This is a genomic window from Myxococcus qinghaiensis (assembly GCF_024198215.1).
Classification (GTDB): Bacteria; Myxococcota; Myxococcia; order Myxococcales; family Myxococcaceae; genus Myxococcus; species Myxococcus qinghaiensis.
This window is the reverse complement of record NZ_JAKCFA010000027.1, coordinates 115343-167220: the sequence shown is the minus strand read 5'-3', so window position 1 is coordinate 167220 and position 51878 is coordinate 115343. Positions and strand designations below refer to the sequence as shown.

Annotated in this window: 35 protein-coding genes (1 of these 35 cut by a window edge); 22 read left to right on the top strand and 13 right to left on the bottom strand. The window is 69.5% G+C overall.

Annotation, left to right across the window (positions count from 1 at the left end; translation table 11 throughout):
- From LZ199_RS38235 to cysI, 9 genes are all read left to right on the top strand, one after another.
- Positions 1 to 7871, top strand: a 7871-nt coding sequence (locus tag LZ199_RS38235) for an amino acid adenylation domain-containing protein (RefSeq protein WP_253998736.1), incomplete at its 5' end; no start/stop codon positions are given.
- A gap of 88 nt (positions 7872 to 7959) precedes the next feature.
- Positions 7960 to 9183 (top strand): alpha-hydroxy acid oxidase, encoded by a 1224-nt coding sequence (locus tag LZ199_RS38230; RefSeq protein WP_253998735.1) that lies wholly within the window; start codon positions 7960 to 7962, stop codon positions 9181 to 9183.
- Between the two features lie 483 nt (positions 9184 to 9666).
- The gene (locus tag LZ199_RS38225; protein WP_253998734.1) at positions 9667 to 10416 is read left to right on the top strand and encodes a phosphoadenylyl-sulfate reductase; all 750 of its coding nucleotides are present in this window, start codon (positions 9667 to 9669) and stop codon (positions 10414 to 10416) included.
- Positions 10417 to 10430: 14 nt separating this feature from the next.
- A complete protein-coding gene (locus LZ199_RS38220; protein WP_253998733.1) occupies positions 10431 to 11087 on the top strand; it encodes a precorrin-2 dehydrogenase/sirohydrochlorin ferrochelatase family protein in 657 nt (218 codons plus the stop codon).
- Positions 11084 to 11884, top strand: a complete 801-nt coding sequence (gene cobA / locus LZ199_RS38215) for a uroporphyrinogen-III C-methyltransferase (protein ID WP_253998732.1) — start codon at positions 11084 to 11086, stop codon at positions 11882 to 11884. Before LZ199_RS38220 ends, cobA begins: the two co-directional genes overlap by 4 nt.
- Entirely contained in the window at positions 11877 to 12794 is a 918-nt protein-coding gene (gene cysD / locus LZ199_RS38210) for a sulfate adenylyltransferase subunit CysD (RefSeq protein WP_253998731.1), read from the top strand. Before cobA ends, cysD begins: the two co-directional genes overlap by 8 nt.
- A complete protein-coding gene (locus tag LZ199_RS38205; protein ID WP_253998730.1) occupies positions 12794 to 14527 on the top strand; it encodes a GTP-binding protein in 1734 nt (577 codons plus the stop codon). The genes cysD and LZ199_RS38205 overlap by 1 nt, the downstream gene beginning before the upstream one ends.
- Positions 14524 to 16365, top strand: coding sequence for an assimilatory sulfite reductase (NADPH) flavoprotein subunit (locus tag LZ199_RS38200; protein WP_253998729.1), 1842 nt, complete (start codon positions 14524 to 14526; stop codon positions 16363 to 16365). The genes LZ199_RS38205 and LZ199_RS38200 overlap by 4 nt, the downstream gene beginning before the upstream one ends.
- Positions 16366 to 16389: 24 nt before the next feature.
- Positions 16390 to 18081 carry an assimilatory sulfite reductase (NADPH) hemoprotein subunit gene (gene cysI, locus LZ199_RS38195; RefSeq protein ID WP_253998728.1) on the top strand — a complete coding sequence of 564 codons (1692 nt, stop codon included), beginning with the start codon at positions 16390 to 16392 and terminating at the stop codon, positions 18079 to 18081.
- Positions 18082 to 18094: 13 nt separating this feature from the next.
- Here the strand turns inward: cysI and LZ199_RS38190 are convergent, their stop codons facing one another.
- Genes LZ199_RS38190 through LZ199_RS38180 form a run of 3 tightly spaced genes read right to left on the bottom strand, consistent with a single transcriptional unit; the run spans position 18095 to position 20991 of the window.
- Positions 18095 to 18691, bottom strand: coding sequence for an HD domain-containing protein (locus LZ199_RS38190; RefSeq protein WP_253998727.1), 597 nt, complete (start codon positions 18689 to 18691; stop codon positions 18095 to 18097).
- 45 nt (positions 18692 to 18736) lie between these two features.
- Complete coding sequence (locus LZ199_RS38185) at positions 18737 to 19795, bottom strand: SDR family oxidoreductase (protein WP_253998726.1); 1059 nt, start codon at positions 19793 to 19795, stop codon at positions 18737 to 18739.
- Positions 19792 to 20991 carry an MFS transporter gene (locus tag LZ199_RS38180; RefSeq protein ID WP_253998725.1) on the bottom strand — a complete coding sequence of 400 codons (1200 nt, stop codon included), beginning with the start codon at positions 20989 to 20991 and terminating at the stop codon, positions 19792 to 19794. Before LZ199_RS38180 ends, LZ199_RS38185 begins: the two co-directional genes overlap by 4 nt.
- A 106-nt stretch (positions 20992 to 21097) precedes the next feature.
- On the opposite strand from LZ199_RS38180, the gene LZ199_RS38175 reads away from it, so the two are divergent.
- On the top strand, positions 21098 to 22003 hold the full coding sequence (locus LZ199_RS38175) for a LysR family transcriptional regulator (RefSeq protein ID WP_253998724.1): 906 nt from the start codon (positions 21098 to 21100) through the stop codon (positions 22001 to 22003).
- A gap of 15 nt (positions 22004 to 22018) precedes the next feature.
- On the opposite strand, the gene LZ199_RS38170 is transcribed toward LZ199_RS38175, so the two are convergent.
- On the bottom strand, positions 22019 to 22882 hold the full coding sequence (locus LZ199_RS38170) for an NAD-dependent protein deacetylase (RefSeq protein WP_253998723.1): 864 nt from the start codon (positions 22880 to 22882) through the stop codon (positions 22019 to 22021).
- A gap of 72 nt (positions 22883 to 22954) precedes the next feature.
- On the opposite strand from LZ199_RS38170, the gene LZ199_RS38165 reads away from it, so the two are divergent.
- Together LZ199_RS38165 and LZ199_RS38160 are read left to right on the top strand one after the other, a co-directional pair.
- The gene (locus LZ199_RS38165; RefSeq protein WP_253998722.1) at positions 22955 to 23116 is read left to right on the top strand and encodes a hypothetical protein; all 162 of its coding nucleotides are present in this window, start codon (positions 22955 to 22957) and stop codon (positions 23114 to 23116) included.
- Positions 23117 to 23157: 41 nt separating this feature from the next.
- On the top strand, positions 23158 to 23613 hold the full coding sequence (locus LZ199_RS38160; protein ID WP_253998721.1) for a GNAT family N-acetyltransferase: 456 nt from the start codon (positions 23158 to 23160) through the stop codon (positions 23611 to 23613).
- A gap of 34 nt (positions 23614 to 23647) precedes the next feature.
- On the opposite strand, the gene LZ199_RS38155 is transcribed toward LZ199_RS38160, so the two are convergent.
- On the bottom strand, positions 23648 to 25906 hold the full coding sequence (locus tag LZ199_RS38155) for a zinc-dependent metalloprotease (RefSeq protein WP_253998720.1): 2259 nt from the start codon (positions 25904 to 25906) through the stop codon (positions 23648 to 23650).
- Between the two features lie 202 nt (positions 25907 to 26108).
- On the opposite strand from LZ199_RS38155, the gene LZ199_RS38150 reads away from it, so the two are divergent.
- Positions 26109 to 27686, top strand: a complete 1578-nt coding sequence (locus tag LZ199_RS38150) for a DUF1570 domain-containing protein (protein ID WP_253998719.1) — start codon at positions 26109 to 26111, stop codon at positions 27684 to 27686.
- Here LZ199_RS38150 and coaA read toward each other — a convergent pair whose 3' ends face one another.
- Positions 27687 to 28637 (bottom strand): type I pantothenate kinase, encoded by a 951-nt coding sequence (gene coaA / locus LZ199_RS38145; RefSeq protein WP_253998718.1) that lies wholly within the window; start codon positions 28635 to 28637, stop codon positions 27687 to 27689.
- 64 nt (positions 28638 to 28701) lie between these two features.
- Complete coding sequence (locus LZ199_RS38140; RefSeq protein ID WP_253998717.1) at positions 28702 to 29433, bottom strand: M90 family metallopeptidase; 732 nt, start codon at positions 29431 to 29433, stop codon at positions 28702 to 28704.
- 171 nt (positions 29434 to 29604) lie between these two features.
- Here LZ199_RS38140 and LZ199_RS38135 point away from each other — a divergent pair, with 171 nt between their 5' ends.
- The 3 genes from LZ199_RS38135 to LZ199_RS38125 all read left to right on the top strand — a co-directional run bounded on the left by LZ199_RS38135 (position 29605) and on the right by LZ199_RS38125 (position 35540).
- Positions 29605 to 30969, top strand: a complete 1365-nt coding sequence (locus tag LZ199_RS38135; RefSeq protein ID WP_253998716.1) for a BamA/TamA family outer membrane protein — start codon at positions 29605 to 29607, stop codon at positions 30967 to 30969.
- Between the two features lie 114 nt (positions 30970 to 31083).
- Positions 31084 to 34155, top strand: coding sequence for a poly(A) polymerase (locus tag LZ199_RS38130; RefSeq protein ID WP_253998715.1), 3072 nt, complete (start codon positions 31084 to 31086; stop codon positions 34153 to 34155).
- 464 nt (positions 34156 to 34619) lie between these two features.
- On the top strand, positions 34620 to 35540 hold the full coding sequence (locus tag LZ199_RS38125) for a hypothetical protein (RefSeq protein WP_253998714.1): 921 nt from the start codon (positions 34620 to 34622) through the stop codon (positions 35538 to 35540).
- Positions 35541 to 35562: 22 nt separating this feature from the next.
- Here the strand turns inward: LZ199_RS38125 and LZ199_RS38120 are convergent, their stop codons facing one another.
- The 4 genes from LZ199_RS38120 to LZ199_RS38105 all read right to left on the bottom strand — a co-directional run bounded on the left by LZ199_RS38120 (position 35563) and on the right by LZ199_RS38105 (position 41457).
- Positions 35563 to 36354, bottom strand: coding sequence for a nucleotidyltransferase domain-containing protein (locus LZ199_RS38120; protein WP_253998713.1), 792 nt, complete (start codon positions 36352 to 36354; stop codon positions 35563 to 35565).
- The gene (locus tag LZ199_RS38115) at positions 36351 to 37646 is read right to left on the bottom strand and encodes a DNA polymerase beta superfamily protein (RefSeq protein ID WP_253998712.1); all 1296 of its coding nucleotides are present in this window, start codon (positions 37644 to 37646) and stop codon (positions 36351 to 36353) included. The genes LZ199_RS38120 and LZ199_RS38115 overlap by 4 nt, the downstream gene beginning before the upstream one ends.
- A 76-nt stretch (positions 37647 to 37722) precedes the next feature.
- Positions 37723 to 40500: a response regulator gene (locus LZ199_RS38110; RefSeq protein WP_253998711.1), complete on the bottom strand. Its 2778-nt coding sequence runs from the start codon at positions 40498 to 40500 to the stop codon at positions 37723 to 37725.
- Positions 40501 to 40689: 189 nt separating this feature from the next.
- On the bottom strand, positions 40690 to 41457 hold the full coding sequence (locus tag LZ199_RS38105) for an EF-hand domain-containing protein (protein ID WP_253998710.1): 768 nt from the start codon (positions 41455 to 41457) through the stop codon (positions 40690 to 40692).
- A gap of 481 nt (positions 41458 to 41938) precedes the next feature.
- On the opposite strand from LZ199_RS38105, the gene LZ199_RS38100 reads away from it, so the two are divergent.
- Positions 41939 to 44656 (top strand): RIO1 family regulatory kinase/ATPase domain-containing protein, encoded by a 2718-nt coding sequence (locus LZ199_RS38100; protein WP_253998709.1) that lies wholly within the window; start codon positions 41939 to 41941, stop codon positions 44654 to 44656.
- A 75-nt stretch (positions 44657 to 44731) separates the two neighbouring features.
- On the opposite strand, the gene LZ199_RS38095 is transcribed toward LZ199_RS38100, so the two are convergent.
- Entirely contained in the window at positions 44732 to 45745 is a 1014-nt protein-coding gene (locus LZ199_RS38095) for a zinc-dependent alcohol dehydrogenase family protein (RefSeq protein ID WP_253998708.1), read from the bottom strand.
- A gap of 80 nt (positions 45746 to 45825) precedes the next feature.
- Here LZ199_RS38095 and LZ199_RS38090 point away from each other — a divergent pair, with 80 nt between their 5' ends.
- Both LZ199_RS38090 and LZ199_RS38085 read left to right on the top strand, forming a co-directional pair.
- A complete protein-coding gene (locus tag LZ199_RS38090) occupies positions 45826 to 46818 on the top strand; it encodes a cytochrome c family protein (RefSeq protein ID WP_253998707.1) in 993 nt (330 codons plus the stop codon).
- Positions 46815 to 48350: an NADase-type glycan-binding domain-containing protein gene (locus LZ199_RS38085; RefSeq protein WP_253998706.1), complete on the top strand. Its 1536-nt coding sequence runs from the start codon at positions 46815 to 46817 to the stop codon at positions 48348 to 48350. Before LZ199_RS38090 ends, LZ199_RS38085 begins: the two co-directional genes overlap by 4 nt.
- On the opposite strand, the gene LZ199_RS38080 is transcribed toward LZ199_RS38085, so the two are convergent.
- Positions 48326 to 48799 carry a PIN domain-containing protein gene (locus LZ199_RS38080; protein WP_253998705.1) on the bottom strand — a complete coding sequence of 158 codons (474 nt, stop codon included), beginning with the start codon at positions 48797 to 48799 and terminating at the stop codon, positions 48326 to 48328. The genes LZ199_RS38085 and LZ199_RS38080 overlap by 25 nt on opposite strands.
- A gap of 51 nt (positions 48800 to 48850) precedes the next feature.
- Here LZ199_RS38080 and LZ199_RS38075 point away from each other — a divergent pair, with 51 nt between their 5' ends.
- The 3 genes in view from LZ199_RS38075 to LZ199_RS38065 are tightly spaced (at most 36 nt apart) and all read left to right on the top strand, a layout consistent with a single transcriptional unit that may run on beyond the window.
- Positions 48851 to 49879: a serine/threonine-protein kinase gene (locus tag LZ199_RS38075; protein ID WP_253998704.1), complete on the top strand. Its 1029-nt coding sequence runs from the start codon at positions 48851 to 48853 to the stop codon at positions 49877 to 49879.
- A gap of 36 nt (positions 49880 to 49915) precedes the next feature.
- Entirely contained in the window at positions 49916 to 50923 is a 1008-nt protein-coding gene (locus LZ199_RS38070) for a VWA domain-containing protein (protein ID WP_253998703.1), read from the top strand.
- Positions 50920 to 51878, top strand: the 5' portion of a protein-coding gene (locus tag LZ199_RS38065) for an adenylosuccinate synthetase (RefSeq protein WP_253998702.1). 421 nt of this gene lie beyond the right edge of the window; the window shows 959 of its 1380 coding nt (coding positions 1–959); the start codon lies at positions 50920 to 50922; its stop codon lies beyond the right edge, outside the window. The genes LZ199_RS38070 and LZ199_RS38065 overlap by 4 nt, the downstream gene beginning before the upstream one ends.

The window sequence follows — 51878 nt, the reverse complement described above, 5'->3', positions numbered from 1 at the left end:
CCTCCGTGCCCGGCGCTCGCCTCTACCGCACCGGTGACAAGGCGCGTTGGCTGGCCCACGGCCACCTCGAGTACCTCGGCCGCATCGACTTCCAGGTGAAGCTGCGCGGCTTCCGCATTGAGTTGGGCGAAGTCGAAGCCGCTCTCGAGGCCCTTCCTTCCGTCCACCACGCCGCGGCCCTCGTCCGTGAGGACGTCCCGGGCCTCAAGCGCCTCGTCGCCTACGTCACTCCGGCTTCCGTCGACGCCTCGGCCCTGCGCGCGGAGCTGTTGCTCCACCTCCCCGAGTACATGGTGCCCTCGGCCTTCGTCGCCCTGGACTCCCTGCCCATCAACACCCACGGCAAGCTCGACAGGAAGGCGCTCCCGGCTCCTGACTCCGGCCCCACTGACTCCTTCGTCGCTCCTCGCAACCCCACCGAGACTCGCCTCGCCGCCATCTGGGCCGAAGTCCTCCATCTCGACTCCGTCAGCGTCACCGACGACTTCTTCTCCCTTGGCGGCCACTCCCTGCTCGCCACCCAGGTCGTCTCTCGCGTCCGCAAGGCCTTCGACTTCGAGCTGCCCCTGCGCGCGCTCATCGAAGCGCCGACCGTGAGCGAGCTGGCGGTGCGAGTCGAAGCGGCTCGTGGAGAAGCCCCGGCCAACACGCGGCCTCCGCTCGTGGCGGTGCCTCGCACGGGACCGCTGCCGCTGTCCTTCGCTCAGCAGCGCTTGTGGTTCCTCGACAGGCTGGAGCCCAACAGCGCCTCCTACAACATCCACTCGGGCAAGCAGCTCGATGGATACCTGGATGCTTCCGCGTTGGAGCGCGCGATTCAGGAGCTCGTGCAGCGCCATGAAGCGCTGCGCACCTCATTCCACGTGCAGGAGGATGGCACCGCGGTTCAGGTCATCCATCCGCGCGCCGAGCTGTCCGTTCCCCTCACTGACCTCCGGCACCTGACGGGCCCGGCGCTGGACACGGAGGTCGCGCGGCTGATCTCCGCGGAGGCCCAGAAGCCCTTCGACCTGACGCAGTCACCCCTGTTGCGCGCGGCCCTGCTGCGAGTGACCGAGGAGAGCCACGTGCTCCTCGTCACGGTGCACCACATCGTCTCGGATGGCTGGTCCAACGGCATCCTGTTGCGCGAAGTGGGTGCGCTCTACGAAGCGTTCTCCCAGGGGCGTCCGTCCCCGCTCGCGCCGCTGGAGTTCCAGTACGCGGACTACGCGCTGTGGCAGCGCGGCTGGCTGCGAGACGCGGCACTGGAGCAGCAGCTCTCCTGGTGGCGGAACCAGCTCGCCGGGGCTCCGCACGCCCTGGAGTTGCCGACCGACCGACCGCGACCGCCTGTACAGACCCACGTCGGCGCGACGCTCCCCGTTCACCTGAGCACCGAGGTGACCGAGGCGCTGCGCGCGCTGTGCAAGCGCGAGGGTGTCACGCCCTTCATGGTGTTGCTCGCCGCGTTCCAGGTGCTGCTCGCGCGGTACTCGGGGCAGGACGACATCGTCGTCGGCTCGCCCATCGCGAACCGGCAGCAGACGGAGCTGGAAGGCATCGTCGGCTTCTTCGCCAACACGCTCGCGCTGCGTGCGCGGCTGACGGAGAAGATGACTTTCCGCGAGCTGCTGGCTCAGCTCAAGGAGACGACGCTCGGTGCCTACTCGCACCAGGACGTGCCGTTCGAGAAGCTCGTCGACGAGCTGAAGCCCGAGCGCGACCTGAGCCGGTCTCCGCTGTTCCAGGTGATGCTCGCCTTGCAGAACACGCCGCGTCAGCCTCGCACCGAGGCGCGCCGCGAAGAGCCGGCACCCGCACCGGGCCCCGTGGGAGTCACCCACGGCAGCGCCAAGTTCGACCTGTCGCTGTTGCTCGCGGACCACGGCGACGACATCAGCGGCCTGCTCGAGTTCAACACCGACCTGTTCGACCCGGACACCGCCAGACGCCTGGCCTCGCACTTGTCGCGGCTGCTGCAATCCGCCATCAGCGACCCCAACCAGTCACTCTGGAGGCTGCCGCTGCTCGATGAGCAGGAGCGTCACCAGTTCCTCGTCTCCTGGAACGACACCTCACGCGAGTCGCATGCCGTCACCACGATGCACGGCCCCTTCGAGGCCCAGGTGCTTCGTACGCCCGACGCCATCGCCATCTCCGACGGCACCCGCTCGCTCACCTACGCGGCCCTCGACGCACGCGCCAACCAACTCGCCCGTCACCTCGCCTCTCGCGGTGTGACTCCCGGCCTCGCCGTCGGCATCTGCCTCGACAAGTCCCTCGACATGGCCGTCGCCGTCCTCGCCACCCTCAAGGCCGGCGCCTTCTACGTCGCTCTCGACCCCAACTACCCCGCAGAGCGCCTCGCCTTCATGCTCGCGGACACCCGCGCCCCCGTCGTCCTCACCCACTCACTTCTCGCCTCCGTCCTCCCGGCGAGTACCGGCGCGCGCTTCGTCCTCGTCGACTCCGAGGCCGACTCCATCTCCAGCCAGTCCTCTCAGGCCACAGGCGTCCTCGTCTCCACCGAGGACATCGCCTACGTCATCTATACCTCCGGCTCCACGGGCATCCCCAAGGGCATCGTCATGCCCCACCGCGCCCTGAGCTTCCTGCTCGCCTGGCAGATTCGTCAGTCCCTCAACTCCCGCGCTGTCACCCTCCAGTTCGCCTCCCTCAACTTCGACGTCTCCATCCAGGAGCTCTTCGCCTCATGGTGGGTGGGTGCCCACGTCGTCCTCCCCACAGGTGGACTCCGCCAGGACATCCCCGCCCTGCTCGACTTCATGCACCGTCAGCAGGTGGAGCGACTCTTCCTCCCCTTCGTCGCCCTCCAGGCCATGGCGGACTCCGTCTCCCACGGCGCCACGCTTCCCTCCGCCCTGCGCGAAGTCGTCACCGCAGGCGAGCAACTCCAGGTCAACGCCACCCTCGCTTCCTTCTTCGAGAAGCTCCCGGGCAGCGTCCTCGAGAATCAGTACGGCCCCTCCGAGGCCCACGTCGTCTCCGCCTTCCGTCTCCAGGGCGCGCCGTCCACGTGGCCTCGGCTGCCTTCCATCGGCTCGCCTGTCGGCCACACCCAGCTCTTCGTCCTCGACCCTCTCGGACAGCCCGTCCCCATCGGCGTCGCAGGTGAGGTCTACGTCGGCGGCACCCACCTCGCTCACGGCTACCTCGCTCGTCCCGAAACCACGGCTCAGGCCTTCGTCCCCAATCCGTTCACCCATGAGATTGGTGCGCGCCTCTACCGCACCGGCGACTCCGCTCGCTGGAAGGCCGACGGCACCTTGGAGTTCCTCGGCCGCCTCGACTTCCAGGTGAAGGTGCGTGGCTTCCGCGTCGAATTGGGCGAAGTCGAGTCCGTCCTCCGCTCCGCTCCCGGCATGCGTGACGCCGCCGCTGTCGTCCGCGAGGACGTCCCGGGCGACAAGCGCCTCATCGGCTACGTCGTCCTCTCTCCCGACTCCGCCCTCGACTCAGAGGCCCTGCGCACCTTCCTCCTCAAGCGTCTGCCTGAGTACATGGTGCCCTCCGCCTTCATCTCCCTGGCGGCACTGCCTCTGACTCCCAGCGGAAAGCTCGCTCGCAAGCTGCTTCCCGCTCCCGACGCCGACACCCTGCGCGGTGACTCTTCCTTCGTCGCTCCTCGCAATCCCGAGGAAGAGAAGCTCGCCTCCCTCTTCGCCACCGTCCTCCGCTTGGAGCGCGTCGGTGTCACCGACAACTTCTTCGCCCTCGGTGGCCACTCCCTCCTCGCCACCCAGGTCATCTCCCGCATCCGCTCTTCCTTCGGCGTCGAGCTTCCTCTCCGTGCCCTCTTCGAGGCTCCCACCGTCGCCTCCCTCGCAGCTCGCATCCTCACGGCCTCTCAGGAAGGCGCCAGCGCTCAGCCTCCGCCCATCCTCCCTGTCCCTCGCACCGGCCCGCTTCCTCTCTCCTTCGCTCAGCAGCGCCTCTGGTTCATCGACCAGCTCCAGCCCGGCTCCTCCACCTACAACATGCCCTCCTTCGTCCGGCTGGACGGGCATCTCGACATCAACGCGCTCCAGCTCAGCTTCGATGACCTCGTCCGTCGCCACGAGGCGCTCCGCACGACGTTCTTCGAACTGGATGGACAACCGTTCCAGCGCATCACGCCCGAGGGTGACCTCCCGCTGGTGCGTGTGGATCTCCGAGACCTCGACGCGGAGACCGCGCACCACGAGGTCCAGCGCAGACTGAAGGAGGAGTACCAGCGGCCCTTCGACCTCTCCACGGGTCCGCTCATCCGCGCTCAAATCCTGGAACTGAGCGACACCGAGCATGTGCTCGCGCTCAACATGCACCACATCGTCTCTGACGGTTGGTCACTGGGCGTGCTCATCCAGGAGGTCGCTGCCCTCTACGACGCCTTCTCTCATGGCAGGCCGTCGCCGCTCGCGCCGCTCTCCATCCAGTACGCCGACTACTCTGTCTGGCAGCGCGGCTGGCTCCAGGGCTCGGTGCTCGACGCGCAGATTGCCTACTGGCGCAAGCAGCTCGCGGGCGTTCTCCCGCTGGCACTGCCCATCGACAAGGCTCGGCCTCCGCTCCAGACCTTCCGTGGCTCCACGCTGCCGGTCTTCCTCTCGAAGCCTGTCTCGGATCAGCTCAAGACCCTCAGCCAGCGTGAAGGCGCTACGCCGTTCATGCTGCTGCTCGCGGCATGGCAGCTCCTGCTCTCCCGCTACTCGGGACAGGAAGACATCGCCGTCGGCTCGCCCATCGCTGGCCGCCACCGCTCGGAAGTCGAAGGGCTCATCGGCTTCTTCATCAACACGCTCGTGCTTCGCTCCCATGTCGACTCACGTGCGTCCTTCCTCCAGCTCCTGCGACAGGTGAAGGAGTCCGCGCTGGGTGCGTATGCGCACCAGGACATTCCCTTCGAGCGGCTCGTCGAGGAGCTCCAGCCCGCGCGCGACATGAGCCGCAGCCCGCTGTTCCAGGCGCTCTTCGCGCTTCAGAACACGCCCGAGTCCGCCATCCAGAAGACGGAGCTGACGCTCAGCCCCGTGGCCCTGGGTAGCGTGGCGGTCACCGCCAAGTTCGAGCTTCAGTTGAACCTGACGGAGACGTCCGAAGGTGTCTTCGGAGGGCTCGGCTACAACTCCGACCTCTTCGAGCGCGCCACCATCGAGCGCATGGCGCGGCACTTCGAGCTGCTCGTCGAGTCCCTCGTGGCTCGGCCCGAGGCCCCGCTCTCCGCTCACGCCATGCTGACCCACGAGGAGCGGCAGAGCGTCCTCGTGGACTGGGCCTCGGCTCCCGCGCACGTCTCGCCCGACTCCACCATGCCCGCTGTCTTCGCCGACGTCGTCGCTCGCGCTCCCGACTCCGTCGCCGTCCTCTTCGGTGACGCCTCCCTCACCTACCTTCAGCTCGACGAGCGCTCCAACCAGCTCGCCTGGCACCTGCGCTCCCTCGGCGTCACCACCGACTCCCGCGTCGCCATCGCCATCGACCGCTCCGCCGAGCTCATCATCTCCCTCGTCGCCATCCTCAAGGCCGGCGCCGCCTACGTCCCCCTCGACACCAAGTACCCCCGCGAGCGCCTCGCCTCCATGCTCGCGGACGCTCAGCCCCAGGTCCTCGTCTCCACCCGCGCCTTCCTCGACAAGCTGCCCGCCGACGGACTGACGTGTGTCCTCTTGGACGAGGTCTCCCTGGCCACCAGCTCCACCCAGGCCCTGCCTCCTTCCGCACTCCCCGGGTCGCTCGCCTATATCGACTTCACCTCCGGCTCCACCGGCAAGCCCAAGGGTGTCGGCTGCACCCACCGCAACGTCATCCACACCCTCATCGGCATCGACCACATCCCCTTCGGGCCCGAGCAGACCCACCTCCTCCTCGCCCCCATCTCCTTCGACGCCTCCACCTTCGAAGTCTGGGGCGCCCTGCTCCATGGGGCTCGCCTCGTCGTTCTTCCTCCCGAGACCCCCTCACTGGAAGAGCTCCTCCAGACAGCGGCCCGTCACGCCGTCACTTCCCTCTGGGTCACCAGTGGCCTGTTCTCCCAGCTCGTCGAGAGCCGCCTCCCCGCGCCCCCTTCCCTTCAGCGCCTCCTGACCGGTGGTGACGTCGTCTCGCCGCTCCATGTCCGCCGCGTGGTGCAGGACTGGCGCATCCCGGTCACCAACTGCTACGGCCCCACCGAAACCACCGTCGTCGCCACCACCTTCTCCGTCTCCCGCGCTGACGACATCGGGGCCTCCTTCCCCATCGGCAGAGCTACCAACGGCACTCGCCTGCTCGTCCTCGACGCCTCGCTCCAGCCCGTCCCCATCGGCATCGTCGGGGAGCTCTTCATCGGTGGTGACGGCCTCGCTCGCGGCTATGTCGGCCAGCCCGGGCTCACCGCCGAGCGCTTCGTCCCGGACCCCTTCTCCTCCGTTCCCGGTGCTCGCCTCTACCGCTCCGGAGACCTCGTCCGCTGGAGCCATGACGGAACGCTCGCCTTCATCGGTCGCGCCGACGCACAGGTGAAGGTGCGCGGCTTCCGCATCGAGCTGCCTGAAATCGAAGCCGCGATGCTCGCGCACCCGTCCATCCGCGAAGCTGTCGCCATCGCGCGTGAAGACGTCCCCGGAGACAAGCGCCTCGTCGGCTACTTCGTCGGTGACGACCTGGACACCGTCTCCCTGCGCGCGTTCCTCAAGGCTCGGCTCCCCGAGTACATGGTGCCGTCGTTCCTGCTCCGCCTGGACGCGCTCCCGCTCACCTCCAACGACAAGCTTGACCGCAAGGCACTGCCTCCTCCCGAGGCCGTCCTCTCCGCTCCTTCGGCCGCCCACGTCGCGCCTCGCACTCCCACCGAGGAGCTGCTCGCCTCCATCTGGGCGCAGGTCCTCCGCGTCCCGCAGGTCAGCGTCGAGGACGACTTCTTCGAGCTCGGTGGACACTCGCTCCTGGCTATCAAGCTGATGGCTCGGATTCGCGAGCGCACCGGTGTCTCGCTCCCTGTCACCGCGCTGTTCCAGGGCTCCAGCATCGAGCGTCTGGCTCCGTTCCTGGAGCAGCAGCAGGACGGCACGCGCGCCACGCCGAACCTCGTCCGTCTCGACTCGGGGGCCTCCACCGAGCGCCCGCTGTTCCTTGTCCACGGAGGCGGCGGCAGCGCGCTGGGCTACACGGAGCTGGTGCGTCAGCTCGCCCCTAGCCGCCCCATTCACGGCCTCTCCGCGAGCGGCCTCGACGGAGGCGAGCTGCCTCCCGCGTCCGTCGAGATTCTCGCGCGCGACTACCTCTCCCAGCTTCGCGCCGTGCAGCCCCATGGGCCCTACCTGCTCGCGGGCTGGTCCTTCGGCGGGCTCGTCGCCTACGAGATGGCGCGTCGCCTCCAGGCCTCGGGCGAGCAGGTGGAGCTGCTCGCCCTGCTCGACAGCCATGCTCCCAAGCCGGAGCCGCGACCGACTCCGGATGCGCTGACGCAGCTCGCGGGCTTCGGACAGGTGCTCGGACTGCCGTGGCGCGAACTCCCGGTGGACCCGGAGCGTCTGGCCCGACTCGAAGGCCGCGAACGGCTCCGCTACCTGCTGGAGCTGACACGTCGCGCGTCCCCCCAGGCCATCGACCTGGACGTCGACGCGGCGGAGCGACTCTTCGCCCTCTACCAGCGCCTGAGCGAGGCCCAGCGCAACTACGTCCCCACGAGCGCGCGGTACGAGGGGCCCACCGTGCTCATCAAGGCCGCGACGCCGCTGCCTGGACTCACCGTGACGGAGGACCTGGGCTGGGGCGCCTGGCTCGCCTCCGCGCCGACGGTGCACGAGGCACCGGGCGACCACTACACGATGCTGCGCGCGCCCCACGTCACGACGCTGGCGGACCTGTTCTCGCGCCTCCTCGCCGCGCTGAAGCGAGACGCGGCCTGATGCACCCGCGCCGCGCTCCCACTATCGTCACCGAGTCCACCCCCAGAGCAGCCGCTCTGGAGGGCAGCGCCCCGAGGGAGCACGCATCGTGATTGTCAGCATCGATGACCTGCGCCAGCGAGCACGGCGGCGGCTGCCACGGACCGTCTTCGACTACGTGGAAGGCGCCGCGGATGATGGCTACACCGTCGACGCCAACCGACGGGGTTTCGACCGCTATCTCTTCCGTGCTCGCGCCCTGGTGGATGTGAGCAAGGTGGACCACTCCACCTCGCTGCTGGGAGAGCAGCTGGCCACTCCCATCATCCTCGGGCCCACGGGGCTCGCGGGGCTGCTCGCGCCTCGTGGCGAAGAGCTGGCCGCGAAGGCGGCGGCGAGTCGCGGCGCCATCTTCACGCTCAGCACCATGTCCATTGGAACCATCGAAGAGGTGGCCGCCGCGGCGCCCTCGCCCCTCTGGTTCCAGCTCTATGTGTGGAAGGACCGGGACGACACCCGCGCGCTGGTGGAGCGTGCGAAGGCGGCGGGCTACCGCGCGCTGTGCCTCACGGTGGATGTGCCCGTCATGGGCAACCGGGAGCAGGACCGACGCAATGGCTTCACCCTGCCTCCCCGCATCCACTTCTCCAACGTGATGGATGTGCTGCGCCACCTGGGCTGGGTGCTGCGCATGGCGTCGAGCCCGCGAGCCACCTTCGGCAACTTCGTGGACCACCCGTCGCTGACGCGCACGGATGCGGTGGGCATCGCCCGCTTCACCAACAGCCAGTTCGACGCCTCGGTGACGTGGAAGGACGTGGAGTGGCTCCGCTCCATCTGGTCCGGGCCGCTCGTGCTCAAGGGCATCACCTGCGCGGAGGATGCGCGGAAGGCTGTCTCGCTCGGCGTCGAGGCCCTCGTCGTCTCGAACCACGGAGGCCGACAGCTCGACTTCCTGCCGGGCGCCATCGACGTGCTGCCGGAGGTGGTGGACGCGGTGGAGGGTCGCGCGGAGGTCATCCTGGACGGAGGCATCCGCCGAGGCTCCGACGTGGTGAAGGCCATCGCCATGGGCGCACGCGCCTGCATGGTGGGGCGGCCGTTCCTCTATGGCCTCGCCGCCAACGGCCAGGCGGGCGTGGAGCTGGCGCTCGACATCCTCTGCGCGGAGATGGACCGCACGCTCGCGCTGCTGGGCCGTCCTCGGCTCGCGGAGCTGGACCGCACCGCGCTGCGCGTCGATGCCCCAGCCTCCCTGGAACCCGCCAGGTCCTCCGCCCGCCGGGAGACATCCACCGTCACGCCGCGGGTGGGTGGGACACTCGACACCTGAGTACCCCTCCATGGCGAAGTGGTCGGGTTGACGGCGCGCCGAGACAGCCGTTAGCTTGCGATTCCGTGCTGATGCCTTCCACCCCGATGGCCGCGCTGTTCCGCCGCTGCTGTCGGTCGTGTGCCTGTTGTGCCCTGTCGGGCCTGGGCTGTTGAAGCGCGCGCCGGAAGCGTCCTGATTCCCTCCGCGCCTCGCCCGGCCCTACCTCCCTCCCGAGGTCTGGGTCTGTTCCGCCGTTTCCCGCACACCGCTTCCCGACGCTCCTCCATGCACCACTCCTCCACCCAGCAGCAGTCGATGCGGCAGGCGCCCCACGGGGCCCGCTGTGCGTGCTGTCTGGCGTGTGCGTGTGCGGTGTGTCCGCTTGAAGGCGGGCCCCGAGCCTCGAGGAGTGGATAGCAGCACCACCCCACCTCCCTGCTCGCGCGGCCCGCCCTCGAAAGAGGCGCGGGCCTTTTTGTTTTTCATCCCCTGGAGTCCACCGTGTCCGCCTCGTCGTCCCCCCCTCCACTCGGAATCGCCCACGGGCCCGCGGCGCTGCTCGCGGACGCCGCCTCGCTCGAAGCCGCCTCCGCCGAGGAGATTCTCGTCTGGGTGGAGCAGCGGCTCGGCGCGCGCGCCGCCATCGCCTCCAGCTTCGGTGTGGAGGACATGGTCCTCATCGACCTGGCACGCAAGCACGCGCCCAGCCTGCGCGTCTTCACCCTCGACACAGGGCGTTTGCCCCCGGAGACGTACGAGCTCATCGAGGTCGTCCGCAATCGCTACGGCATCCCGGTGGAGACCTACTTCCCGGAGCGAGGCCGCGTCGAGGCGCTGGAGTCGGCACAAGGCTACTTCTCGTTTCGTCGGAGCCTCGAAGCGCGCAAGGAATGTTGCGCCATCCGCAAGGTGGAGCCCTTGCGACGCGCGCTGCACGGCCGCGACGGCTGGGTGACGGGGCTGCGCCGTGAGCAGTCCATCAACCGCACGGACGTCGCCGTCGTCGAGCACGACCGCGAGCACGGTGGGCTCATCAAGCTCAACCCGCTGGCGGGATGGAGCCGGCAGCAGGTCTGGACGTACATCCAGACGAACTCCGTCCCGTACAACACGCTGCACGACCGGGGCTACCCGTCCATCGGCTGCGCGCCGTGCACCCGCGCGGTGAAGCCGTACGAGGACGAGCGCGCGGGCCGTTGGTGGTGGGAGTCGCGCGAGCACAGCGAATGCGGCCTGCATCCCGTTCGGTGACGTGGACCACGAACATGCCCACCGTCACTCCCATCGACTATCCCATCTGCCTTCGGCTGGAGGGCCGTCGCGTCCTGCTGGTGGGCGGCGGCACCATCGCCGAGGGCCGAGCCCTGGCCGTGCTCGAAGCGGGAGCGCGACTCCACCTGGTGTCCCCCGAAGTCACCGACACGCTCCGACGCCTGGCCGCCGAGGACCGACTGGAGTGGGAGCCCCGGACGTATGCGCCGGGCGATGTGCGCGGCCACTCGCTGGTGCTGGCCGCGACGGATGACCTCCAGGTGAATCAACGTGTCACGGCCGAGGCCCGGGAGCTGGGCCTGTGGGTGAACACGGCGGACGAGCCGGAGCTGTGTGACTTCACCCTGCCCTCCGTGGAGCGACGAGGCCCCATCACCGTGGCGGTCTCCACCGCAGGGCAGGCCCCCGCGCTGGCGCGTCTCCTGCGACGAGAGCTGGGTGCCCACGTCGCACCCCACCACGTGTGGCTGGCGAGGCTGAGCGGCTGGCTGCGCCGACGGCTGCCTCGCGGCCCGGGGCGACAGCGCCTGCTGAAGCGGTTGGTGGAGGGAGAGCTCGGCGCGCTGCTCGCGCGCGGTGAGCGTGGAGCCGCCGTGGCTCGGCTCCGTTCGGAACTGAAGACCTTCAAGTCGTCTGGAGAGTTCACATGAAGGAGTCGTCGAGAGGTCGCGTGTACCTGGTGGGAGCGGGCCCTGGAGACCCGGAGCTGCTCACGCTGCGCGCGGCGCGCCTGCTGCGAGAGGCGGACACGGTGGTGCATGACCGGCTCATCCACCCCGGAGTCCTGGAGCACGCGCGTCCCCATGCGCGACTCATCTACGTGGGCAAGGAAGGCGGGGGCGAGTCCGTACACCAGGAAGACATCCACACCGTGCTCATCGCCCAGGCAAGGCTCGGCCGCACCGTGGTGCGTCTCAAGGGGGGAGACCCGTTCGTCTTCGGTCGCGGAGGCGAGGAGGCCCTGGCCCTGGAGGCCGCGCGCATCCCCTACGAGGTGGTGCCCGGCATCTCCTCGGGCATCGCAGTGCCTGCCTCGGTGGGCATCCCCGTCACCCATCGGGACGTCTCCGGCGAGGTGACGTTCGCCACCGCGTTCCGAGCGGGCGGCGCGCCGGATTGGGACTTCCTCGCGCGCACCCAGACGCTGGTGCTGTTCATGGCGGGAAACCGCCTGGAGGAGGCCACGGCGGCGCTGGTCACCGCCGGCCGAGCCGCCTCCACACCCGCCGCCCTCGTGGAGGCAGGCACGTGGGAACACCAGCGCGTCGTGGAGGCCACCCTGGGAGACATCGCCCAGGAGGCGCGCAAGGCCGGGCTGGGCTCTCCCGCCCTGCTGGTGATTGGCGAGGTCGTCGCGCTGCGAGCGCGGCTGCCCACGCTCGCGGCCGGGAATCACACGACGGCGGGGGAAGCGCTCCCCCGGTTCGCGGAGGCGGGACATGACTGATGTGACGCATGCACGCTCCACCCACCTGGAGGAGCTGGAGGCGGAGAGCATCCACATCCTCCGCGAGACGGTGGCGGAGTTCGCCAACCCGGTGATGCTCTACAGCATCGGCAAGGACTCACAGGTGCTGCTGCACCTGGCGCGCAAGGCCTTCCACCCCGCGCCCCTGCCCTTCCCGCTGCTCCACGTGGACACGACGTGGAAGTTCCGGGACATGTACGCGTTTAGAGACTCCTTCGTCGCGCGCCACGGCCTGCGGCTGCTCGTGCATCAAAACAAGAAGGCGCTCGCCGAGGGCATCAACCCCTTCGACCACGGCAGCCAGAAGTACACGCACGCGATGAAGACGCAGGCGCTGTTGGAGGCGCTCGCGCTGCACGGCTTCGACGCGGCCTTCGGCGGAGCCCGCCGCGACGAGGAGAAGTCCCGCGCCAAGGAGCGCGTGTTCTCCTTCCGCGACAAGCATGGCCAGTGGGACCCGCGGCGACAGCGGCCGGAGCTGTGGAACCTGTTCAACGGCCGCGTGGACGCAGGCGAGAGCATGCGCGTCTTCCCCCTGTCCAACTGGACGGAGCTGGACGTGTGGCACTACGTCCTGCGCGAGAAAATCCCGGTGGTGCCGCTCTACTTCGCCGCCGAGAGGCCCGTCATCGACCGGGGCGGCACGCTGCTGATGGTGGATGACGAGCGCATGCGCCTGCGCCCTGGAGAGAAGCCCACGCTCCGGAGGGTGCGGTTCAGGACGCTCGGCTGCTACCCGCTCAGCGGCGCCATCGAGTCCTCTGCCACCACGGTGGAGGCCGTCATCCACGAGATGGTCCACGCGCGACAGTCCGAGCGCCAGGGCCGACTCATCGACCACGACGAAGAAGGCTCCATGGAGCTGAAGAAGCGCGAGGGGTACTTCTGATGGACACCGCACTCCAGGCCGTCCCGCAGCAAGACATCCAGCGACTCCTCGACGAGCACTCCCACCGCGCCCTGCTGCGGCTCGCGGTGGTGGGCTCGGTGGACGACGGCAAGTCCACGCTCATCGGTCGGCTGCTCTACGAGTGCGACGGCCTCTTCGAGGACCAGATCTCCGCCGTGAGACGGGCCAGCGCGAAGCGGGCGGCGGCTCGCACGGAGATTCCTCCGGAGCTGCTGGCCCAGGGCCTCAAGGCCGCGGCGGGCGCCGGTGACGACGAAGAGCTGGACTTCTCCCTCTTCACGGACGGCCTGCGCGCCGAGCGCGAGCAGGGCATCACCATCGACGTGGCGTATCGGTACCTGTCCACGTCGCGCCGGAAGATCATCATCGCGGACACCCCGGGGCACCTCCAGTACACGCGCAACATGGCCACGGGCGCCTCCACGGCGGACGCGGGCGTCATCCTGGTGGATGCGCGGCTGGGTGTGCTGCCGCAGACACGCCGCCATGCGTACATCGCCTCGCTGCTGGGCATCCCCTACCTCGCGGTGGTGGTGAACAAGATGGACCTGGTGGGCTACGAGCGCGCGACGTTCGAGCGCATCGGCTCCGAGCTGGCGGACTTCGCGCACACGCTGGGCTTCGAGGGCGTGCGCCTGTTCCCCGTCAGCGCCAGCCGGGGCGACAACATCACCCGCCCCAGTCCTCGCACGCCGTGGCACGAGGGAGGCACGCTGCTGGGCTGGCTGGAGTCGCTGCCGCACCAGCGCCGGCTGGATGGCGCGCCCTTCCGCTTCCCCGTGCAGTACGTGCTGCGGCCCCACCAGGACTACCGGGGGCTCGCGGGACAGGTGGCGTCCGGCACGGTGCGCGTGGGTGACGAGGTGCAGGTGTTGCCCTCGGGGCGCAGGACGCGCGTGCAGTCCATCGACACCTTCGACGGCCCCAAGGAGGAAGCCTCCGCGACGGACTCCGTCACGCTGCGGCTCGCGGACGAGGTGGACGCCAGCCGAGGCGACTTGCTGTCCCATGTGGACCAGCCGCCCCTGTCGTTGCAGCACCTGGACGCGATGCTGGTGTGGTTCGGCGAGCAGCCGTTGGACGTCACGCGCCGCTACCTGGTGAAGCAGACCACCCGCACCGCGCCCGCGCAGTTCGAGCGCGTGCTGTGGCGCAAGGACCTGGAGGAGCTGGCGGAGGTGCCCTCGGAGTCGCTGGCGCTCAACGACATCGGCCGCGTCCGGCTGGTGTGCCGCCGTCCCCTGCTGTGCGACCCGTACCAGGAGAACCGGCGCACGGGAGCCTTCATCGTCATCGATGCGCTCACCCACGACACGGTGGGCGCGGGCATGGTGCTGGGCCCCGCGGAGTCCACGTCGCGTGCCGGGGTGTCGCTCGTCACGAACGCCGAGCGGCATGGGCGACTGGGCCAGGCGGGCGCCGTGGTCCTGCTCCCCGCCACACCCGATGCGGCCAGTCGCGCCTTCGCGCTGGAGCGCGAGCTGTTCAACCTGGGCCGCCACGTGGCCACCGTTTCCGGTGACGTGGAGGTGGCCCTGGCCCTGGCTCGCGCGGGCCTGTTCGCCCTGGTGTACGCGGAGGCGCCGCAGGTCCGGCGCGCGCTGCGTGAGGAGGCCCATGACGCGGGCACGGGCTGGTGGGAGCTGGAGGACGCCGAAGCCCCGGAGCAGTGGGTGCGGCGCCTCACCGCGACACCGGAGAGCGGAACATGAGCGCCTCCTCTCCTGGCAATCTCAGCCTGTCCCCGCCGCCCTTCATCGACACGTTGCTGGGCGCGGAGAAGAGCGCACGGCTGCTCGAACTGGTGGCGGGGCTGGACGCGGCGGCGCTGCACTGGCTGAGCGGCTATGCCGCGGGCCTCGCGGCACGACCCGGCGTGACGCCTACGACAGGCGCCGTCAGCGTGGCACCCACGGCGACTCCCGCCGCGCCGCTCACCATCGTCTACGGCACGCAGACGGGAAACAGCCGGCTGGTCGCGGAGCGACTCAAGCACCAGACGGAGAGCACCGGCCTTCCCGTGCGCATCATCCGAGCCAGTGAGTATCCGGTGCGAGAGATGGCGCGCGAGAAGCTGCTGGCCGTGGTCATCAGCACGCAGGGAGATGGAGACCCGCCCGACGACGCGCGCGGGTTCTGTGAGCACCTGCTGGGCAAGCGCGCGCCTCGACTGGAGGGACTGCGCTACGCGGTGCTCGGACTCGGAGACTCCAGCTATCCGAAGTTCTGCGAGGTGGGACGGGCGCTCGATGCGCGGCTGTCGGAGCTGGGTGCCACGCGGCTGGTGGACCGCGCCGACTGCGACCTGGACTTCGAGCCCATCGCCGCGGGCTGGCTGGACCAGACCCTCGCGCGGGCCCGCGAAGCCATCGAGCCCCGCACGTCCACCGTCGCCACCGTCGTCCCGCTGCGAGGCGCCGCCACCGCGCCCACCTTCAGCAAGGAAGCACCCTTCTCCGCGACGGTGCTCATCAATCAGCGCATCACCGGAAGGGGTGCGCTCAAGGACGTCCGCCACGTCGAGATTTCCCTCGAAGGTTCCGGCCTGGAGTACGCACCGGGCGACGCCCTGGGCGTGTGGGCGCCCAATCCTCCGGAACTGGTGGACGCCGTCCTGAGGCAGCAGCGGCTGGATGGCGCCGAGCCCGTGACGCGCGACGGGAAGACGCAGCCGTTGGCGGTCTGGCTCTCGGAGGGCCTGGAGCTGACGCGCCTGAGCCGGCCCTTCCTGGAGCGCCACGCCACGCTCGGCGCGAGCACGGTGCTCCAGTCCCTGCTGGCGCCCACGGGAGCGGATTCGTTCCGCGCGCTCCTCAAGAGCCATCAGGTCATCGACGTGCTTCGCCAGCACCCCGCGCCCTGGAGCGCGAAGGAGCTGGTGTTCGCGCTGCGCAAGCAGACACCCCGGCTGTACTCGATTGCCTCCAGCCCCAAGCGGGTGGGCGAGGAGGCGCATCTCACGGTGGCGGTGGTCGACTACACCGCCTTCGGTGAGCGTCACCTCGGGGCCGCGTCGTCCCATCTGGCCACGCGCGGAGCGGACGCGGAATCCGTGCGGGTCTTCGTGGAGCGCAACGAGCGCTTCCGGCTGCCGGAGGACCTGGACCGGGACGTGGTGATGATTGGCCCTGGCACAGGCGTGGCGCCCTTCCGGGCCTTCGTGCAGGAGCGCGCGGAGGTCGGCGCGCGCGGACGCAACTGGCTGTTCTTCGGAGATCAGCACTTCCGCAGCCAGTTCCTCTACCAGTCGGAGTGGCAGGAGGCGCTGAAGAAGAAGACGCTCCACAAGCTGTCGCTGGCCTTCTCCCGAGACACGGCGGCGAAGGTCTATGTGCAGCACCGACTGCGCGAGTCCGGCAAGGAGCTCTACTCCTGGCTGGAGGGCGGCGCCCACCTCTACGTCTGCGGCGATGCCCAGCGCATGGCCCCGGATGTCCACGCCGCCCTGGTGGACGTCATCGCCGAGCACGGTGGCAGGAGCCGAGAGGACGCCGAGGACTGGCTGAAGACACTCCGCGACGAGCGGCGCTACCTGCGTGACGTCTACTGAATCCTTCCGCCTGTGAGCAAAGACATGAGCACCCAGCCCAAGCCTCTCTCCGAAGTGGAGCACATCAAGGCGAACAGTCGACTGCTGCGGGGGACCCTGGCGGAGAGCCTGGCGGACCCCGTGACGGGCGCCATCGCCACGCCGGACACCAGCCTCATCAAGTTCCACGGCAGCTATCAGCAAGACGACCGGGACATTCGCGAGGAGCGTCGACAGCAGAAGCTGGAGCCGGACTACAGCTTCATGCTGCGCACCCGTCTTCCCGGAGGCGTGTGCACCGCGGCGCAGTGGCTCGTCATGGACGGGCTCGCGCGAGAGCACGCCAACGGCACCCTGCGCATCACCACGCGGCAGGCGTTCCAGTTGCACGGCATCCTCAAGGGAGACCTCAAGCCGACGATTGCCCGCATCAACGCGTCCCTCATCGACACGCTGGCCGCCTGCGGCGACGTCAATCGCAACGTGCTGTGCAACCCCAACCCCGTGGACACCCGCGTCCATGAGGTGGTGTACGGCTGGGCGGTGCGCCTGTCCGAGCACCTGTTGCCCAAGACTCGCGCGTACTACGAGCTGTGGTTGGACGAGGAGAAGGTGGCGGGCGGCGAGGAGGAGCCGCTGTATGGCGCCACCTACCTGCCCCGGAAGTTCAAGGCCGCCGTCGCGGTGCCGCCCGAGAACGACGTGGACCTGTTCGCGCAGGACCTGGGCTACATCGCCATCATCGAGGACGGCGTCCTCCAGGGCTTCAACGTCGCGGTGGGTGGAGGCCTGGGCGCGACGCACGGTGACGCCAACACCTTCCCAAGGCTGGCGGATGTCCTGGGCTTCGTGGCTCCCGAGCGGATGCTCGTGGTGGCCGAGGAGGTGCTGAAAATCCACCGCGACTTCGGAGACCGGGGCAATCGCAAGCGCGCGCGCCTGAAGTACGTCCTCGAGGACCGGGGAGTCGCCTGGTTCAAGGAGGAGCTGGAGCACCGGCTCGGCTTCGCGCTGGAGCCCACGCGGCCCTTCACCTTCGAGCACAACGGAGACCGCTTCGGCTGGCGGGAGGGCCATGACGGGCGCTGGCACCTGACACTGCACCTGGACAGCGGCCGTATCGCGGACCGGCCTGGCGCGCCGCACCTCACGGGGCTGCGCGAGATTGCCCAGATACATGGGGGCGACTTCCGGCTGACGCCCAACCAGAACCTCGTCATCGCTGGCGTCCCGCCCGAATCCAAGTCGCACATCGACGCGATTGTCCGGGCCCATGGACTGGAGAGCTTCCGGACCTCCAGCCCGCTGCGGCGCAACGCGCTCGCCTGCGTGGCGCTGCCCACGTGTGGACTGGCCATGGCCGAGGCCGAGCGCTACCTGCCGACCTTCGTGGAGCGCGTGGAGTCGCGGCTTCAGGCCCATGGCCTCCAGGACGCCAACATCATGCTGCGAATCACGGGCTGCCCCAATGGCTGCGCGCGGCCCTACCTCGCGGAGATTGGCCTCGTGGGCAAGGCCCCGGGTCGCTACAACCTGCACCTGGGCGGAGATGCGCGCGGCCAGCGACTCAACCGGCTCGTGCGAGAGAACATCGACGAGGCGACCATCCTCGAGGTGCTGGAGCCGCTGTTCGCGGGGTATGCGCGCGAACGACAGCAGGGTGAGGGCTTCGGCGACTACCTGGTGCGGGCGGGGCACGTCCCCGCGTCCCCCTCCCGCGCGCCACAGGCCACCTGAGCGACGCCTCCGCTCACGCGCCGAACAAGCCACGCTGGCGGGCCTCTTCGAGTCGGCCCTCCAGGTACTCCCACAAGGCAGGGCAACCTGCCTGGATGGGAGGAGCGATGCGCGCCACCACCCGCGCATGACTGATGCCGTTCTCCCGCCAGCTCTGCCCCTCGTTGGCCAGGTTCAGCAGCACCGGCATCGCGCGGTCCACCGCATTGGCATAGCGAGCCTCGGCGGTCTCCCCCGCTTCGAATTCCTTCCACGACGCCAGGAAGGCGGGACCGTGAGGTGGCGGCAGCAGGCCAAAGATGCGCTCCGCCGCCGCCAGCTCCGCCGCCTTGCGCTCCTTCCAGCCGCCCTCGACGAAGGCCAGCGTGTCGCCGGTGTCGATTTCTCCCACGTCGTGCACCAGGAGCATCCGGACCACGCGGTCCAGGTCGATGCCCGGCTGCGCGTGCTGGGACAGCGAGAGGGCCAGCATGGCCAGCTGCCAGCTGTGCTCCGCGGAGTTCTCGTAGCGAGCAAGCCCCAGCGGCTTCACCTTGCGAGTCACACCCTTGAGCTTGTCCAACTCCAGGATGAAGCCGATGACCTGCTGCATTCCGTCGCCCTGAGCCATGCGGGGATTGTTCCCCACACCCCAGGCGCGCTCAACCCCCAAGGCTCAGGGGATGACCTTCGCGCGACGGAAGTCGTCGAAGAGGCGCAGGAACATGGCCTCGGTGTCGACGAACTCGTGGAAGCCGAAGCGGCGTGCCTTGGTGCCGTCCGCGAACATGTCGTAGTCCCACGAGAAGACGAAGTCGCCGAAGCGCCACGAGGACACGTCCTGGTAGGAGTGCTTCGCCAGCCCGTGCTTCGCCGTCATGGCCTTCCACAGCGGCGCCTTGTCAGCCATGACGACGTCGAGCGACATCGGCAGCGGCGGCGCGACCTCCAGCTCGAAGTAGCGCGCGATTTTCGGCCACAGCTCGCTCCAGCGGAACAGGTCCCCGTTGTTGATGTTGAAGGCCTGGTTCGCGCAGCGCGCCTCCGTCGCCGCCCACACCGTCGCCTTCGCGAGCAACCCCGCGTCGGTCATCTCCAAGAGCGAGTGGTATGCGCCCGGCTTGCCAGGGAAGCGCAGCGGCAGTCCCAGCTCCTTGGAGATGGACGCATAGACGGCAATCACCAGGGCCAGGTTCATCGGGTTGCCGAGCGCGACGCCTCCCACCACCGACGGGCGCAGCGCGGTCCACGTCCACGCCTTGCCCTTCTGCCGCTGTTCGAGGAAGCGCTGCTGGTCCACGTTGAACTCGGGCGGCATGTGGTCCGGGTCCGTCTCCCGCGCTGGCGTCTTGAAAGGCCCCAGGTGCGCGCCGTAGACCTTGTAGCCCTGCATGAGGCTGACGTGGCGCAGGCCCTTCGCCACCGGCTCGATGGCCTCCACCACGTTGACGAGCATCGCGAGGTTGGGGGCAACCAGCTCCGCCCACGTCGGCCGCTCCTGATACGCGGCGTAGAACACGTGCGTCACGTGGCCCAGGGCCGCCAGCTTCACCCGGGTGTCCTCCGCGTCGAGCAGGTCCACCTGCACGTGCCGCACACGCTCGGAAGCAGGGCCGCCTCGTCGAGACAGGCCGATGACTTCCCAGTCTCCCAGTGACGCGAGGTGCTCGATGAGGTTGCGACCGATGACCCCTTGCGCCCCCACCACGAGGGCGACCTTGTCGGGGGCGCTCATGACACACCCCCTTGCAGCACTCGCGCCCCTGGCGCATCCAGGCGTCGCTCGCGAGACTCCAGGCGCAGCGCCACCAGCACGACGAGGATGGCGGACACGGGCACCAGCGCGGACACCCAGGTGACGGCGCCCAGTCCAGGGCCCCGGTCGATGATGACGCCGCCGAACCAGGCACCCAGCGCGTTGCCCAGGTTGAAGGCGCCGATGTTGAGGCTCGACGCCAGGCTCTGGCCGGCCCCTTCCGCCTTCTCCAGCACCCACATCTGGAGCGGTGGCACGGTGGCGAAGGCCGCCGCGCCGAACAGGCCCACCGCGATGACGGTGAGGACGCGGTCATGCAGGACGAAGGTCATCCCGAACAGCACCAGCGCCAGCACCGCGAGGGTGCCGAGGATGGCGGGCACCAGCCGCCGGTCCGCGAGCTTTCCGCCCACCAGGTTGCCCACCACCAGCCCACCGCCGAACACGAGCAGGATGGGAGACACCGCCGACGGCGAGAAGCCGCTGAGCCGCGTCAGGAGGGGCGCGATGAAGGTGAACACGGTGAACACCCCCGCGAAGCCGAGCACCGTCGTCAAGAGCCCCAGCAACACCGGCCGTCGGCCCAGGGCTCTCAGGTCCGCGCGCCAGTCGCTCGCCTCGGGTGCCACCTCGTCACGAGGGACGAACAGCGCAATCACCGCCACGGCGAGCACGCCAATCAGCGCCACGGCCCAGAACGTCGAGCGCCACCCGAGCGACTGCCCCAGCCACGTGCCCAGCGGCACGCCGAGGATGTTGGCCACCGTCAGGCCGGTGAACATGATGGCGATGGCGGACGCGCGCTTGTCCGCCGGCACCAGGCCCGTGGCCACCACGGAGCCCACGCCGAAGAACGTCCCGTGCGAGAGCGCGGTCAGCACGCGCGCGGCCATCAGCGTGCCGTAGGTGGGCGCCAGCGCGCAGAAGACGTTGCCCAGCGTGAAGATGACCATCAGCCCCAAGAGCACGTGCTTGCGGGACCAGCGGCCCGTCAGCACGGTAAGGACGGGGGCTCCGGCCACGACGCCCAGTGCGTAGCCGGAGATGAGCAGGCCGGCCGTGGAGATGGAGACTCCCAGGTCGGTGCCCACCTCCAGCAACAAGCCCATGATGACGAACTCCGTGACGCCGATTCCAAAGGCGCCCGCGGTCAATGCGAACAAGGCCAGCGGCATGATTCGCGGCCCTCCCGTGAAGAAGTTGGATGGGCCCTTGTATGGACGGCACGAATTCGCTGCGGTAGAGCGACGTGCGGAATAGGACTTGTGAGTTCGGCTCACCATGGCTCGTCTGGACGTCAATCGCTTCGGAGAGATGGAAGTCTTCGTGAAGGTGGTGGAGCTGGGAGGCTTCTCCGCCGCGGCGAGGGCCTTCCGGATGACGCCATCGGCGGTGAGCAAGCTGGTGGCCCGACTGGAGCAGCGGCTGGGAGCCCGGCTGGTCAACCGTTCCACGCGCTCGCTCCAGCTCACCCCGGAGGGCTGCGGCTTCTATGAGCGCAGCGTGCGAATCCTCGGCGAGCTCGACGAAGCTGAGCGCGGGGCCGCCGCGAGCGACGCGCCAAGTGGACGGCTGCGCGTCAACACCAACCCGGCCTTCGGGCGCTGCATCCTCATCCCCCTGCTGCCTGGCTTCCTCGCGCGATATCCCTCGGTGACGGTGGACCTCACGCTGACGGACAAGCTCATCGACCTGCTCGATGAACGCACGGACGTGGCGATTCGCAACGGGCAGCTCAAGAACTCCCAGCTCACCGCGCGCCGGCTGGGTGAGACGCGGATGGTCATCGTCGGCTCGCCGGACTACTTGAAGCGCCAGGGCGTGCCGAAGACGCCGGGAGAGCTGGCGTCACACAACCGGCTGGGATTCAGCTACGCGCGAGCCATCGAGGGCTGGCCGCTGACGGAGTCCTCCTCGCAGCTCTCTCTCGCCCCGGTCGGCAACGTCCAGGCGAGCGATGGGGAGGCGCTGAGACAGCTCGTGCTGGCGGGAGTGGGGCTGGCGCGGCTGGCGCGCTTCCAGGTGAAGGACGACCTGGACGCGGGCCACCTGGTGGCCGTGCTGGAGGAGCACAACCCGGGCGACACGGAGGCCATCCACGCCCTCTTCTTGAGCCAGGGCGGACACCTGCCCGCGCGCGTGCGGGCCTTCGTGGATTACCTCACCACGCACGTGCGCCTGCCCTGAGGCGCGACGGAGTCTTCAGCTTCGAGCCAGCGCCTGGGCCAGTCGCGGCAGCACGTCACCAGCGCTCGCCTCCACGCACAGGTCCGCCAGTTCCACACCACGACACTCGCCAATGTTGACGATGGCGATGGGCACGTGGCGCTCGACGGCGCGCACCAGGAAGCGATAGCCGGAGTAGATGGCGAGCGACGAGCCCACCACCAGCAGCGCGTCTCCCTCCTCCAGCAGGGCGAATGCGTCCGCCACCGTGGGCGCGGGCACGTTGTCACCGAAGAACACCACGTCCGGCTTCAGCGTCCCCCCGCAGCTCACGCACGCCGGCACCTGGAAGGACTGGAGCGCCTCTGAAGACAGCTCCGCGTCGCCGTCCGGCCGCAGCTCCAGCACCTCGTGGGCGAAGTCCGGGTTCAGCGACAGGAGACGCGTCTGGAGCTCCACTCGCGCCTCCTGCATCCCACAGTCCAGACAACGCACCCGCGCCAGGGCGCCGTGCAGCTCGATGACGCGTGAGCTGCCCGCTGCGTGGTGGAGCCGGTCCACGTTCTGGGTGATGAGCCCTGGTACATGCCCGCTCCGCTCCAGGGCCGCCAGCGCCTGGTGCGCGGGATTCGGGTGGGCGGCGGCGAACCGGGGCCAGCCGAGCAGGCTCCGGGCCCAGTAGCGAGCCCGCACCTCGGGACGCTGGAGGAACTCCCGGTGCTGAATGGGATTGCGCGCGCGGGCCCGTGTTCCTGGCCCCCGGTAGTCCGGGATGCCTGACTCGGTGCTGCATCCGGCGCCGGTGAGCACCACGGTGCGCCGTCCTCGCAGCAGCGAGACCAGCGCATCCACATCCTGGCTGGCCCCGGGAACAAGCGACGTCTGCGACGGAGAGGTCATGGCGGCCTACGTATAATGGCCTCCCCGGCGCCTTGCCCAGACTCCCCTTTCGGGCCCGTCCAGGCGTCGACCGTGCCTCCCACCCCGCGGGGCAGGCCAGCGGCCGGGCTACTGCTCAAGTCGGCGCAGCTCGGCCGGCTCCAGACAAGTGACCAGCACCTGGTGCCGCAGGAGGTGGACGCGCTCAACGTGTTGTTGTCGGAGCTTCCCAGCAACGAGTCCCGCCCCACCTGAGCCGCCGCGCGGAACGCGCATCCGTGGTAGACGCCTTGCGCATGCCGAACTGGCAATGGAAGGCGTTCTCGGAGCTGACGCTGGACGAGCTGTATGACGTGCTCGCCCTGCGGCAGGAGGTGTTCGTGGTGGAGCAGAAGTCGCTCTACCTGGACGTGGACGGACTGGACAGGAGCGCGGACCACCTCCTCGCCCATGAGGGCCCCCTCCTGGCCGCCTACCTGCGCGTCCTCCCTCCCGACGTGAAGTTCCCGGGAGCCACCAGCCTGGGCCGCGTGGTGACGTCGCCCAAGGCACGAGGCCGGGGCCTGGGCCGCGAGCTGACGGAGCGAGGCATCGTCCGGCTCGAAGCGCTCTACCCCGGCTCGGACATCCGCATCTCCGCGCAGGAATACCTGCGGGCCTTCTACACAAGCCTCGGCTTCGTCGCGGAAGGTGACATCTACGACGAGGACGGCATCCCGCACATCGAGATGGTCCGCCGTCCTCGCCGTTGAGCGCCCCGACGCCCGGGGCCTCCGAAGCGCGCGGCTAGAGGAAGTACGGTGACGTGGCCTGGTGGACGCGCGCCGCCAGGTCCTCCGCCGCGAGCAGCTCCTGACCGGAGAGGCCGGGGAGCTGGGCCTCCAGTGCCAGTCGTGCCTCACGCAGGATGGCGAAGGCCTCGTACGTCTGGAGCTGCTTCAGGATGCTCACCATCACCCTTCGCGTGGCGAAGGTCCGCACACCATCCAGGTTGAGCAGGTTGGCGCGAAGCTGCGCGAGCACCAGCGGCGTCAACACCGGGTCCGGGCGCACGGGCGTCCAGATGGAGCCCAGCAGGGAGATGTCATCCAGGTAGAGGCGCTGGAGGACACGGCGGGCCATCGCGTCGGCGACCGCGCCATAGCCCGGGTAGGCCGCCAGCACGTCTGGAGGAATGGGCGCCTGCAATCCCTCGAACAAGATGTTCCAGGCGCGAACCCGCTCGGTGGAGGACCGGCCCGCGCGCACGTACTGCTGGACCCCATTGAGCATGGTGTCATCGGGCTGCGCGCCCCCTTGCTTCAGCGCGGCCTGGAGGGATGCTTGATAGGCCGCGCCATGGAACAGCTCCAGCGGCACCGCGGTGGCGTCGTAGCGAGTGCAGTCCGGGTCCCGCCGGGTTTCCTCGTCCGTGCAGAACGGCTCCTGAGGAAGCGTGGAGGACAGTCCATACAGGTAGCGAACGGCCGCCACGTCATAGGGCCCCACCTCTCCGCCTCGGAGCTCCTGCTCCGGCGCCCAGGCGTACTCCATCACCGAATACGACGGCAGCCCGAGTGAGCCCTTGAAGTTGTGCCGCAGGCCGAGCGTGTGTCCGACTTCATGCATCACCACATACGTGAAGAACCGCTCCACACGCTGCTGCGGCGTCAGCGAGCCACCAGCGCTCGTGAGTGACGTCACCCAGCCCCCAGGGCCGGGCAAGTTCGCCTCCAGGTCGGCGACTCGCCAATCACACATTGGCGCCGCCGCCATGCCATTCCACGAGAGCTGGATGGCCTTCGTGCCCGGAGCGAGCGGCGCTGGAACCTCCGCCACGGAGGGCATGCCGTGGATGACCTCGATGGCGCGGTCCAACCAGGAGACGTTCATGTACACGCTCGCGCCGAGCGTCTCTCCGGTGTTCGGATTGGAGCGCGTGTTGGCGAAGGCGAAGGCGTAGGACGGGTCCGGGTCGAAGAGGATGAAGTTCTTGTCGTCGTCGCTGAAGGACTCCCCGGGCTGCGCCATGCGCGCGGTGAAGACGGGGAAGCCGAAGGCCTGGTTCCAGTTCTCCACGCCCCGCTTCACCGCGCCGATGACGTCGTAATCCCGGTAGCGCGGGTCCGTGAGCGTCCCCTTCAGCGTGTCACTCATCACCCAGACAATCGGCTTCATGCCAGGGCGGATGTTCCACTTCCGCGTCGACTGCTCGGTGAGGCCTCCGGAGTCGGGGACGATGCGAGGCGCGCTCCGGAAGTAATGCTCGCGAGCAGGGCGCGGCGTGGGCGTGAATCCCTCGCCCTCCTGATAGCGCCGCAGGGCGACACCCACCGTCGCCGTGACACGAATCGGGGTCGGCTCCGGCCAGTACGTGACTTCGTCGAAGGAGTAGCCGTGGCCGGTGAAGACCTTCTCGAAGGACACGCCGTCCTTCAGGGCGAGGAAGCGCTGCGCGAAACCCAGCTCCACCTCGAACGCGGGGCCGTACAGCTCCTGAGACAGCGCATCCATGCCCATCACCCGGTCCAGTCCGGCGGCGGGGTCGAAGAGGAGGTACTGGTCCGCGCCAGGCAGGCGCTTGAAGCCCGGGTGGTCGTCGACGAGCGGCCACGCCTCGACGATTTCTTCCGGAGTGTAGAGCGTGCTGCGGACCTTCGTGTCATCCACGTCAAAGGCATACAGCTTGCCGTTCTGCTCCCGGAAGGACACCACGCGAACGCCCAGCGAGGAGCCGCCGTTGCCGGCGAGGTCCTCCGGGTAGCTCTGCTGGAGGTAGACGGACATGAACCAGCGCTTGCCCAGCTCGCTCTTGCGCAGGGCCAGATAGAACGTTCCGGGCTCCGAGCCTTGAAGTCCCGGAGCAACGGAGCCGAGGCCCTCCCGCAGACGCTGGAGCGAGCCCGCCTCCAGTGTCCTGGGGACGGCGACGAGGGGACCTTCGAGCACCACGGCGGGCAAGTCCTCGGATGACCGGACTTCATCGGCACATCCCGAGGACACCCACGCGAGCGCGCAGAGCACGGCCAGGAGACCACGCCACGTGGCCAGACCTTGAGTCGACATTGGGATTTCCCCCAGCAAGACATCGGTGACGCCACGGGCCGGCCGCGCGACGGGCTGGAAAACGCGGACAATCCCACGGCATATCGACGCAGGGAGCGGGCCACTTCACGCAAGGGCCCGCGCGCTGGACATGCGGCCACACGGGATACACTCGGGAGGTCCTCGCGATGTCTCGCGGGGCTGGATGAGGAGCGTGTGCGCCGTGCGCCCCAGCGTGGTGATGGCAGTCCTGCTCATGAGCCTGATGTCGGGTTCCTGGGGCTGTGTCGTGGGTCCCCGCTTCACCCGCTGCCCGGGTGAGGACGGACGTGCGTGGGTGGAGCTGGACAGCGAGCACTACACGCTGCGCACGGACCTGCCACCCGAGCAGGCCCGCGAGGCCATGAGCGTCCTGGAGCACACGCGCGTCGCGCTGCTCGCCGGCATGTGGCCCGGTGCGCTCCGCCAGGAGATGGCGAAGGTGCTCGTCTATGTCCTGGCGGACCCGCGGGAATTCGAGGGCCTCTATCCCCGCCGCGTGCGCGCGTTCTTCTACAAGTCGGACACCGAGGCGCTCATCGTCCTGTCCGGCCCGCCCGCGAAGTGGTCCCAGCAGTACTCCGGGCTGTCAGAGGACTCCTCCTCCCGGCTCAATCACGAGCTCGCCCACTACCTCAGCACGTATGTCATGCAGCGCCAGCCGCTGTGGTTGTCCGAAGGACTGTCCGAGTATCTGGAGACGCTGCGCCTGTCGGACGGCGGCAAGCGCGCGGTGCTCGGCACGCCCAACTGGAGCGCGGCCTACATGATGCGGTCGATACTGAAGCGCTCGGTGGACAGCGTCCATCCCGCGGTGATGATGCGCAGGGTGCTCGACTGGCAACCCGGCCTGGACGCGGAGGCGCAGGAGCGGGAGATCGGCATCATGTACGCCGGCAGCTGGCTGATGGTGCACTGGCTGCGACACACCCGCCCCGAGCGCTTCACGCAATACCAGACGCTGCTCGGCCAAGGTGTCGACCCGCGGGTGGCGCAGCGCCAGGCCCTGCCCGAGCTGGAGAGCGACTCCCTGGACCAGACACTGCTGGACTACGTGCGAGACATCCGCGCCGCGTCACGCCACCAGGTGGCGGTACCGACGACGAGCACGGCCTTCATCGAGCGCGTGCTGGACGACGCGGAGGTCCACGCATCCCGCGCGAAGCTGGCCGCGCTCGGCGCGCACATGGCGCAGCAGGAGTCCCTGGTGCGCAACCGCCGCAAGCTGTCGCGGCAGGAGCTGAAGGAGGCGCTGCGGCTGGACCCGACGGGACTGCCAGCCCTCTCGGTGAAGCAGCAGGAGTCCTCGCCCGAGGAGCGACTCGCGCTCGCGAGGACCGCCGTGAGCGCCCACCCCGACGAGAGCGAGGCGTGGCTGCTATTGGCGGCGGCGCTGGAGCCCGACAGGGACACCGCCGAGGAGCGCGAGGCCGCACTCAAGAAGGCCCTCGAGCTGGCGCCCCGGAGCAGCTACGCGGCGAGCGGACTGGCGTGGCTGTACGTCACCCAGGGCCGCTTCGAGGAGGCCCTGCCCCTGGCGCAGTGGGCCGTCGCGCTCGCGCCCTGGAGCACGCCCGCCCTGGACACGCTCGCGATGACGCTGGCCGGACAGGGCCGCTGCGCGGAGGCGCTCCAGTTGGAGCAGCGGGCCATGGGGCTGACCCAGGAGCAGGAGGATTCGACGCTGAAGACGCGGCTGCGCGTGCGCCTCGCGGGCCTGGAGGACGGCTCCTTGTGCAGGACGTCCGCTCCGACGCCGTGACTAGAGCTTGCGCAGCCGCACGCGCTTCACCTTGTGGTCCGGGCCCTTGAGCAGGATGAGCCGGGCGCGCGAGCGCGTGGGCGCGATGTTCTGCGCCAGGTTGGGACCGTTGATGTCGCCCCACACGGACTCGGCCATGTCCACGGCCTCCTCCTTCGTCAGGTCCGAGTAGCGGCGGAAGTAGCTGCGCTCGTCGCGAAACGCCGTCTGCTGGAGCCGCAGGAAGCGGTCCACGTACCAGCGGCGGATGTCCTGCTCGCTCGCGTCCACGTAGATGGAGAAGTCGAAGAAGTCCGACAGGAACGTGTGTGGCACCCGCTGCCCGGTGGCTCCGGACTGGAGGACGTTGAGTCCTTCCAGGATGAGGATGTCGGGCTGGCGGATGACCTTCGCCTCGTCGGGCACGACGTCGTAGACGAGGTGGGAGTAGACGGGCGCCGTCACCTCCGCACGCCCCGCCTTCAGCTCCGCGAGCAGGCGCACCAGCGCGCGCCGGTCATAGCTCTCCGGGAAGCCCTTGCGCTTCATCAGCCCGCGCTCGGTGAGGACGCGGTTGGGGAAGAGGAAGCCGTCCGTCGTCACCAGCTCCACGCGCGGGTGGTCCGGCCACCGGGCGAGCAGGGCCTGGAGGATGCGGGCCGTGGTGCTCTTGCCCACTGCCACGCTGCCTGCGATGGCGATGATGAACGGCACCTTGCTCGTGGAGCCGCCCAGAAACGCCTGCTGCTCCATCCACAGCCGCTGCGCCGCGGCCACCTGGAGGTTCAGCAACCGCGACAGAGGCAGGTAGACATCCGAGACCTCTTCCAGGTCCAGGCGCTCCCCCAGGCCGCGCAGGCCGTCCAGGTCCTCCGTCGTGAGCGTCAACGGGGTGGACTCGCGCAGCGCCCGCCAGGCTTCGCGCTCCAGCTCGACGAACATGGACACCGAGGGCGCGGCGGGTGCGGACATTGAGTGTCTCTCCTCCGGATGCTTGATACCGCGCCTACCACAGCGCCGCGGTCCGCGCGCGGACTCAGGTGCCCGAAGCCGGGTCCCAGCCGTAGAAACGCTTCAGCTCTTCATACAAATCGGGCGTCTTCTCGCGCATCTTCACGGGGCGCTCGAAGAAGTTCTCGGTGGCCACCGCGAAGAACTCCGCCTCGTTGACGGCGCCGTAGTCATCCAGCACCTGGCGCTCCCGGGGGCGCCCCTCCTGGAGGCCATGGTAGTGCTCGCTCATCACCGCGGCCCACGTCCGATAGTGCGAATAGCTGCGCAGCTTCGGTGTCCCATCGAAGGCGCCGTCCGCGCGGTCCAGGACATGGGCGAACTCGTGCGTGGCGGTGTCGTGGCCGTCGTCCGGATTGCGCAGGCCGCCGAGCACCGCCGCCCAGGAGAGGATGACGGAGCCCCAGTTCTTCGCCTCACCGAGCACCACGCCGGTGCGGTCCGGAAGGAGGAAGGCGTCGGGGTAGACGATGACTTCGCGCAGCCGGTCGTAATAGGACAGGTCCAGGTGCACCACGAGCTGCACGGCGGTGGCGGACACGACGACGCGAATCTCGTCGGTGATTTCCAGCCCGCCGGCGCCGATGAACTCCTTCTCCCAGGCGAAGACCTTCAGCTTGGAGAGGAAGTCCTCGCGCAGCGCGGGCGACAGTGTGGCGAAGAAGGGAACTCGCGCGTCGAGATGACCGAGCCAGTCGGGAGGAAAGGGTCGACGCATGAGACGTCGGCGCCGGAGCTGGCTGAAGAGGCCGGTCATTCGGTCGGCGCCCCGGGGACTCCCAGGGCTTCCTGCGGACAGGCATACCAAATGTTTCGCGGAAGTTCCTTGTCCACAGTCCGTGGCCCCACCGGGCACCGGGGGCGGTAGGGTGGACCCCGAGGGTCCAGGCCGGCGGCCCCGAGGCAGTCACGGGACGTGCGAAGAGTCATGAGCAGACGTGCGGCGAAGTGGTGCGTGGCGCTGGGAATCGCCCTGTTGTCGGGGCAGGCGGGCGCGCAGGGGCCGGGGCAGGTGGTGGACGAGGTCGTGGTGCGAGGCCCCGAGAAGACGCTCCCGGAGACGGTGCGCGCGTATTCGCGCATCGACGCAGGCGATGAAATCACCTTCGAGGAGCTGGACAAGGTCGAGCGGCGGCTGGTGGCCACCGGCCTGTTCCAGGAGGTGAAGGCGCGAGTCGAGCCCACGGGCCCCAACCGCGTGCGCCTCATCCTGGAGGTGGAGGACAAGGCGTCCTGGGTGGTGGCCCCCACCTTCGCCCTGTCCTCGGACAACGTCGGCGGCGGCCTCTTGTACGCGGAGAACAACCTCTGGGGCCGCGCCAAGAAGTTCGCGACGGCCGCGCAGGTGAGCACCGCGGAGAGCGGCATCTTCGCCGGCTACCTGGACCCGAACCTGTTCGGCCTGCCGCAGCTGCGCTTCAGCCTGGAGGGCCAGCTTCGCAGCGACCGCATGGACGAGTACCAGCCTGGAGCGGGACAGGAGGACCCGACAGTCGTGCGCCGGACGCGCATCAACTCGGCGTCCATCTCCAGCGAGGTGGGGGTGATGCTCTTCGAGCGCGTGCGCGCCGCCGTGAAGTACCGGCTGATGAGCATCGACGCGAAGTCCCCGGACCCGGAGAAGGAGGTCACCACGCCCGCGTTCTCCACCGGGCCGTCGCAGCGCGATGCCTCCTTGCGCCTGATGGTGGGAATCGACACGCGGCAGAACCTCCACGCGGTGATGGAGGGCATCAACCTGGAGGCGTCCTACGAAGTGTCGAACCCGGGCGTGTGGAGCGAGTTCCGCTACGAGCGCTTCGGGTTGCTGTATCGCCATGGCCTGCGCCTCTTCGAGGAGCACAACCTGGTGCTGCGGGGCGAAGCCGCCGCGGGCGTGGACCTGCCCTTCCACCAGGAGCTGGTGATGGGAGGCAACGGCCTGCGGGGCTTCGTCCACCGTCAGTTCCGAGGCGACACCCGGCTGTCCTTCATCGCCGAGTACCACTTCCCCCTCTTCACCATCCGCTCCCTGTCCTTCCGGGGCGTGGGCTTCTCCGACACCGGGTTGATGGTGTGGCGCGAGCTGCCCGAGGACCGCGAGCTGCGGGATGTGAATGGACGCGTGGTGCGCGGCTACCTGCCCGACAGCCGGAGCGGACTGAAGGGTGCCACCCTGGCGCAGGGCGTGGGCGCGGGGCTGCGGCTCTATCTGCGCAACCTGGTGCTGCCCCTGGTGGGAGTGGACGCGGCCTACGGCGTCAACTCGGGCGAGTTCCGTTTCTATCTGGTGGCGGGAGTGAACCCGTCCTGAAGCAGACTGTCAGCCGGGCTGGCGGCGTGGCGTCAGGTGCGACGCCTCCGCTGGCCGTGGCGCTCCAGGTCTGGTGTCGTCAGCGAAGTTCCCCTTCTCTTGTGAGTGCTCGCCATGTCCCAGGAACGCTTCACGACGAGCCGCGAGGTGTACCACCGCATCCGGTGGGACCCTCGCCTGGAGGCTCGCGAGTTCGTCATCGGCTACGACGCGCACGGCGAGGCCCTGGAGGAGATGCCCTTCGAGGCCTTCGTCCCGGACGGGGAGATTCCGTGGCACCGCGTCTGGTACTTCAAGCGCGGACGCGAGGTGATGTGGGACCGCAAGGAACGCATCGACCGGCTCAGTCACTCCGCGTCCCCCACCGAGGAGCCCGCGCCCGCCCCGCGTCGGACGAGCGCGGCTCCTGGCTTCACGCCCCTGCCTTCGTATCGGTACGACGCACGCGCGGCGGCGTGGACGAAGGCCTCCCCCGCCCCGAGCGAGGTGCTGGCGACACCGGACGTGCTCACCGTCGCCACGTTCAACGTCCTCTTCGATTTGTATGACGCGGAGAAGCTGGACACCGAGCGCAGGACTCCGGCGACGCTGAAGCTGCTGCGAGAGACGGACGCGGACGTCATCGCCCTCCAGGAAGTCACCGCTCCCTTTCTGCAAGCGCTGCTCGCCGAGTCGTGGGTGCGCGAGCACTACTGGCTGTCGGACGGCCCGGTGGCGAGCACCGTGGAGACCTACGGACAGGTGCTCCTGTCGCGCTTGCCCTTCGCGGCGGTGTGGCAACGCGTCTTCTCCCGGGACAAGCGCATCATCGCTGGTGAGCTGAGGCTGGCGGGCAGCTCGCTGTGGGTGGCCACGCCGCACCTGACGAGCAATCGGGAGTCCTCCGGGGCCGCCGCTCGCGTCGTGCAGGTGCAGGCGCTGCTCGACTGGGCCCGCTCGTTGGGCGCCACGGACGAGGGCGGGGCACCGGACATCGTGCTCGCCGGTGATTTCAACTTTGGCGCGGGCGAGGATGAAGCGGCGGCCTTCACCCAGGCGGGCTTCGTGGATGCGTGGCCCACCTTGCGGCCGTCTGAGACGGGGGAGACCTACAACCCCCTGCTCAACACGCTGGCCGCGCTCACCACCACGTCCGGGCGACTTCAACGACTGGACCGCGTGCTGGTGAAGTCCCCTTCGGGTCGGTTCGCGCCCGACGCCATCTCGCTCTTCGGCGAGGCCCCGCTGGCCGGGGCTCCCGGACCCGCGGGGGGCGCGCTCTTCGCATCGGACCACTTCGGCATCCGCTGCGTCCTGCATCGAGCGGTCTCCTCGCGACCTGACGTCGCACAAGGAGCGGAGCGGCGGGTCCACCACACGGCGGTGGTGCTCATTCCACCGGAGACCTCCTGGCCTTCCATCCAGGCGCTGCGCAAGAAGCACGACGCGAAGTTCGAGCGGTGGATGCCGCATGTCACCCTGCTCTACCCCTTCCTCCCGGAAGAGGACTTCGACGCCGCAGAGGCCGTGCTCGCGGAGACCCTGCGCGACCTCGAGCCCTTCGAGGTGACACTCTCCGCGTTCGACCACTTCGAGCACCGCGTCAACTCGACGGCCTGGCTTCGGCCGGACGACGAGCCCCGAGGCGCACTGGCCGCGCTGCACGCGAAGCTCGTGGCCGCCGTGCCCGAGTGCGCGCCTCCGGGCCATGGCTTCACACCGCACCTCTCCGTGGGACAGCTTCCCCGCTCGGACGACGGAGAGCAGGAGCGGACGCTCGCCACGTGGGCGCGAGGCTGGCGTCCCCTGCGCTTCGAGGTCAGCGAGGTCTGCATCATCCGGCGGAAGGGGGACACGCCGTTCGAGGTCGTCCGCCGCATCCCCCTGGGCAAGCCCGTGAGAGGTCAGGAAGACGCCACGCTGCACGCGGTGCTCGCGTCCATTGGCGCGGGAGCGTCCGACTCCGCCAGGGCGACCAGGGTCCAGGCCGTGGATCGGCTGAAAGGAGTCTGCGAGCGAGTGGGGACCACGCTGCACCCCTACGGTTCGTCCCTGCTCGGTACGGATGGACCGGACAGCGACGTGGACGCGGTGGCCATTGGCCCTGCGTCCCTGTCTCGTGAGGACTTCGCGCACGCGCTGCTTAGCGAGCTGGCGAAGTCGGAGCCCCCCGGCGCCGCGCGCTTCGTGGCCGACGCGGCCATCCCCCTGGTGAAGCTGGTCCTGGACGGCGTGAGCTTCGATGTCTCGTATGCCAGCCGTCCCGAAGGTGTGGCGGCTTGCGAGCCCTCCACGTTGCTGGCGCTGCATGGCGAGGCGCTTGATTCCGCGGGGCTCCGCTCCGTCCTGGGGCTCGCGGACACGCAAGGGGTGCTGGATGCACTCGGTGACGACGCAGGACAGCGCGAGCGCTTCCGGACCGTGCTTCGCGCGGTGAAGGCGTGGGCCAAGGCGCGGGGCGTCTACTCCCATGCGCTCGGCTATCTCGGGGGGCTGTCGTGGACGGTGCTCGCGGCGTGGGCCTGCACGCGGGTGGCGCCTGGCACGGTCCGGGGTGACACGGAGCTGCTCGCCCACTTCTTCGGGACGTTCGCCTCGTGGCCCTGGCCGCAGCCCGTGGCCCTCACTCCGGAGACCGCGCGCTACCGTCCGGATGGCAAGCGGGACCTGCTGCCCGTCATCGCACCGGCGGCTCCCGCTCGGAACACCGCGCGCAACGTGTCGCGCTCCACGTTCCGCGTCCTGAAGGACGAGTGGGCTCGCGCGGGGAAGCTCGTGGCCGAAGCGCGTGCCTCGGGTTCGCCCCTGGCATGGGAGGCGCTGTTCCAGCCGCTCGACTCCACCCAGGACCTGCCCACCCACCTGCGCCTGTCCGTCGAAGCGCCCTCGCCCGAGGCCCATGAAGCCGCCATGGGCTGGGTCCTCGGCCATCTCACGGCCCTGGTCTACCGGCTGGAAGGTGACCGGCGGCTCGCCGTACGCCCACTGCAGGCCACACCCGGCAAGGGCCCCGTCCTCATCGGCCTGAGCACCCGGGAGGCCCAGGACGCGAGCGCACTGGTCTGGAAGCCAGGCAGCCCGCTCGTCGAGGCAGTGGAGTCCTTCCGCGCGTCCTATCTGGAGTGGCCGCACCGCCCCGAAGACACGTCGCTCCAGGTGGAGTGGCTGCGGGGAAACCACAGGGGCGGCATGGACCCGCAGACCTGACCTTGTCACGAATTGGCAAGGTCTGAGCTTTTTCACAAAGACAACGATTAGTCTCCACGCCTCCTTTCGTGGAGGCTGTATGGGCAAGCGTTGGAGTGGTGCGATGACCGCCGCGGTGGCCTCACTGGTCCTGCTGGCATGCGGCGGAATCATGTCGGAGTCCGACGGTTCCCAAGCCATTGGCAGCCGCCAGCAGTCCACGAAGGCGGGCTTCTATTACCCGTGTGGCGATGACAAGTGCGATGGGAATGAGCCCGTCACCTGTCCCTCGGACTGCGGAGGCAGCGCGTGCGGCGATCAGCATTGCGCCCCCTACGAGAACCCAACGAACTGTCCCTTGGACTGCCGCGGCTAACCCAGACCAGGAGGGGCACCCGCCGTGCCCCATCCGTGGCACGTCCTGCCCAACAACTCCTGGAGTGAGTTAGCCTTCACGGCAAGTCATCATCTCCGGGGGTCATGTCTTGGCGGAAACCTATCGAGTCGCGAAGCTTCCCATTCGACTGCGTGGCTTCGTGGAGCCGGATACGAACGCGCAGTTCGAGGGCTACGTCGAGCCGGGCACGTACTTCGTCGTGGAAGAGCGCCCCGGCTTCCCGACGCCTGACACCGACTACGCGCGCCTGGAAGTCCCCACGCTCGGCGCGCTGGACACCTGGATTTGCCTGCGGTGGCGCACCCAGCGCTACGCGACGCTCGTCAATCAGGAGAAGCCGCCTCCGGCCGTGAGGCTTCGCTTTGACGACGAGCCCATGGCCATCCGCGAGGACCGGCTCGTCGCGCTCCTCGGCGGGCTGCGTGGCTTCAAGTATGACCTGGACAAGGCCTACTACCCGTGGCCCTTGCCGGGCATCAAGGTCCCCCTGGCGCCGCCCCAGTTCAACAACTGCTGCACCTTCGTGGAGGCCCTCACGGTGAAGGCCTACGCGGACGCGCACGGCGACAGCTTCAGCTGGGACTCCCGTCGGCACCGGCAGATGATGATTGCCTCCACGGAGGACTACTTCTCTCCTGTCACCGCCGCCATCGAGAGCGGCATGGCCATCCCCACGCCCTCTCCGGATGTGCCTCCGCACCCGTGGACGCTCATCCAGGGCTGGCGAAACCAGTGGCGCTCCGGCCACACCTTCCTCGTGGTGGACCACCACCCCGCGACGGACAAGGTGCTGGTGCTGGAGTCCAACTCCGCCTACCAGCTCGACGGCGTCGGCTACCGGGCCATCGGCAACCTGCGGGACAAAGGCATCCAGCCTCCGGCCAACTGGTGGACGCTGCCGGACGTGTGGACGTGGCGGCAGCTCTGCTCGACGTACCTGTTCCGGCAACAGGCGTGGCTCAAGGTCAAGGACCGCTCTCTTTCGCGGCTGTCACCCACTTCTCCCTGAGCCACCTTCGCGCAGCCAGCGCTCAGGCGGCGACGAACCGCCTGCGCCGCAGGTCCAGCATCCACGCCTCCAGCGCATCCACGGCCGCCTGGGGAGGCTCCTCGGGCAACACGGAGGCCTCCAGCGCGGCGTCGAGCACCTCGAAGGAGCGGGCCACCTCCGCGCGCCACTTCGCGCTCAGCGACTCGGGCAGCTCGCTCTTCTCTCCCCGTCGCTTCTGCTCCACCAGCTCATGGGCCTCCGTGAAGCCATGGGCATCCAGCAGCTCGGTGACGTCCGTCTCCACCTCGCCGGTGCGCAGCGCGTGCGTTCCGGTGAGCGTGGTGCGCAGCACGTAGAGGAGCTTCTTCGCGGAGCGAAAGCCGCTCTTCTCCCACTCACGGAGCTGGCCGTGGGCGAAGCCCCGGTAGTGGCGGTGCACGCGACGCGACAACACGCCGCGCACCAGCGGCTGAAGGGCCTCCAGCTCCGGGGACACCCGCACCGGAATGGCGCCCACCAGGCGCTCCAGGTAGTTGCCATTGCCCTGCAACAGTCCCTGGAGCACGGGCTGGAGTTCGTTGGACGAGTAGTCCACCTCCACGCCGTCCACCACTTGGAGGCGCTCGGCGTTGAGGTGGCGGGGCTGCAGGCCCAGCAGCAGGGCCGTGGGCGCGATGTGGATGGACTTCAGGTCCAAATCACTGTCCGGCGAGGGAAAGCCATAGGCATGCGCGCCCGACAGCGACACCACCAGGTGCTCTCGCTTCGCGGACTCCTCGTCGAGCACGCGGTCCGCCACCGTCCGCTCCTGCTCCGTCATCGTGCCCTTCATTCCGAATCCCTCCACTCCGTCACCGGGGCCTCGGGCGCGTCGTGCCCCAGCGGTCCGGGGGTCTTCATCACCCAACGCCGCGCCACCTCGTCCCCCACCCGCCGCAACAGCCGGTCCGCCCGCGCGTAGTCGGGGTGCTCCGGCAGGCGGCTCTCCTGACGTGCCGCCTCCAGCTCCGGCGCCATCGCCTCCGCGTCCCGCAGCACGTCGTCGAGCGGCACGCTGCCTTCCTTGATGGCCAGCAGCCGCGCCTTCAGCGCCCCCGTCGCCTCGAAGACGGGCTCGCCCTGGCGCAGCCAACCCGTGGCGGTGGCAATCAACCGCAGCAGGTTGTACGCGTTCTTCGGCCGCAGCTCCCGCGCGGACGGAGGACGCTGTCCCCCACCCCGCGCATAGGCCGTCAGCGCCGCGAAGTCGTTCGCCGCGAGCAGCCCCTGGTCCCACAGCGAGCGGTAGAGCTGCTTCACGTACGTCTTCGCCGCCAGCAACGCATCCTGCGGCGTGGGCGCCTCGCGCGGAGACACCTCCGACAGGCGCCGCGCCACCTCGTCCAGGTTTGGAGCCGGCTCCTCGCACAGCCACTCCAGCAGCAGGTCCCTGTGCTCGGCCAGACGCTGGCTGCGCGTGAGCTTGTCCAACTGGCTCATGGCGTAGCGCCCGAAGCTGCCGAAGATGGCCTGCGAGACGAACGCCTCGCGCTCCGCGAGGAACCACTCGCCCAGCTCGTCCATGGCCTTGGCCCCCGGGACGAACAACGTCTCCAGCGTGTTCGGGTCCGCCCGCAGCGCCTGCTCCACCGTCTTGCGCGTCTCCCAGTAGGTGCTGCTGCCATCGGCGCTCACCAGGTCCATGGGCGCCTCCACGAGGCCGAAGGTCCACGAGAGCGGCAGCGCGAAGATGCCGCGCACGTCCACGTCCGACTGTGCGTTCGCCAGACCCCACGCGTGACTGCCCACGCGCGTCTCCAGCACCACGCAGGGCACCAGCGACTGCCACGCCGCCTCACGGCGCCTCGCGAACTGGACCTGTCCCGGCCGCCGGGGCACCAGCTCCTCGCGCGCGAACCACACCTCGCCCACGCCGACAATCTGGATGTCGAGCCCACCATCCCGGGCCCGCACCACGCGCCCCACCACGCCCTGCGGAATCCGCCGCCCGCCCGAGGCCAGACGCTCCACGCGCGTCGTCACCTCGGTTCCGTGCGGCAGGGGCACCGACAGCCGGTCCACCTGCTCCAGCCCTCGGATGCGGGAAGTCCCCGAGCGGGGAGGGTCCGTTGGAGAGTTGCTCATGGGATTCACCTCGAAGGGGAAGGTCGCGGTCGCCAGGGACGGCGCCAGCCCGAAGGGGCTGACCACGCCGTGGGGCTCAGCTCCGGGACGCGGGAGTTCCGATGCTCTCACGCAGGCGGGACAAGAGCCTCCGGGCCACATCCAGCTCCGCCCGACAGCGGTCCAGGCGCTCCGCCATGTCCGCGACGTCGCCCGCGTCCGCGCGCAACTCGATGTCCCGGCACTGCATCTCCAGCGCCGCCGCACCGAACCACGCGGCGTTGGACTTGAGGGTGTGCGCGGCCCGGCTGAGGTCATCCAGCAGCCCATGCCGCAGGGCCGTGTACGCGTCGTCGAGCAGCGCCGGCATGCTGTGCAGCGCGGTGTCGATGAGCTCCGGGAGGATGTTCACCGCCTGGGTGCCCAGCTCCCGCCACAGTCGCGCCAGCGCGGCGGACTGCAGGCCGGGGATGCGCGCCGCCACCGGGACGATATCCTCGTCGAGCGGCGCCTCCACGAGCGTGCCACGCTCCGCCCGCGCGCGTGTGCCTCCCTGCGGACGCGGCGTCTGACAGCGCACCAGCGCGGCCGTCAGCGCCTCCACGCGGATGGGCTTGGCGAGGAAGTCATCCATCCCCGCCTCGAAGCACTGCTCCCGGTCCGAGTCCATCGCGTTGGCCGTCATCGCGATGACCCACGGTTGCACGTTGGGCGGCAGCTCCTGGCGCAGCCGACGCGTGGCCTCCAGCCCGTCCATCTCCGGCATCTGGAGGTCCATGAGCACCACGTCGAAGCGCTGGCGCATGGCCCACTGGACGGCTTCCCGTCCGTTGGACGCCGCCTGCACCGGGTAGCCCAGCCGGTCCAACATCAGGCTGGCCAGCCGCTGATTGGTGGGGTTGTCCTCCACCAGCAGGATGCGCAACGGCACCCGGTCTCCCGGACGGTCCCTGGGAGCGGGCGCCCCGGAGGGAGCGGTCTCCGCGCGGACGCGGGCCACGTCCCGCGAGAAGCAGGACATCAACGTGTCGTGGAGCTGAGAGGCTTTCATCGGGCGGGACAGCACCCCTGAGAAGAGGCCCGGCGGTGGCACCGCGCGACGACCGGGCGAGGTGAGCAGCAACAACGGCAGCGAGCGGAGGTCGTCCCGCTCACGGATGCGCGCCGCGAGCGAGGGCCCGTCCAGCCCCGGCATCTGGTGGTCGATGAGCACGACGTCGAAGCCCGCGCCCGGCTGGAGCTTCGCCAGCGCCTCCATCCCCGAGCCCGCCTCCACCGGCACCGCGCCCCAGGACTGGAGCTGCCGTCCCAGCAGCCTCCGGTTGATGGCGTTGTCGTCGACGATGAGCACCCGGCGGCCCTGCAGCAGCGGCTGGTCCGCGCGCAGATACCCCGCCGTCGTCTGCGGCGCGGCCTGCACCGTGAGCGCGAAGTGGAACGTGGCGCCCCGTCCCACCACGCCCTCGCTCTCCACCCAGATGCGCCCGCCCATCGCCTCCACCAGGCGCTTGGAGATGGCGAGCCCCAGGCCCGTCCCACCGAACTTGCGCGTCACCGAGACGTCGAGCTGGTTGAAGGGCTGGAAGAGCCCCTTCTGCATCTCCGCGGAGATGCCGGGCCCCGTGTCCTGCACGGAGAAGGTGAGCTCCCAGGGGGAGTCGGGCGCCTCGGTGCGGCGCGCGCCGTCCACGGAGACGACGGCGCCCCCGGACTCGGTGAACTTGAGCGCGTTGCCCACCAGGTTGAGCAGCACCTGCCGCAGTCGCGAGGCATCCCCCATCACCACCTGCGGCACCTTCGGCGAGATGTCCGCGCCCAGATCCAACCCCTTCTCGCTGGCGCGCACCGCGAGCAGGTCCAGCACCGACTCCACGCACTGCCGCAGGTCGAACGGGTGCAGGTCCGTCTCGAACCGGCCCGCTTCAATCTTGGAGAAGTCCAGCACGTCGTTGAGCAGGGTGAGCAACGCCTCGCTGCTCTGACGGATGGTGGAGATGAACTCCCGCTGCTCCCCTGTCAGGTGCGTGTCCAGCATCAGCCCCGTCATGCCGATGATGGCGTTCATCGGCGTGCGAATCTCGTGGCTCATCGTCGCCAGGAACAAGCTCTTGGCCTGGTTGGCGGACTCCGCCGCCTGGCGCGCGCGCTGGAGGTCGGTGATGTCGTGGTAGATGGCGATGAAGCCCAGCTGCCGACCACCCACCGACACCGGCAACGCGAGCAGCTCCACGTCGACGATGGTGTGGTCCTTGCGCAGCCGCCGGGTGACGGAGTGCACGCGGCCTCGCTGCGTCACGTCCCGCTGCGCCTTCTTCGCCTCGGGCAGGACGGTCTCCTCCGTGGCGACCAGGTCGAAGATGTGCTTGCCCAGCGCTTCCTGCGGCGTGTAGCCGAAGAGCCGCTCAGCGGCGGGGTTCCACGACAGGACGATGAACTGGCGGGTGATGGTGACGATGGCCACCGGGCTGTTGCGCACCACCGCCTCGAAGAACTCCTTCTGCTGGCGGATGGAGGCCTCCACCTCCAGGCTGCCGCGCATGTCCTGGAGCAGGAGCACCCAGCCCAGCGGCGTGCCCTGCGCATCCACCTGCGTCAGCGTCTGCACGCGCAGGTAGTACGCCGGCCCCGAGCCTCCCGGACGCTGCCCCGCCAGCTCCGTCTCATACGGCGTGTCGGGCGAGCCTCGCGTGTCCGGGGGACGCCAGCCCGACAACAGCCGCGTCACCGCCATGCCCACCAGCTCCGCGCGAGGTCCGAAGATGCGCTCCGCGGCGCGGTTGACCTCCTGGATGAGCTGCGCGGCGTCGAGCACGAGCACCGCGTCGCGCGCGTGCTCGAAGACGGTGGAATGTGCGCTGGACGCCAGGTCGGACACAGTTCCCCTTCCCGCCGCGAGTGTAGGTCAGCCCGGCCCCCCGTCACTATTTAGGGGCACTCGAACAGCAGAGGGCTCGTGGGCCGGCCCTTTCCCCCTGCGTGTCCCGGGTCCTCCCTGGGTGAACCCGGCCGGTCGCGACGTCGCCACCTTCGCGGCCCGGCCTCTGCCTGGCTCCTTGCCGCCCCGTCAGCGGCTGGTCCACCACGCCTTGAACTGGCTCCAGGAGATCTTCCCCGTGCGGTCCGTGTCGACGATGTCGACGGCGATCTCCAGCTCCTCGTCGGTGACGTTCTGACCGAGTGCCTCCAGCAGCCGCGCGAACTCGGCGCGCTCGATGCTGCCGGTGCGGTTGCGGTCATAGCGCTGGAAGATGTCGAGCAGCTCGTTGCCGGAGCTGGTCAGCTCATCCACCGCCGCGTGCGCGGGCGCCAGGGGCTGGATGCCCGCGGACGAGGTCTCCACCTCCTCGACGAAGGGCGAGCCCGTGGCCGGGCGCTCATCCCAGGCGACGGCGATGACCTCCGCGGAGGGCGGTGCCTCGGGCGTCTTCCGGGAGTCCTCGCGCGGAGGGGAACGAGGTGTCGTCGGATTCCTCGTGGGCTTCTTCGCGACGCTCGCAGGAGCGGAGGTCGTCTTCGCGGAACTCGCACGCGCGGACGTGGACGTCGCGGCGCTCTTGCGCGTCGCCACCTTCTTCGTGGCGCTCTTGCGCGTCGCCGCCTTCTTCGTGGCGCTCTTGCGAGTCGCCGCCTTCTTCGTGGCGCTCTTGCGAGTCGCGCTCTTCTTCGCCGGGGCCTTGCGAGCCGCGCCCTTCTTCGCGGCGCTCTTTCGAGTCGCGCTCTTCTTCGCGGGCGCCTTCCGTACCGCGCCCTTCTTCGTCGCGGTCTTCTTTGGAGTGGAGGCGCGCCGGGATGACTTCTTCGCAGCACTGGACTTGCGTTTCTTCGTCGCCATGGGTGACTCCTCCTGGGCGGCGCGCATCGTAGCGCTCTCCCGGTGCGGGTCGGCAGTCCCCTGTGTGCAGGTGCTTGCGAGCCCTCCGACTCGCGCCCGGGTGCCCGGACAGCGACGCGGGGGCCCGCACCCGACCTCCTTGGAGGCCCGACGAGGTGGCTTGCCGACGCCCGCCTGCCTGTCGGTCCGCCGCCAGGTCGCCTGGTACCCGGCCTCTTTTGGCGGCCCCGAGTTCAAGGCCTTGGCCTCTGGGACAAGGTCTGGAATGACTCACCTGCTCCGGCGTCCCCTTGATACCCTGGAACCCTGGCGGACAAACTGTTAGCAGGCCGAGCGTCGGCCCCCCTGACTGCTCCCGGGGATATCGCGGTAGCAAGAGGGCCCCGCCAGATGTTCACATGCCACCGCGCGCTGCGAGCAGGGCCGCACCGCGTGCATTCCGTGACACCCGCCCGAGCCCCAGAAGGACTTCCGCCTCTGAATGAATGACTCGCTAGAGACCCTCCTCGCCGACGGAATCATCGAGGCCGTCATCGGCCAGTTGAAGACCGGTAAGGAAGCGGAGGTGTGGCTGGTCCAGCACGCCGGGCAGGTAGTCGCAGCCAAATTGTACAAGCAGCGCCACGAGCGGAACTTCCGCAACAACGTGGGCTATCGGGAAGGGCGCGAGGTGCGCAACTCCCGGACGCGTCGCGCCATGGAGAAGGGCAGTCGCTTCGGCCAGGCGGCCTCCGAGGAGGCGTGGAAGAGCGCCGAGGCGGACTCGCTCTACAAGCTGCACGGCCAAGGGGGCGTGCGCGTACCGACGCCGGTGATGTTCTACGAGGGCATCCTGCTGATGGAGCTGGTGCTCGACGCGCAGGGCCAACCCGCGCCCCGGCTGGTGGAGGCGCCCCCGGCGACGCCCGAGGAAGCGCAGGCGATGTACGAGGACCTTCGGGCCCAGGTGGTCAGCATGCTGTGCGCCGACCTCATCCATGGGGACCTGTCGCCCTACAACGTCCTGATGAGCTACGCGGGGCCGACCATCATCGACTTTCCGCAGACCATCGCCGCCGCGCGCAACAACCGCGCGGAGTTCTACTTCCGGCGCGACCTGGACAACCTGCGCGAGTTCCTCGCGGGCATCGCGCCCTGGTTGCAGCACGGCGCCTCGGGTGACGCGGGCGAAATCTGGGCGGCGTACAACAAGCGTGAGCTGACGCCGGACTTCGTCCCGTCCGGGAACTTCCGAGACTCGAAGCGTCGCGCGGGCCCGGGTGCCGGACGTCCGGACGCGCGCATGGATGGCAGACGTCGCGACTTCCAGCCGCAGCCGGTGGAAGTGCTGCCCGAGCCGCCCAAGGCCCCCATGACGCCCGAGGAGGCCGAAGAGGCCGAGCTGCGCGAACTGGAGGCCCTGGTGCTTCGCCAGGGAGGTGGCGAGCGGAGCAGGCCTCCGGCGTCTCCGCCGCAGCGAGGAGGACGTCGCGGACCGGGTCGTTCACCGCCGCGCTCCGGCAACAACCGCCCCAGTGCTCCGGCCTCCGCGCCGCGGAGCGGTGGTGCGAGTGCCGCTCGCCCGCCCCAGGGTGGAGCGCAGGCAGGTGGACCTCGCACCGGTCCGGCTGAGCAGCGTGGGGGTCCGCGTGCGCCTCAGGCCGAGCAGCGTGGAGGTCCTCGCTCGCCGCAGGTCGAGCAGCGGGGAGGTCCACGTTCGCCTCAAGTCGAGCAGCGTGGAGGCCCGCGTTCGCCTCAAGTCGAGCAGCGTGGAGGCCCGCGTTCTCCGCAGGCCGAGCAACGTGGAGGTCCGCGCTCGCCTCAAGTCGAGCAGCGCGGTGGGCCACGTTCGCCGCAGGTCGAGCAGCGTGGGAGTCCAGGTTCGCCACAGGTCGAGCAGCGTGGAGGTCCTCGTTCGCTCCAGGTCGAGCAGCGTGGGAGTCCAGGTTCGCCACAGGTCGAGCAGCGTGCCTCGGGTGACTCGCGCAATGGCGGCCCGCGCGCCGCGCAGCGCGAGCCCCGTAACGGCGCGTCAGGCCGTACCGCGGGAGACTCTCGTGGCGGATACGCACGTGCCTCCGATGATTCGCGCAATGGCGGCCCGCGTGCCTCGGGGGACGAGCAGAGCGTCAGTGGCGATCAGCGCAACGGGGACGCACCTCGCAATGGTCGCCCTCGCGCCTCGGATGATTCGCGCAACAGCGGTTCGCGTGCGACTGGCGGCGAGCAGCACAACGGCGATGCGCACTTCGCGGAGGATGCGCGCAATGGCAACCCGCGCGCTCGCGGCGGTGAGCAGCGCAACGGTAGCCCGCACCTCGCGGAGGATTCGCGCGGCAACGGCCCGCGCGCATCGGATGAATCGCGCAACGGCAATCCACGCACCCGTGGTGGTGAGCAGCGCAACGGCGCTCCACGCACTTCGGACGATTCGCGCAACGGCCCGCGCTTCTCGGACAACTCGCGCAACGGCGCTCCACGCGCTTCGGACGAGTCGCACAACGGCCCGCGCGGCTCGGACGAGTCGCACAACGGCTCGCGCTTCTCGGATGACTCGCGCAACGGGCCGCCTGCCTCGGACAATTCGCGCAACGGGGGCCCTCGTGCCGCGGGGAACTCACGCAACGGAGGGTCGCGCGGCCATCCCGCCGAGCAGCCCGCCGACCCGTCTCCGTCGACCTCAGGCTCGCAGCACAACAGGACTGCTCGCGGCCCAGCACGTGAACAGCCTGGTGAGGACGCCTCGCGCCCTGTCGCGGGAGAGCAGCGCCGAGGCAATCCCCGCATCGCGCAGGGTGAGCCACGCAATGGAGGACCTCGCGGCGCCCAGGGTGAATCGCGCAACGGCTCCCGCACCTCGCAGGGTGACTCGCGCAACGGCAGCTCTCGTCCTCCGTATGAGCAGCCCTCCGCGCCGAACGGACGTCATGGCAACGAGGTCCGGGCCGGTGGCGAGAGCCCCTTCCCTGACACCGAACAGCGCGGCGGCAACCGCAGGGGCTCCCAGCCCCTCGTGGAGACCCGCTCCGCGAACAACGCACCTGACGCCAGCTCTGGCGGCAACACGCCGCGCGAGCCTCGGCAGAATGGTCCCCGCCAGCAGCGCTCCCCCCAGAATCGGAGCGGTGGCCCCCGTGGGCCTCGCGGGGGTCCCCAGGTGAGCTACGTCGCCCGCTCCAACAACCCTTCGGACTCGGGCCCGACCGAAACGGGCTCCTGAGCTCCCGTCGACATCCAGGCCCGGTGAGCAGTTCACCTCACCGGGCCCCCGCGAACACCGACGGTGGGCCCCGGCTCACCCCACGCGAACGACGACCTTGCCGAAGTGCGCTCCGCTCTTGAGGTGATGAAACGCCTCCACCGCCTCGTCGAAGGCGAAGACGCGGTCCACCACGGGACGCACCGTGTGCTGCGAGAAGGCGCGCAGCAGCGCCTCGAAGCCCTGGCGATGCCCCACCAGGATTCCCTGCACCCGCAGGTTCTGCATCAGGATGGACGTCAGCGGCACCGAGCCCGCGCCGCCGCTCAGCACGCCGATGACGGACACCGTGCCTCCGGGCCGCACCGCGCGCAGTGACTTCTCGAACGTCCCCGCTCCGCCCACCTCCACCACGTGGTCCACGCCCACGTTCCCCGTGAGCGCCCGCGCCGCCTTGTCCCAGTCCGGCGTCTTCACGTAGTTGATGACGTCGTGCGCCCCCAGCGCCCGCGCCCGCTCCAGCTTGTCGTCGCGACTGGAGGTGATGATGACGCGCGCGCCCATCAGCTTCGCGATCTGCAACGCGAAGATGGAGACCCCACCCGTCCCCTGCAGCAACACCACGTCGCCTGCCTTCAACGCGCCATAGGTCACCAGCGCGCTCCAGGCCGTGAGCGCCGCGCATGGCAACGTGGCCGCCTCCTCATCCGACAGATACGCGGGCGTCGGCACCACGCCGTCCTCGTGAAGCACCATCGTGTCCCCGAGCGCTCCGTCCAGCGGCCCTCCCAGGGTGTTCTGCTGCGCCGTGCGCGTCGGCTCGCCCGAGGGCCACGCCTGCGAGAAGAGACCCACCACCCGGTCCCCCGGCTTCACGCGCGTGACACCCTGCCCCACCGCGTCCACCACCCCCGCGCCATCGGAGTTGGGGATCAGCGGCAGCTTCTGCCTCGGGTTGTAGCGACCCTCCACCATCATCAGGTCGCGGTAGTTGAGGCTCGTCGCCTTCACCCTCACCCGCACCTGGAACGGGCCCGGCGTGGGGTCCGGCCGCTCACCCAGCACCAGCTTGTCCAACCCGAATCCGTCTCGAATCTCGTAGGCCCGCATGGGTCGCGTTCTACCGCGCCCACGCCCCAGGGTGGGAGTCGCGCTCGCACGCGGAGGACGCCTACACTCCCTGCCTCACCGTGCACGCCCTCCTCCTCACCTGCGCGCTGCTGGCCTCCGCGCCCGGCCCTCGCTTTCCCCAGGGCACCGCGCGCATGGAGGTCGGCCCCGCACCGCACGGACTCCCCGACTGGAGCGTCCAGCGCTGCGCGGAGTGCCACGCACCCCAGGTAGAGGCCTGGAAGCGCAGCGGCCACGCCACCGCGCGCACGGACGATGTCTTCCAGGTCGCCATCACCGAGGACCGGCCCGCCTGGTGCGTCCAATGTCACGCCCCCCTCGCACGCAACCTGGAGCGAGGCGCGCTCCCCGCCGACAGTCCGCCCGAGGAACACGGCGTCACCTGCGCGGGCTGCCACGCGCCCCTCGGCGACGCGAAGGCCGCGCCCGCGATGCCCTGCGCGGGCTGCCACCAGTTCGGCTTCCCCGTGCTCCAGGACGACGGCCAGCGCGTCCGGCTTTCCGACACCCAGTGGCAACAGGACACCGTGGGCGAATGGAGCCGGTGGCGAAAGCAGACGGGCGACAGCCGCCACTGCGCGAGCTGTCACATGCCGGGCGGCGACCATGGCCTGGGAGGCACCCGTCGCACCGAGTCCCTGAAGGCCGCGCTCGTCGTGGAGGCCATGGACGGCGCGCTCCTGCTCTCCACGCGCGACGTGGGGCACGCCTTCCCCTCGGGTGACGTCATGCGCTGGGTCAGCGTGGAGGTCTCCGACCATCCCCTCTTCGAGTCCTCGCGCACCGTGGCCACGCTGGGCCGCCGCCTGGAAACGCGCCCCTGGCCTCCCGAGACACTGCCGCACCTGGGCGCAGTCGAGGACACGCGGCTGCTTCCGGGCTCGCCTCGTCGCATCCGACTGCCTGCTGGCGCGCGCTATGCCCGCGTCGTCTACCACCTGGTGTCCCGCGAGCAGGAAGACTCGGGACTCTATCCCCCGGGCCTCTCACGGCTGGTGCTGTGGGCCGCGCCCCTTCCGCCTTCTCGTACACCCCTGGAGCGCAAGCCATGATTCTCCTGTCGCTCATCCTCGCCGCCGCGCCGCCGGTCCTCCTGGAGCCCGACGCGGGCACCGCCCACCGCCTGCATCCGCGCCGCGTGACGGCGTCCTCCTTCCTTGAGAACGGCTGGAACAAGCACGCCCAGAACTATCTCCCCCTCTACGTCGCCGACGACGACCCGGCCACCGCCTGGGTCGAGGGCGCCAAGGGAACCGGCGTGGGCGAGGCGATTGAGTGGTGGGGCCCGGAACTGACGCGCGCGAAAGCCTTCCGCGTGTTCCTGCGCAACGGCTACCAGAAGACGGAGAAGCTCTACCGGGCCAACGCCCGGCCCAAGGCAGTGAAGCTGGAGCCGCTCGGCCAGGGAGAGACGGGTCCGCAGACGACGGGCACCGCCGTGGAGGTGGAGCTGAAGGACGTGCTCGGCTGGCAGGAAGTCCGCCTGCCCGTGCCCGCCAAGGTCCAGGGCGTGCGGCTCACCCTCGTCTCCACCTATCCCGGCGCGTCGTACGACGACACCTGCCTGAGCGACCTGCGCGTGTACGTGGAGGGCGAGGACCCCTACAAGGCGGAGATGGAGACGGCCGCCTTCGAGCAGGTGCGCGCCTACGCGTACGAGCGGAAGCTGGCCGCCGCGCGCAACGACACGCAGGCGAAGCTCGAGTGGGCGGCGCACTACGACTCCGAGGACCTCTTCATCCAGAAGAACACCGAGGAGCAGGAGAACTTCCTCTACGCGCAGGAGCGCACCCCCACGAAATGGCTGGCCGCGGTGCCGGAGAAGAAGGCCTGGAGCGCGCAGCTCGCTCGCGCGAAGGCGGTGGCGGCCCTGTTCGAGCGCGCCGACCTCAACCGAAGCGGCAAGGACTCCGAGGCACGCGCGCAGTGGCTTCGCGTGAAACCCGCGCAGTTGCGCCCCCAGCGGGCCGCCGCGACCTCGGCCCTGTCCTTCATGGAGGACCCCGGACTCGTGCGCGTCGCCGGACTGCTGCACCTGGCGGACGCGGCCTTCTTCGAGGCCGATGCGACCCAGGCCCAGATGCACGCGAAGATCTCCAGCACCCGCAAGTCGGAGGCCCGCGCGCTCGCCGCCTGCGTCAAGCAGTGCGAGGCGGACAATCCGGGAGAGAAGGCCTCCGCGGACGAGTCAGTCTCTCGCTGTGAATACATGTGCATGGGTTACGAGGAAGGGAACCTGAGCACCCGGAGCGAGCAGCTCACGCACCAGCTCACCGGCGGCGAATACGTCCAGGGCACGCTCGCCAAACCCACCGCCTTCCTGCGCGGGCTCAGCGAGGAGAACGGCAACCGCGAGTCGTGGATCAACTTCCGCCAGACGCTCGTCACCTACTCGGGCGACAAGGCCGACACGGTGCTCATCATGGGAAACAAGAGACTGGAGGATGGTGACGACCCCATCTACCTGCACGTGCTCGACTGGCGCGAGGCCAAGGGCAAGGCGAAGCTGAGCACCATCACCACCTTCATCATCGGCATGGAGTCGGTGCGCGTCCTGCGCTACGTGGCCGCCACCAACGCCTGAGCCCCCAGCCGCGCCACGGCCTGGCGGGGGGTGAGGATGACGAAGGGCAGCTCGCGCCGGTCCGCCATCGACAGCACGCGCTTGTCCTTGCTCACCAACCACGCGGCCCCGGCCCGGGCGGCCAGGAGGAGGAACTTCTGGTCGTCCCGGTCCTTGCATCGAGGCAGCTCCAGCGCAGGCCCTGACGCGTCCGGCGGGAGCAGCTTCACGCTCGCCCGGTAGCGTTCGAGGGCCGTCTTCCGGCCCTCCATGTTTCGCCCCGGCAGGAAGTGGCGCGACGCCAGCACGAAGCCCAGCTCCGCCAGCGTCGCGTCCTCCGCCCACGCCACCAGGGTGCCCGCCTCCAGCGCCGTGTGGAGCACGCGCAGCGCGGGGTCCTCGAAGACGTACAGGTCCAGGACGACATTGGTGTCGAGCACCACGGGAAGCGGGGAGGCCAATGGGGACATTCAGGTTCCTGGAGGCCGAGGTATGCTCGTCCTGCACTGCGTGAGGGGTGGATGGAACTACAGCTTTTGAAGTGTCCGGGTTGTGGCGCGAAGCTCCCGCCCCCGTCCTCGCCGAATGGCATCCTCACCTGTGACTACTGCGGTGCCATGGTATCCGCGAAGGGCGCGGCCATCTGGCCCAAGCCCGCTCGCCCCGCGGACGACCCGCCCTTCGCTCCGGACCGGCCTCGCGTCACCGTGGCGAACACGCGCTACGTGCTGCTCGGACGCCTGGGCCGGGGTGACGGCAGTGACGTGTTCCTCGCGCGCCGCGACTCGCGCATCACCGAGTTGGTGGTGCTCAAGGTGGCCCGCGCCCTCGTCGACAAGGATTTGCTCGCCCACGAGTACGAAGTGCTGGAGGACCTGCAGCGCACCAACGCCCAGGGCGCCGAGTACTTCACGCGCCTGCTCCCCCAGCCCGTGGCGCGCGGCACCGTGAAGGACCCGGAGGGCATCGCCCGCGCGGCGCTGGTGTACCGCTGGACGAGCGGCTTCCAGCACACCTTCTCCGAGCTGCGCGAGGTGTACCCCGACGGTGTCGACCCGCGCGCCGCGGTGTGGATGTGGAAGCGCGCGCTGGAGCTGTTGGGCTTCGTGCATCGCGCGGGCTACACCCACGGCGCGGTGCTGCCGCCCCACCTGCTCGTCCAACCCAGAGACCACGGCTTGATGCTGGTCGGCTGGTCCAGCGCCGGAAAGATTCGCAACCTTCAGTCCCTGGTCGCCACCAGCGCGTCGCACCGGGACTTCTATTTCGATGCGATGTGGGACGGAAAAGGCGTGCCCACTCCGGCGTCGGACGTGGCGATGTGCGCGCGCTCCATCGCCTGGGTGCTCGGTGGAGACCCGGCGACGGGCTCGGTGCCGTCGCACGTGCCGGCGCCCCTGGCGGAGCTGCTGCGCGCGCAGCACACGACCTCGGGAGGAAGTGGACTGGAGGTCGATGCGTGGAGCGTGAAGGAGTTGGTGTCCGCCGCCGCGCAAGAGGCCTTCGGTCCGCCGAGTTACGTTCCCTTCACCCTGCCTGGGTGGCGTTGAGCGCGGCCTGGCCGCGCGTGGAAGGAGAGTCGAGCCATGGGTTACGGGAGCTACAGCCACGCGGCACACGCGGCCTTCACCCGGGCGCGTGAGGAAGTCCCCCGCCAGCGCGTCTTCAAGCAGGAGCGCTGTCATCCGCTGATGGACCCGCACGGCGTGAAGTGGCGGGAGAGTCGCGACAGCGAAGCGCATTCCAAGTCGCTGGGCATCGTCTTCGCCCTCGACGTGACGGGCTCCATGGGCTCCATCCCGGAGCTGCTCGCGCGGCGCCGGCTGCCCGACTTCATGAAGTCGCTGATGGACGTGGGCATCCCCGACCCGCAGGTGCTCTTCATGGCGGTGGGCGACGCGAACAGCGACCACGCTCCGCTCCAGGTGGGCCAGTTCGAGTCCTCCGAGCGGCAGATGGACCAGTGGCTGACGTCCAGCTACCTGGAAGGCGGCGGCGGCACGCCCGGCACCGAGTCCTACGAGTTGGGCATGTACTTCGCCGCGCGCCACACGGACCTGGACTGCTGGCGCAAGCGCAAGCACCGGGGCTACTTCTTCATGACGGGCGACGAGCGCCCCTACGGGTACGTCTCCCGCAAGCAGGTCGCGTCCCTCATCGGCGACACGCTGGACGAGGACCTGCCCGTGCGACAGGTGGTGGAGGAGCTCCAGGTCGGCTTCGAGCCGTTCTTCCTCATCCCCGACCTCGCTCGCCGTCGCAACTGCGAGCGGGAGTGGCGGGAGCTGCTCGGGGACCGCGTCATCTGCATGGAGGACCCCAGCGACACGGTGGATGTCGCGTCAAGCCTCGTGGGCCTGTGCGAGGGCGCCATCCCCGACCTGGACGCGCTGGCCCGACATCTGGAGAAGGGTGGACTGGAGCGGGCCCGACGCGGCGCCGTCATCCGCGCGCTGACCTCCTTCGCCGCGACGCTGGGGAGAGACGGGACGCCGCAGCCTCGGCTGGAGGATGAGCCGGTGCCGACGAATGACTACAACTCCGGTCACCGGCGCATCCCCGGCCCCCGGCGCAGCCCTCTCGACGAGCGATGAAGGCGCCCCGCTCGGCCCACGTCGTCGTCGACCTCGGCTTCGGCGACGCGGGCAAGGGCACGCTCACGGACTGGCTGGTGCGACGGCATGACGCGCGCCTCGTCGTGCGCTTCAACGGAGGCGCGCAAGCGGGCCACAACGTCGTCACCGATGACGGTCGGCACCACACCTTCTCGCAGCTCGGCGCGGGCTCCTTCGTCCCTGGCGTCGCCACGCATCTGGCGCACTCCACCGTCTTCCATCCGCTGGCTCTTCATGTGGAAGCGCAGTACCTCGCGGACAGCGGTGTGCCGGACGGATTGGCGCGCGTGACGGTGAGTGAGCGTGCTCGCGTCATCACTCCGTTCCATCAAGCCATCGGCCGGCTGCGCGAATTGAGCCGAGGCGCGAATCGACATGGCACCTGCGGCGTGGGCGTGGGCGAGACGGTGCGAGATGCGCTCGCGCATCCTGAAGCTACCGTCCTCGCTGGAGACCTGTGTCGGCCGGCGGTCCTGTTGAGAAAGGCTCGCGCCGCGCAGGAGCGACTCCGCGCGGAGGATGTCGACGTGCGGCACTCCGCCCTGGGCCATCCCGACGCCGCGCAGGAGCTGGCGTTGCTGGAGGACTCCGACATCCCATCGCGATGGGTGGAGGCCGTGCACGTCATCCATCCCGAGCAGCGCGTGGTGGGCGACGACTGGCTCGGTGCACAGCTGCGCCAGGGCCACACCGTCTTTGAAGGCGCGCAGGGCGTCCTCCTGGATGAGTGGCGCGGCTTCCATCCCCACACCACCTGGAGCACCTGCACCTTCGAGCCGGCCCTGGCGCTGCTGCGCGAGCAGGGCTTTGACGGTGACGTGCATCGCCTCGGCGTGCTTCGCGCCTATGCCACGCGCCACGGAGAAGGGCCCTTCCCCACCGAGGAGCCGTCGCTCGCGCCCTCCGTACCCGAGCCTCACAACACCGCCGAGGG

What these genes read in the sequence shown, in the direction of transcription:
- LZ199_RS38220 (WP_253998733.1), top strand. Translation starts at nt 10,431, where the DNA reads ATGCCCACCGTCACTCCCATCGACTATCCCATCTGCCTTCGGCTGGAG.
- cobA (WP_253998732.1), top strand. Translation starts at nt 11,084, where the DNA reads ATGAAGGAGTCGTCGAGAGGTCGCGTGTACCTGGTGGGAGCGGGCCCT.
- cysD (WP_253998731.1), top strand. Translation starts at nt 11,877, where the DNA reads ATGACTGATGTGACGCATGCACGCTCCACCCACCTGGAGGAGCTGGAG.
- LZ199_RS38205 (WP_253998730.1), top strand. Translation starts at nt 12,794, where the DNA reads ATGGACACCGCACTCCAGGCCGTCCCGCAGCAAGACATCCAGCGACTC.
- LZ199_RS38200 (WP_253998729.1), top strand. Translation starts at nt 14,524, where the DNA reads ATGAGCGCCTCCTCTCCTGGCAATCTCAGCCTGTCCCCGCCGCCCTTC.
- cysI (WP_253998728.1), top strand. Translation starts at nt 16,390, where the DNA reads ATGAGCACCCAGCCCAAGCCTCTCTCCGAAGTGGAGCACATCAAGGCG.
- LZ199_RS38190 (WP_253998727.1), bottom strand. Translation starts at nt 18,691, where the DNA reads ATGGCTCAGGGCGACGGAATGCAGCAGGTCATCGGCTTCATCCTGGAG.
- LZ199_RS38185 (WP_253998726.1), bottom strand. Translation starts at nt 19,795, where the DNA reads ATGAGCGCCCCCGACAAGGTCGCCCTCGTGGTGGGGGCGCAAGGGGTC.
- LZ199_RS38180 (WP_253998725.1), bottom strand. Translation starts at nt 20,991, where the DNA reads ATGCCGCTGGCCTTGTTCGCATTGACCGCGGGCGCCTTTGGAATCGGC.
- LZ199_RS38175 (WP_253998724.1), top strand. Translation starts at nt 21,098, where the DNA reads ATGGCTCGTCTGGACGTCAATCGCTTCGGAGAGATGGAAGTCTTCGTG.
- LZ199_RS38170 (WP_253998723.1), bottom strand. Translation starts at nt 22,882, where the DNA reads ATGACCTCTCCGTCGCAGACGTCGCTTGTTCCCGGGGCCAGCCAGGAT.
- LZ199_RS38160 (WP_253998721.1), top strand. Translation starts at nt 23,158, where the DNA reads ATGCCGAACTGGCAATGGAAGGCGTTCTCGGAGCTGACGCTGGACGAG.
- LZ199_RS38155 (WP_253998720.1), bottom strand. Translation starts at nt 25,906, where the DNA reads ATGTCGACTCAAGGTCTGGCCACGTGGCGTGGTCTCCTGGCCGTGCTC.
- coaA (WP_253998718.1), bottom strand. Translation starts at nt 28,637, where the DNA reads ATGTCCGCACCCGCCGCGCCCTCGGTGTCCATGTTCGTCGAGCTGGAG.
- LZ199_RS38140 (WP_253998717.1), bottom strand. Translation starts at nt 29,433, where the DNA reads ATGACCGGCCTCTTCAGCCAGCTCCGGCGCCGACGTCTCATGCGTCGA.
- LZ199_RS38135 (WP_253998716.1), top strand. Translation starts at nt 29,605, where the DNA reads ATGAGCAGACGTGCGGCGAAGTGGTGCGTGGCGCTGGGAATCGCCCTG.
- LZ199_RS38130 (WP_253998715.1), top strand. Translation starts at nt 31,084, where the DNA reads ATGTCCCAGGAACGCTTCACGACGAGCCGCGAGGTGTACCACCGCATC.
- LZ199_RS38120 (WP_253998713.1), bottom strand. Translation starts at nt 36,354, where the DNA reads ATGAAGGGCACGATGACGGAGCAGGAGCGGACGGTGGCGGACCGCGTG.
- LZ199_RS38115 (WP_253998712.1), bottom strand. Translation starts at nt 37,646, where the DNA reads ATGAGCAACTCTCCAACGGACCCTCCCCGCTCGGGGACTTCCCGCATC.
- LZ199_RS38105 (WP_253998710.1), bottom strand. Translation starts at nt 41,457, where the DNA reads ATGGCGACGAAGAAACGCAAGTCCAGTGCTGCGAAGAAGTCATCCCGG.
- LZ199_RS38100 (WP_253998709.1), top strand. Translation starts at nt 41,939, where the DNA reads ATGAATGACTCGCTAGAGACCCTCCTCGCCGACGGAATCATCGAGGCC.
- LZ199_RS38095 (WP_253998708.1), bottom strand. Translation starts at nt 45,745, where the DNA reads ATGCGGGCCTACGAGATTCGAGACGGATTCGGGTTGGACAAGCTGGTG.
- LZ199_RS38085 (WP_253998706.1), top strand. Translation starts at nt 46,815, where the DNA reads ATGATTCTCCTGTCGCTCATCCTCGCCGCCGCGCCGCCGGTCCTCCTG.
- LZ199_RS38080 (WP_253998705.1), bottom strand. Translation starts at nt 48,799, where the DNA reads ATGTCCCCATTGGCCTCCCCGCTTCCCGTGGTGCTCGACACCAATGTC.
- LZ199_RS38075 (WP_253998704.1), top strand. Translation starts at nt 48,851, where the DNA reads ATGGAACTACAGCTTTTGAAGTGTCCGGGTTGTGGCGCGAAGCTCCCG.
- LZ199_RS38070 (WP_253998703.1), top strand. Translation starts at nt 49,916, where the DNA reads ATGGGTTACGGGAGCTACAGCCACGCGGCACACGCGGCCTTCACCCGG.